This is a genomic window from Streptomyces sp. NPDC028419, assembly GCF_055565515.1.
On record NZ_JBVHUE010000031.1, the window covers coordinates 23,867 to 81,537 of the forward strand.

The following is a 57,671-nucleotide window of genomic DNA, read 5'->3' on the forward strand; positions in this document are numbered from 1 at the left end:
TCCCCCCAAAAAGACCCTCCCTTTCCCCCCCCCCTTTCCCTCCCCCCCCCCCCCTTCCCCCCCCCCCCCCCCCCCCCCCCCCCCCCACCGCAGCGATCAACGCCCGTTGAAGGCGTCCTTCAGCCTGCTGAAGAGGCCCTGCTGGCCGGGCTGGAACTGCCCGGTGGGCCGCTCCTCGCCGCGCAGCTTCGCCAGCTGGCGCAGCAGTTCCTCCTGCTGCGCGTCCAGCTTGTTCGGGGTCATGACCTCGACGTGGACGATCAGGTCGCCCCGGCCGCCGCCGCGCAGGTGCGTGACGCCGCGGCCGTGCAGCGGGATGGACTGGCCCGACTGGGTGCCGGGGCGGACGTCCACCTCTTCGAGGCCGTCCAGGGTCTCCAGCGGGCACTTCGTCCCCAGGGCGGCCGCCGTCATCGGGATCGTGACCGTGCAGTGCAGGTCGTCCCCGCGGCGCTGGAAGGTCGAGTGCGGCAGCTCGTGGATCTCGACGTAGAGGTCGCCGGCGGGGCCGCCGCCGGGGCCGACCTCGCCCTCGCCCGCGAGCTGGATGCGGGTGCCGTTCTCGACACCGGCCGGGATCTTGACCGTGAGGGTGCGGCGGGAACGGACCCGACCGTCGCCCGCGCACTCGGGGCACGGGGTCGGGACCACGGTGCCGAAGCCCTGGCACTGCGGGCAGGGCCGCGAGGTCATGACCTGGCCCAGGAAGGACCGGGTGACCTGCGAGACCTCGCCGCGGCCGCGGCACATGTCACACGTCTGCGCCGAGGTGCCGGGTGCGGCGCCCTCACCGGAGCAGGTGGTGCAGACGACGGCCGTGTCGACCTGGATGTCCTTGGTCGTCCCGAAGGCCGCCTCGTCCAGTTCCAGGTCGAGGCGGATCATGGCGTCCTGGCCCCGGCGGGTCCGCGAGCGCGGTCCGCGCTGCGAGGCCTGCCCGAAGAAGGCGTCCATGATGTCCGAGAAGTTGCCGAAGCCGCCGGCTCCGAACCCGCCCGCTCCGCCGCCGCCCGAGGAGGACAGCGGGTCGCCGCCGAGGTCGTAGACCTGCTTCTTCTGCGGGTCCGACAGCACCTCGTAGGCCGCGTTGATCTCCTTGAAGCGCTCCTGCGTCTTCGGGTCCGGATTCACGTCCGGGTGGAGTTCACGCGCGAGGCGCCGGAAGGCCTTCTTGATCTCGTCCTGGGAAGCGTCGCGGCGCACGCCGAGTACGGCGTAGTAGTCCGTGGCCACTTACGACTCCGCCAGGATCTGTCCGACGTAACGTGCCACTGCGCGTACCGCTCCCATCGTTCCGGGGTAGTCCATGCGGGTCGGTCCGACCACGCCGAGTTTGGCGACTGCTTCGCCGCCCGAACCGTAACCGACCGAGACGACCGACGTGGAGTTCAGCCCCTCGTAGGCGTTCTCGTGCCCGATCCGTACGGCCATTCCCGACTCACTGGCCTCGCCCAGCAGCTTGAGGAGCACGACCTGCTCCTCCAGCGCTTCGAGCACCGGCCTGATCGTCAGGGGAAAATCGTGTCCGAAGCGGGTGAGATTGGCGGTGCCGCCGATCATCAGCCGTTCTTCGGCGTCCTCCACGAGGCATTCGAGGAGCGTCGCGAGGACGGTGGACACCGTCGCCCGGTCGTCGCTCTCGAAGGACTCCGGGAGGTCCTGCACCAGCGGCGGCACGTCGGTGAACCGACGGCCGACGACCCGGCTGTTGAGCCGCGCCCGCAAGTCCGCCAGGGAGGTCTCCCCGAAGGGCGTCTGGCAGTCGATGAGCCGCTGCTCGACCCGACCGGTGTCCGTGATCAGTACGAGCATCAGGCGGGCCGGGGCCAGCAGGAGCAGCTCGACGTGGCGGACGGTGGAGCGGGTCAGGCTGGGGTACTGGACGACGGCGACCTGCCGGGTGAGCTGCGCCAGCAGCCGCACCGTGCGACCGACGACGTCGTCGAGGTCCACGGCGCCGTCGAGGAAGTTCTGGATGGCCCTGCGCTCGGGCGTCGACAGCGGCTTGACGCCCGCCAGCCTGTCGACGAAGAGGCGGTAGCCCTTGTCCGTGGGGATGCGCCCCGCGCTGGTGTGGGGTTGGGCGATGTAGCCCTCTTCCTCCAGCACGGCCATGTCGTTGCGCACGGTGGCGGGCGAGACGCCGAGCCGGTGCCGCTCGGTGAGCGCCTTGGAGCCGACCGGCTCCTCCGTCCCGACGTAGTCCTGGACGATGGCGCGGAGCACTTCGAGTCTGCGTTCGCTGAGCATCGCGCACACCTCCGTCTGTGATGCCTGTTCGTGTGGAGCCTGTCCACCGGCCGTCATGGCGGGTGCCGCTGGCACTCGCGGTCGGTGAGTGCCAGAGATCCCCCGGTCAGTGTACGGCGGGTACGTACGGCGTTAGCAAGGGCGGCCCGTCAAGGTACCGCGCGGGGGGCGACCGCTCGACTAGCGTCGCCGCATGGACGTGAGTTGGGAAGACGCGGGTTGGGAACGGCTGACCGAACGGTCCGGCCGGCTGCGACTGCCGGTGTGGGACTGCACCGCGGGGCTGGTGGTGGGCGATGACGCGGTCCTGCTGATCGACCCCGGATCCTCCCTTCCGGAGGGGGCGGGGCTGCGGGCGGCGGCGGAGCGGATGACGGGCCGCCGGGTGACGCATATCGCATTCACGCACGGCCATTTCGATCACGTTCTGGGTGCGGCGGCCTTTCCGGAGGCCGAGGTGTACGGCGCGGTGGGCCTCGACGCGCTGCTGGCCACCGGCCGTGACGGGCTGCGCGAGGACGCCGTGCGGCACGGGCTGGCGCGGGCGGAGGCGGTCCGGGCGACCGAGTCGCTGGTCGTCCCGGGGCACCTGGTGTCGGGCGAGTGGACCCTGGAGCTGGGCGGGGTGCAGGTGCTGCTGGCCAATGTGGGGCCCGGGCACACCGGGCACGACCTCGCGGTGTTCGTGCCGGGCGACCGGGAGGTGGTCTTCTGCGGGGACCTGGTCGAGGAGTCCGGGGAGCCGCAGGCGGGCCCGGACGCGGTGCCCGCGCGGTGGCCCGCCGCCGTGGACCGGCTGCTGTCGCTGGGCGGCGACGACGCGCTGTACGTGCCCGGTCACGGAGCGGTGGTCGACGCGGCCTTCGTGCGTGCGCAACGCGACACACTGGCCCTGCGGTACGGCGTGTCGCGTGCGTGAGGCCGACGGGCCTCCTAGCGTCGGCCGGATGCGTGAGTACTCGCCCGACCTGACCCCCGCGTGGAAGCGCCCCCGCCCCGTCCCCGAGGTCCCCGCGGACCTCGACGTGGTGGTCGAGGAGGCCGGTACGGGCTTCTGCGGGGCCGTCGTCGGCTGCGAGGCGGGCACGGTGACCCTGGAGGACCGCTTCGGCAAGCGGCGGGTGTTCCCGATGGAGGCGCGCGGCTTCCTGCTGGACGGGGCCGTGGTGACCCTGGTGCGCCCCTCCAGGGCCCCGGCGGCCCCCGCGCGCACGGCCTCGGGCTCGATCGCCGTCCCGGGCGCACGGGCGCGGGTGGCGCGGGCGGGCCGGATCTACGTGGAGGGCCGCCACGACGCCGAACTGGTCGAGCGGGTCTGGGGCGACGACCTGCGCATCGAGGGCGTGGTGGTGGAGTACCTGGAGGGCATCGACGACCTCGCGGCGATCGTGGCGGACTTCGCCCCGGGGCCGGACGCGCGCCTGGGCGTGCTGGTGGACCACCTGGTGGCCGGCTCGAAGGAGTCCCGCATCGCCGCCGCGGTGACCTCGCCGGACGTCCTGGTCGCGGGCCACCCGTACGTCGACGTCTGGCAGGCGGTGAAGCCGTCCGCCCTCGGCATCCCGGCCTGGCCGGTGGTCCCCCGGGGCCAGGACTGGAAGACGGGCGTCTGCCGCGCGCTGGGCTGGCCGCCGAACACGGGCGCCGCCTGGCAGCACATCCTGTCCCGCGTCCACTCCTACCAGGACCTGGAACCAGAACTCCTGGGCCGCGTAGAAGAACTAATCGACTTCGTCACAGCCCCCTAACCCCCCTGCCCCCGGCGGGCCCTCAATCGCCGGGCAGGCTGAATGGGCCCAGGCTGCACCACACCCAGCCCCGCCATCGCTACCGGCGGGCCCTCAATCGCCGGGCAGGCTGAATGGGCCCAGGCTGCACCACATCCAGCCCCGCCGGCGTTTGAGGCGCACCACATCCAGCCCCACCGGCGCTCCAGGCACCCACAACCCCCGCCGTCGCCTCCGGCGGGCCCTCAAACGCCGGGCGGGCTGAATGGGCCCAGGCGGCACCACATCCAGCCCCGCCGGCGTTTGAGGCGCCCCCGGAGGGTTTGCCAGGCGGCGGCAGCGCCCCGGCGCGGCGCCGGAGCCGGCCCGGGCCGGGGTCAGTCGACCAGGTCGCGGACCACCGCGTCCGCCAGCAGCCGCCCCCGCAGGGTCAGCACCGCACGCCCCACCCCGTAGGGCCCGGCCTCCAACAGCCCGTCGGACAGCGCCCGCCCGGCCGCCGCGAGCCCGGCCGGAGCCAGCAGGGACAGCGGGCACCCCTCCCGCAGCCGCAGCTCCAGCAGGATCCGCTCGACCCGCCGATCCTCCGCGGACAGCAGCTCGCGCCCGGCCCCGGGCGACCTCCCGCCCGCCAGCGCCGCGGCATACGCACCGGGGTGCTTCACGTTCCACCACCGCACCCCGCCGACGTGCGAGTGCGCACCCGGCCCCGCGCCCCACCAGTCCGCCCCGCGCCAGTACAGCTCGTTGTGCAGGCAGCGCCCGGCCTCGGTCGTGGCCCAGTTGGAGACCTCGTACCAGTGGTAGCCGGCCTCCGCCATGACGGAGTCCGCGATCAGGTAGCGGTCGGCGTGCACGTCGTCGTCGGTCATCGGGACCTCGCCCCGGCGGATCCGGCGGGCCAGCTGCGTGCCCTCCTCGACGATCAGCGCGTAGGCGCTGATGTGGTCCGGCCCGGCGCCCAGCGCGGCGTCCAGCGTGGCCCGCCAGTCGTCGTCCGATTCCCCGGGGGTGCCGTAGATCAGGTCGAGGTTGACGTGCTCGAAGCCGGCCGCCCGCGCCTCCGCGACGCACGCCTCGGGGCGGCCGGGGGTGTGCGTGCGGTCCAGGACCTTCAGGACGTGCTGCTTGGCGCTCTGCATGCCGAAGGAGACGCGGTTGAAGCCGCCGGCCCGCAGCTCGGCGAGGTACGCGGAGTCGACCGAATCCGGGTTCGCCTCGGTGGTGATCTCGGCGTCCTCGGCCAGGCCGAACTCGTCCCGGATCGCCGCGAGCATCCGGACCAGGTCCGCGGCGGGCAGGAGCGTGGGCGTACCGCCGCCGACGAAGACCGTGCGGACGGACCGCGGGTCGTCGCCGAGCACCTTGCGGGCGAGGCGCACCTCGTCGATGAGGGTGTCGGCGTAGTTCTCGCGGGAGGCCAGCACGCCGCCGGTGCCGCGCAGCTCGGTGGCGGTGTAGGTGTTGAAGTCGCAGTAGCCGCAGCGCGTGGCGCAGTACGGGACGTGCAGGTAGAACCCGAGCGGCCGGTCCGCCGCACCCGCCAGGGCGTGCGACGGCAGCGAGCCGTCTTCGGGCATGGGTTCCCCGTCGGGGAGGGCGGAAGGCATGCCCCCATTGTCCCGCACGCCGACCCCTGCCGGGCGCGGCGTGCGGGCGCCCGGCCCCGGGGGCCGGCGGCGGTGGGTTCCGGTCGGGGTCAGGCCTCGTTCGAGCCCGCGTACATCTCGTCGATGAGCGCCTTGAACTCGCGCTCGACGACCGGCCGCTTCAGCTTGAGGCTGGGCGTGAGGTCGCCGTGCTCGACGTCGAGGTCGCGCGGGAGCAGTCGGAAGGTCTTGACCGTCTGCCAGCGCTGGAGGCCCTCGTTCAGGGTCTGTACGTACGTCTCGACCAGGCGCTTGGTCTCGGCCGCGGCCACGACCTCGCCGTACGTCTTGCCCTCCAGCCCGTTCTCGGCGGCCCAGCCCAGGATGGCGGGGCCGTCGAGGGCGATGAGCGCGGAGCAGAAGTTCCGGTCGGCGCCGTGGACGACGATGTTGGAGACGTAGGGGCAGATCGCCTTGAAGCGGCCCTCCACCTCGGCGGGGGCGACGTACTTCCCGCCCGAGGTCTTGATCAGGTCCTTCTTGCGGTCGGTGATGCGCAGGTAGCCGTCGGGGGACAGCTCGCCGATGTCGCCGGTGTGCAGCCAGCCGTCCGCTTCGAGCACCTCGGCGGTCTTGTCGGGCTGGTTGTGGTAGCCCTCCATGATGCCGGGGCCGCGGAGCAGGATCTCGCCGTCGTCGGCGATGCGGACCTCGGTGCCGGGGAGCGGCTTGCCGACGGTGCCGGTGCGGTAGGCCTCGCCGGGGTTGACGAAGCTGGCCGCGCTGGACTCCGTCAGGCCGTAGCCCTCCAGGATGTTGATGCCGGCGCCGGAGAAGAAGTAGGCGATCTCGGGGGCGAGGGCGGCGGAGCCGGAGACGGCGGCGCGCAGGTGGCCGCCGAAGGCGTCACGGAGCTTGGAGTAGACGAGCGCGTCGGCCACGCGGTGCTTGGCGGTGAGGGCGAGGGGGGCCTTGGCCTGACCGGTGCGGCGGAAGTTGTCCTGGGTGACCTTGGCGTACTCGCGGGCGACGGAGGCCGACCACTTGAAGATCTTGTACTTGGCGCCGCCGGCGGCCCGCGCCTTGGCCGCGACCCCGTTGTAGACCTTCTCGAAGATGCGCGGGACGGCCGCCATGTAGGTCGGCTGGACGATCGGCAGGTTCTCGATGATCTTGTCGATCCGGCCGTCGACGGCCGTGACGTGCCCGACCTCGATCTGGCCGGAGGTGAGCACCTTGCCGAAGACGTGCGCCAGCGGCAGCCACAGGTACTGGACGTCGTCCGCGGAGATCATGCCGGTGGCCACGGTGGCCTTGGCCATGTACGACCAGTTGTCGTGCGGCAGCCGCACGCCCTTGGGGCGGCCCGTGGTGCCGGAGGTGTAGATGAGCGTGGCGAGTTGGTCGGCGGTGATCGCCTCGATCCGCTCCCGGACGGCTTCGGGGTGCTTGGCGAGGTGCTCGGCGCCGCGCGCTTCGAGGTCGGCGAGCGAGAGCACCCAGTCCTGCGGGTCCCCCTCGACCGCGACCGCGTCGGCCGCCTCCAGCACGATGACGTGGGCCAGGCCGGGAAGGTCGGCGCGGTGCGCGCGGGCCTTCGCGAGCTGGGCGGCGTCCTCGGCGATCAGCACCCGGCTGTCGGAGTCGGCGAGGATGAACGCCGATTCCTCGCCGTTGGTGCTCGGGTAGATGGTGGTGGTCGCGGCTCCCGCGCACATCACGCCGAGGTCGGCGAGGATCCACTCGACGCGGGTGCTGGAGGCGAGGGCGACGCGCTCCTCGGACCGTACGCCGAGGGTGACCAGGCCGGCGGCGATGGCGAAGACCCGTTCGGCCGCCTGCCCCCAGCTGAGCGACTTCCACTCGTCCGGTCCCTGGCCCGGGGCCGCGATGACCGGATAGCGGTAGGCCTCGCCGTTCGGAGTCGCGGCGACGCGCTCAAGGAAGAGGGCCGCCACGGTGGGCGGGCGGTTCTCGATCATGGTCTGTGTGTCGCTCACGACATCCTCCGTACCGGTCCACGCGGCAGGGCGTGAAGACGTGGGGACTGGCGGGTTTCTTGTGACTGGCGAGTAACCAACGAGCAGTGATCAGAGTAGATGGCCGCCCCACCGGTGCGTAAGGGCCGGCGGGCGGCCGGTTCATAACGAAACGGGCCCCCGCACGCCTGTGCGGGGACCCGTTCCGTCGACATGGGCGAGGCCGCTACCGCTCCTCGTACCCCTTCTCCGTACTACTTCTTCTTGCCGCCGGAGTCGTCGCTGGACAGCACCGCGATGAAGGCCTCCTGGGGGACCTCCACGGAGCCGACCATCTTCATCCGCTTCTTGCCTTCCTTCTGCTTCTCCAGCAGCTTCCGCTTACGGGAGATGTCACCGCCGTAGCACTTGGCGAGGACGTCCTTGCGGATGGCGCGGATGGTCTCGCGGGCGATGACGCGCGAGCCGATGGCGGCCTGGATCGGGATCTCGAAGGCCTGCCGCGGGATGAGCTCGCGCAGCTTGGCGACCAGGCGCACGCCGTAGGCGTAGGCCGCGTCCTTGTGCGTGACGGCGGAGAAGGCGTCGACCTTGTCGCCGTGCAGCAGGATGTCGACCTTGACCAGACCGGAGGCCTGCTCGCCGGTGGGCTCGTAGTCGAGGGAGGCGTAGCCGCGCGTCTTGGACTTCAGCTGGTCGAAGAAGTCGAAGACGATCTCGGCGAGGGGGAGCGTGTAGCGGATCTCGACGCGGTCCTCGGAGAGGTAGTCCATCCCGAGGAGGGTGCCGCGGCGCTGCTGGCAGAGCTCCATGATCGCGCCGATGAACTCGGAGGGCGCGAGCAGGGTGGCCCGCACGACCGGCTCGAACACGTCCGAGATCTTGCCCTCGGGGAACTCGCTCGGGTTGGTGACGGTGACTTCCTTGCCGTCCTCCAGGACGACCCGGTAGACCACGTTCGGCGCGGTGGCGATCAGGTCGAGGCCGAACTCGCGCTCCAGGCGCTCGCGGACCACGTCCAGGTGCAGCAGGCCGAGGAAGCCGACGCGGAAGCCGAAGCCCAGCGCGGCCGAGGTCTCCGGCTCGTAGACGAGCGCGGCGTCGTTGAGCTGGAGCTTGTCCAGGGCCTCGCGCAGGTCCGGGTACTCGGAGCCGTCGAGCGGGTACAGGCCCGAGAAGACCATCGGCTTCGGGTCCTTGTAGCCGCCGAGGGGCTCGGTCGCGCCGTTGTGCAGGCTGGTGATGGTGTCACCGACCTTGGACTGACGGACGTCCTTCACGCCGGTGATGATGTAGCCCACCTCGCCGACGCCGATGCCGTCGGACGGGGTCATCTCCGGGGACGAGACGCCGATCTCCAGCAGCTCGTGCGTGGCGCCCGTGGACATCATCCGGATGCGCTCGCGCTTGTTGAGCTGGCCGTCGACCACACGGACGTACGTCACGACGCCGCGGTACGAGTCGTAGACCGAGTCGAAGATCATCGCGCGGGCGGGGGCTTCCTTGACGCCCACCGGCGCCGGAACGGTCGCGACGATCTTGTCGAGCAGGGCGTCCACGCCGACACCGGTCTTCGCCGAGACGCGCAGCACGTCCTCGGGCTGGCAGCCGACCAGGTTCGCGAGCTCCTCGGCGAACTTCTCCGGCTGGGCGGCCGGCAGGTCGATCTTGTTCAGCACCGGGACGATCGCCAGGTCCTTCTCCATCGCCAGGTACAGGTTGGCGAGGGTCTGCGCCTCGATGCCCTGGGCGGCGTCCACGAGGAGGACCGTGCCCTCGCACGCGGCGAGGGAGCGGGAGACCTCGTAGGTGAAGTCGACGTGACCGGGGGTGTCGATCATGTTCAGCACGTGCGTGCTGCCCTGATCGGGACCGACGGTGGGGGCCCAGGGCAGACGGACCGCCTGCGACTTGATCGTGATGCCGCGCTCACGCTCGATGTCCATGCGGTCGAGGTACTGGGCGCGCATCTGCCGAGAGTCGACGACGCCGGTGAGCTGGAGCATCCGGTCGGCGAGGGTCGACTTGCCATGGTCGATGTGCGCGATGATGCAGAAGTTGCGGATCAGCGCCGGGTCGGTACGGCTCGGCTCGGGCACGTGGCTAGGGATCGCGGGCACGCAGTGTCCTGATTCTCGGGTCGCAGTCGGAAAGCGGTGTCAGCGCGGAAGTCTGATCTCGTCGCCCTCATCGGCGCGATGTCGGATCTATACGCAGACTCCCATGGTCCCATGGCCGACGCAGTGCGGCCGGTTTGGGCCGGTCGGAGCGCGGCTGGTAGCCTGGGCAGCTGTGTGTCGCATGCCCTCTCAGCAGACGGCACACAATCCGAAGATCAAACTCTGAACCTGAAAAGGCTCTTTCGTGGCGAACATCAAGTCCCAGATCAAGCGGAACAAGACCAACGAGAAGGCGCGCCTGCGTAACAAGGCCGTCAAGTCGTCGCTCAAGACCGCGATCCGCAAGGCCCGCGAGGCCGCCGCCGCCGGTGACGTCGAGAAGGCCACCGTGGCTTCTCGCGCCGCTTCGCGTGCGCTCGACAAGGCTGTCTCGAAGGGCGTCATCCACAAGAACGCCGCCGCCAACAAGAAGTCGGCGCTGGCTATCAAGGTTGCCGCCCTGCAGGGCTGAGCTTTCTGATGTGAACGCCGGAAAGGACCCAGCGGGCCCTCTCTCCCGCTCCTGACCGGCACCCCGCGCCGCACACGGCCTGCGTTCGCCACGCGGGTGCGGCGCACAACAGCAGCAACCGAAGGCCCCGGCGGCCCCCCTTCCCCAGGGGAGCCACCGGGGCCTTCGCGCGTCCCGGCCCGGAAGGGGCTGGGGTGGGGGCTCCCGGTGGGCGGTGCGCCGGGTGGGAGCTCGCGGTGGGCGGTGCGCCGGGTGGGGGCTCGCGGTGGGCGGTGCGCCGGGTGGGGGCTCGCGGTGGGCGGTGTGCCGGGTGGGAGCGGCCGGGGGTCGGGGGTGCTGGGGTCAGTGGTTGGGCTGGCGGGGGCGGGCGGCGCGGGCCACCGCCACGACCGCCTTCTCCAGCGCGTACGCCGCGTCGTCACCGCCGCCCTTGACGCCCGCGTCGGCCTGCGCGACGGCCCGCAGGGCCTCCGAGACGCCGTCCGCCGACCAGCCGCGCATCTGCTGCCGGACCCGGTCGATCTTCCAGGGCGGCATGCCGAGGTCGCGCGCGAGGTCGCCGGGGCGGGCCCCGCGGGGGGCCGAGGCGAGTTTGCCGATCGCCCGGACCGCCTGGGCCAGTGCGCTGGTGATCAGGACCGGCGCCACCCCCGTGGACAAGGACCAGCGCAGGGCCTCCAGGGCCTCGGCCGCACGGCCCTCGACCGCGCGGTCCGCGACGGTGAAGCTGGAGGCTTCCGCCCGGCCCGTGTAGTAGCGGCCGACCACGGCCTCGTCGATCACTCCGTCGACGTCCGCGCACAGCTGGGCCGCCGCGCTCGCCAGCTCCCGCAGATCGCTGCCGATGGCGTCGACCAGGGTCTGGCACGCCTCCGGGGTCGCCGACCGGCCCAGGGTCCGGAACTCGCCCCGGACGAACGAGAGCCGGTCCGCCGCCTTCGTCATCTTCGGGCAGGCGACCTCCCGGGCCCCCGCCTTGCGGGCCGCGTCCAACAGGCCCTTGCCCTTGACGCCTCCCGCGTGGAGGAGGACGAGGACGATCTCCTCGTAGGGCGCGCCGAGGTACGCCTTGACTTCCTTGACCGTGTCCGCGGACAGGTCCTGCGCATTGCGCACGATCAGGACCTTGCGCTCGGAGAAGAGCGAAGGGCTCGTCAGCTCGGCCAGCGTGCCGGGCTGGAGCTGCTCGGACGCGAGGTCGCGCACGTCGGTGTCGGCGTCGGCGGCCCGGGCGGCCGCCACCACCTCCCGCACCACGCGGTCGAGGAGCAGGTCCTCCTGGCCCACCGCGAGGGTGAGCGGGGCGAGCGGATCGTCGGTTGAGTTCTTCCTGGTGGCCATCGCCTCCAGCATCCCACGCCGCACTGACAGCGCCCCGCCCCGCATGCCGGAGAATGTTCCGGTGAACCTGCGACATGTACTGGTCCTGCCCGACCGCGACGCCGCCGACGAGGTGGCCCGGGAGCTGGTCGACCGCTTCGGCCTGCCCGAGGAGCCGCAGCTGGTCCGTGAGGCACTGGCCGGCGAGGACGACGCCGAGGACGCCCAGTGGCTCGTGGTCGTCGAGGACCCGAAGGAACTCCTCGACACCACGGCCCTGGACGACCTGGCCGCCGACCACGACGGCTGGCTCGAAGCCCCGTAACCCCGCACCGCGCCCCCGGAACCCCTTACAGGCGTCGGGGTCCGGCACCGTCCTCGGCGAGTGCGTCGCCAGGGTTCAGCAGGGCGCAGGCCTTCATCGAGAGGCAGCCGCAGCCGATGCACCCCGTGAGTTCGGCCTCGAGTCGTTCGATGGTCTGCCGGCGCTCCTCCAGACGGCGCTTCCAGCCGCGCGAGGCGCGCTGCCACTCCTGGTGGCTCGGCGGCCGGTCGAGCGGTACGTCGTCGAACGCCTCGCGGAGGTCCTGCAGCGGGATGCCGATCCGTTTCGCCACCGAGATCAGGGCGACCCGGCGCAGCATGTGCCGGGGGTAGCGGCGCTGGTTGCGCTCGTCGCGTTCGGACGCGATCAGGCCGAGTTCCTCGTAGAACCGCAGGGCGGACACCGCCGCCCCGGTCCGCGCGCTGACCTCGCCGATGCCCAGCCAGTCGTCGGGGGTGGCCCTGGCACCGCCGGGCTGATGAGTCCTCATGCAGACCTCCTCTTGACCTCAAGTCTCCTTGAGGCCCTACGTTCGGCTACGCCAGAGCGGCAAGCAGCACCGACCCGGAGAGGACGGCAGCCCGATGACGTTTGTGATCGCCCTGCCCTGTGTGGACGTCAGGGACAAGGCATGCCTGGACGAGTGCCCCGTCGACTGCATCTACGAGGGGGAGCGGATGCTCTACATCCACCCCGACGAGTGCACCGACTGCGGCGGCTGCGAGCCGGTCTGCCCGGTCGAGGCGATCTACTTCGAGGACGACACCCCAGAGCCGTGGCGGCCGTTCAACGCGGCGAACGCCGAGTTCTTCGCCGACCTCGGCTCCCCCGGCGGCGGCGCGAGGCTCGGCCTGATCGAGAAGGACCATCCGATGGTGGCGGCGCTGCCGGTCCAGGACACCGTCTGACCCACCGAAGGCGCCGGGCCCCCTCTTCCAGACCTTGCCGGACCAGCGCGCGTCGTGGGGCGCCCGGCAAGATCCGAAAGAGCAGGTCTATGCCTTGTGGATGATCTGGACGTCGAGTTTGACCTCGACGCTCATGCCGATCGCCGCGATGCCGTGTGCCAGCATCGACTGCCAGTTGAGGGTGAAGTCCTCGCGGTGCAGCTCGACCGTGGCCCGACACGCGGCCCGGGTCTCCCCCTCCAGGCCGGTGCCCACCCCCAGGTACTCGGCGTCCAGGGTGACGGAGCGGCTGACGCCGTGCAGGGTGAGGGCTCCGGCCACGGCCCAGCGGCTTCCGCTGCGGTGGATGAAGCGCTCGCTGTAGAACTCCACCGTCGGATGGCGCTGCGCGTCCAGGAAGTCCGCCGAGCGCAGGTGGTCGTCCCGCAGCCGGACCCCGGTGTCGATGCTCGCCGTGTCCATGATCACGTGCATGGAGGAGTCCTCCATGCGGTCGGCTATCCGCACCGCACCGGCGAAGGTGTTGAACCGGCCGTGGATACGGGCCAGGCCGATGTGGCGGGCCGTGAAGCCGATGGAGGAGTGCGCGGGGTCCAACTCCCAGTGCCCGGGCCGCGGCAGCAGCGGCGGCTCGACGGAGTCGAGCACGATCTCCGCCGGGCCCTGCCGCGGAGCGCCTTCCCCGACGATCGTCGCCCCGTGGTACGGCGCGTACCCCTCGGCCGTGACGGCCAGCCGGTACTCCCCCTCCGGAACCGCCGCGATGAACCCGCCGTAGGGGTCGGTCTCCCCCCTGACGATCCGTCGGCCGATCGGATCGGTGACCTCGAACCGGGCCTGGCGGACCGGCTGGTGAACGGTGTCGAGGACCCGGCAGCTGAGCAGACCCGCCATCGGCGGCAGCGTCAGCGTCGCGGATCCGGGTGGGCCGGAGCCCGCGCCCGTCTCCATACCCCGTCGGCGACTGAACATGGTCGATGCACCCCCGTGCGCTGTGTGGACTTGAGTGGTCTTGAATCGTTCTGGCGAAAACGCATTCGATCATGCAGTTGGGTTGGGGGCAAACAGAACGGTCACACCCGGTATGCCCGCGCCGCCCGCGCCGTCGACCGGCTGGAAATGCCCGTAGCCCCGGGCCCGCTCCGGCGATCGCCACCGAACCGTCGGTATCGGTGCGCAGCACGACCGCCCCCGCCGCCCGCAGGCGCGCGAGCGTGTCCGCCGCCGGGTGACCGTAGCGGTTCCGGGCTCCGACCGGAACGATCGCGATGCGTGCGGCGATACTCGCCTGTAGCGCGGGGTCCTGGTGCGCGGAGCCGTGGTGGGCGACCTTGAGCACGTCCACGGGCCCCAGCAGCGGACGCTCCCTCAGCAATTGCCGCTGGGCGGCCGGTTCGAGGTCGCCGAGCAGGAGCAGCCGCAGCCCGGCGCTGTCGACCAGGAGGGCCACGCTGGCGTCGTTGGGGCCGTCGGGCGGTGGCCCCGCCCCCGGCCCGGCGGGCGGGGGCCAGAGCACCTCCCAGGACAACGGACCGATCCGGCGCCGCTCCCCCGCCCGGGCCCCCTCCACCGCGATGCCGGCCGCCGCCGCGGTCCGCCGGACGAACTCGACCTGGCCCGGCGGTTCGGCCAGCGTGGTGGTCTGGATCACCCCGACCGCCCGTCCGCGCAGCACCCCGGCCAGCCCGCCCACGTGGTCCGCGTGGAAGTGCGTCAGGAGCAACAGCGGCACGCGCCGCACCCCCAGGGCCCGCAGGCACGCGTCCACCGGGCCAGGCTCCGGGCCGGTGTCCACGACCACGGCCGTCCCCGGTCCCGCGGACAGCACGCCCGCGTCCCCCTGGCCCACCGCGCACTGCACGTAGCGCCATCCGGGCGGGGGCCAGCCGGTCAGGGTCCGGGTCAGCTGCGGGGGCCTCAGCAGAGCGAGGAGCAGGAGCAGGGCCGTCACCGCGCAGGCCCAGCGGTAGCGACCCAGCCGTGTCACCAGCCACACGAGGCCCAGGGTGACCACCGCCAGCAGCACGCCCCCACCGATCCCACCGGGCCAGGACAACTCCGCACCCGGCAGCCCCGCCCCCGTCCTGGCCACGGAGGCGATCCACCCGGCGGGCACCCCGGCGCACCAGGCGATCACCCGCGCGCCGTCCATCCACACCGGGGCGGCGGCGAGCGCGGCGAAGCCCAGCACCGTGGCGGGGCCGGCCGCGAGCTCGGCGAGCAGATTGCACGGCACCGCCACCAGGCTGACCCGGGCCGCGAGCACCGCCACCACCGGCGAGCACACCGCCTGCGCGGCCGCGGCGGCGCCCAGCGCCTCGGCGAGCCGGAACGGCACCCCCCGGCGCCGCAGGGCTTCGCTCCAACGGGGCGCCAGGGTCAACAAAGCCCCGGTGGCCAGGACCGAGAGCAGGAAGCCGTAGCTCCGGGCGAGCCACGGGTCGTAGAGCACGAGCAGCACGACGGCCGCGGCCAGGGCGGGGATCAGGGACCGGCGCCGCCCGGTGGCGAGGGCCAGCAGGGTGACCGCCCCGCAGGCGGCCGCCCGCAGCACGCTCGGCTCCGGCCGGCAGACCACCACGAAGGCCAGGGTCAGGGCCGCCCCGCCGAGGGCCGCCCCCCGCAGCGAGAGTCCGAGCCGGGGCGCCAGACCGCGCCGCTCGGCGAACTGCGCGCTGCCCGCCGGGCCGATCAGCAGGAACAGGACCACGGTGAGGTTGGACCCGGACACCGCGAGCAGGTGCAGCAGGTCGGTGGCGCGGAAGGCGTCGTGCAGATCGGCCGGCACCCGGGCGGTGTCCCCGACCACCAGCCCCGGCAGCAGGGCCCGGGCGTCGGGCGCGAGGCCGTCGGTGGCCGTGCGCAGACCGGCCCGCAGCCGCCCCGCGACGCGCTGCGCGAGGTCCGGGCCGGCGGTGACGGCGGGCGGCGCGTTCCCCGCCGGCCGCAGCAGGGCCACCGCCCGCTCCCCGGCGCGGGCCGGAGCCAGCCGGGCCGTGGTCCGCACCCGGGTCGAGGGCAGCAGCCGGGCCCACTCGGGGTGCGCCGCCATCACGAGCACGGGTGTGCTCACCCGCGCCCGCCTCCCGTCCGGTCCCGTCACCCGGGTCGCCTCGGCGTCCATGAGCAGCACCGGCGGCCCCGCGCCGGTCCCGACCCGCCGCGGGTCCGATCCGATCGTCAGCTCCACGGTGACCACGGCCTGCTGCCGGGCGAGCCCGGCCACCGGACCGGAGCGGGCCCCGGCCCGCTCCAGGCCGGCCACCGCCGCTCCGGCCGCCGCGCAGAGCAGGACGGCCGCCGCCGTGGTCCCGAGCGCCCACCGGCGCCCGCGTGGGCGCCGCGCCACCCACACGAGCGAGCCCGCGCCCGCCGCCGCGAGTCCCACCCCGACGGCCGTCCGCACGGGCGGCGCGTCGAGGGCGAGCGCGGCCGCCGCCCAGGCGGCGAGGGCGGGCACCGCGAGCCGCAGGTCCACCGGGCCCGGGGGGCCGGTCGGCCGGTTCACGGCCGGACCAGGGCGCGCAGGTCGGCGAAGCGCCGGTCACCGATGCCGTTGACCTGGCGCAGTTCCTCCACGGAGCGGAAACCCCCGCGCGCGGTGCGGTAGTCGACGATGTGCCGGGCCAGCACGGGGCCGACGCCGGGCAGTCCGTCCAACTGCTCGACCGTGGCGGTGGCGAGGCTCACCGGGCCGGGACCCTGACCGGGACGGGGACCGCCCGGACCGGGACCGCCGGGCGCGGGCTGCGCGAGGACGCCGACGAGCACCTGCTCGCCGTCCACCAGGATCCGGGCCCGGTTCAATCCGGAGGTGTCCGTCCCCGGCTGCACGCCCCCCGCGGCGGCCAGTGCGTCCTCGACCCGCGACCCGGCGGGCAGCCGCCGGACCCCCGGCGCCCGGACCTTGCCGCTGACGTCGACGACGATCCGGGCATCGGCGGAGGGCGCCGCCGCGGACGTGGACGGCGCAGCCAGGAACGGGACCGCCGGAGCCCGGGCCGGGCCGGTGGTGGCGAAGGGGACGGAGACGGCCCCGGCCGGGGCCGGCGGTGGAGCCGAGACGGCGGGGGCGGTCACCGGCTGCGGCCGCGCCGACCAGTACTGCTGCCCGGCGAACCCCACCGCGACGACCAGCACCACCGCGACGGCGCCCAGCGTCTTCGGTTCCCACCCGCAGCGCGTCTGTACCCACACCGGCATCCGCTCCCGCACCGCGAGCGCCCACCCGCTCCCTACGGGAGCCGGAACGGCCCCGGACAGGGCGGAGGCGTCCGCCGGGCCGGCCCGCGGGACACCCGGCGGGACGTCCGGCGGGGCCTCGCGGACCGCGCCGGCGTCCAGCAGGGCCTCCGCACGGCGCCGCAGGGCGGGGGACGGCGGGACGGGTGCGCGGCGGCCGACACGGCGGCGGGTGCGGCCGTCGGAGCCGTAGGAGCGGCCGGGGCCGCTGGTGGCTCCGGAGGACGGTGAGGTACGGGTGCGAAGAGTCATGCCGACGACGGTAGGGACGAATCCACCGTCCCGTTCGGAGGCACCAATTCCGGTGGACAGAAACTCCGTTGTGGATAACTCCACCACTCTTGTGAGGGACGTCAGCGCGGCGAGACGACCGCCGCCAGCAGCCCCGGCCCGGTGTGCGCCCCGATCACCGCACCGACCTCGCTGACGTGCAGTTCCACCAGGCCCGGAATGCGCTCGCGGAGACGTTCCGCCAGTTTCTGGGCGCGCTCCGGGGCCGCGAGATGGTGCACGGCCACGTCCACGGCACCCGATCCGGCGCGTTCCACCGCCAGTTCTTCCAGACGGGCGATGGCCTTGGACGCCGTACGCACCTTCTCCAGCATCTCGATGCGGCCGCCCTCCAGCGTGAGCAGCGGTTTGACGGCGAGCGCCGAACCCAGCAGGGCCTGGGCCGCGCCGATGCGGCCGCCGCGGCGCAGGTAGTCGAGGGTGTCGACGTAGAAGTACGCGGACATGCCCGCCGCGCGCTTCTCGGCCGCGGCCACCGTCTCGTCGAGGGAGCCGGAGGCGTCGGCGACCTCGGCTGCGGCGAGGGCGCAGAAGCCGAGGGCCATGGCGACCATGCCGGTGTCGACCACGCGGACGGGCACGGGGGCGGTCCGTGCCGCGACCACGGCGGCGTCGTAGGTTCCGGAGAACTCGGCGGAGAGGTGCAGGCTGACGATGCCGCTCGCACCGGCGTCGGCCGCCGCCTGGTACGCCCTGACGAACTCCTCCGGGCTGGGCCGGGAGGTGGTGACCGGGCGGCGCTTCTGGAGGGCCGCGGCGAGGCTGCGGGCGGAGATTTCCGTGCCCTCTTCGAGGGCCTCGTCACCGAGGACCACGGTCAGGGGTACGGCGGTGATTCCGTGCCGCGCCATCGCCTGTGGGGGCAGGTAGGCCGTGGAATCGGTGATGATCGCGACATGGCGGGACATGAGCCGGAGGGTACCGGCAGCGGGCGGAGTCCGGCAGCCCGGTCCGGCGGGTGACCTGGCCGGTCGGGGTTGCGGGGCGGTGGGCGCCCAGCGGGATCTGCCCGCCCGGCGCCGCGCCGAAACCGGCCGCCGCCGAGCGGCCGGGCCCCGGGCGCGCACCCGAGGTGTCGAGCCGAGCCACTGCCCGGGGCGCCCCGGAGCCTCCGGCGGGCCCTCAATCGCCGGGCGGGCTCACTTTGGCCGGGGCGCCGCCCACCGTGACGCAGGCTCCTGCGGCACGCCCTCAAACGCCGGGCGGGCTGGCTCTCGCCCGAGGTAGCCCCGCGGCGCCGGAGTGCCGCCAGGAGGCCCCTGGGCGCCGGCCAGGCGGACCCTGACCGAGGCGCCGACCGCCGTTGGCTCGGTTGCCTCCGGCGGGCCCTCAAACGCCGGGCAGGCTGATGCGGCCGGACGCCGCCCACCGCCGGTCCCCGAACAACGACCAGGCCGACGCCGACCGAGAGACCCGCCCAGCGCCGTAGCACGATCGCTCCGGCAGGCCCTCAAACGCCAGGCAGGCAATGTGGCCGGACGCCGCCCACCGCCGGTCCCCGAACAACGACCAGGCCGACGCCGACCGAGAGACCCGCCCAGCGCCGTAGCACGTGCCTCCGGCGGGCCCTCAAACGCCGGGCGGGCTGATTGTGGCCGGGACGCCGGGAGGTCGCGCGCTGGCCGAGGTGGTTCCGGGGGGAATTCAGCCTCGCCGGCGTTTGAGGCGCCGCCGGAGGCGGGGTGGCACGGCCCCCGGCCGGCAGCATCCGCTCAGGTGGTCGTTCCGGGGGAATTCAGCCTCGCCGGCGTTTGAGGCGCCGCCGGAGGCGGGGTCGCACGGCCCCGGGCCGGCAGCGGCCGCTCAGGTGGTCGTTTCGGGGCGGGCCGTCTTTTCCCATGGGTAGGAGGTCCGCGGCGGGGGCTTCGGTAGGGCGGCCGGCGGGGTTTGTCCCCGGTCCGGCGTGGTCGGCTCGGGCGGCCATCCCGCCAGGTCGTCCACCGACTCGCGGGACCAGTCCCGCAGCGCCCCCGACTCGACCTCGATCTGCGCGGACAGCACGCTCAGGTCGTCCTCGGCGAACTTGCGGGCCCGGTCGCGCGCGGCCCAGCGCAGCGAGTCCGAGGCCTGGACGACGCGATCGGCACGCTCCCGCAGCTCCGGCAGGCGGTCGGCGATCCGCTTCTTGTCCGGCTCCTGCTCCAACCGCTTCAGCTCGTCGTCCAGCTCGTGCCCATGGGCGCTCAGCCGCTCGAAGAGGCCGATCGATTCCCGCAGCGAGGCGTCCGTCTGCACGCCTTGGTACAGCGCCTGCTGCGTGGAGCGCATCGACATCCGCAGGTCCAGCCGTATCTGGGCGAGCGCCCCGACCACCCCGACCTGTCCGAAGCTGCGGGCCTTCAGGCTGGTGTCCTCGACGGTCCGGCGCGCCTGCGTGATCGTGCGGTCGACGCCGCGCTTCGCCGCCCCGACGACCTTCACGGTGACCCACACACCCAGTCCCAAGAAGGTGAACAGCACCATCAGGGCCATGATGATCAACGCGGCCTCCATGAGGTTCCCTTTCCCTGGAACGAACGAACGGCTTTCCTCGCCCTCCCACCGTAAACGCCGCGGGCAGGCCAGGGGTTCCAATCGAACCCCCAACCTGCCCGTACGGGATGACCCCTACACCAGGGTCAAGTCGCCTCAGATGACGATGTTCACCAGCTTCGGCGCGCGCACGATGACCTTGCGGATCTCGGCCCCGCCCAGCGCCTCGACCACGCCCGGGTCGGTCACCGCCAGCTGCTCCAGGTCCGCGTCCGAGATCGTCGGCGGCACCTCCAGACGGGCCTTGACCTTGCCCTTGACCTGCACCACGCAGGTCACGCTCTCGTCGACGACGTACGCCGGGTCCGCGACGGGGAAGTCATGGTGGACCACCGAGTCGGCGTGGCCCAGCCGGTGCCACAGCTCCTCCGCGATGTGCGGGGCCAGCGGCGCGACCAGCAGCACCAGCCGCTCGGCCACCGAGCGCTCCAGCGGCCGGCCGGCCTTGGTCAGGGCGTTGTTCAGCTCGGTGATCTTCGCGATCGCCGTGTTGAACCGCAGCCCGGCCAGGTCGGCGCCCGCCCCGTCGATCGCCTTGTGCAGCACGCGCAGCGTGTCCTCGGCCGGCTCGGCGTCGACGACGGTCACCGCGCCCGAGTCCTCGTCCACGATGTTGCGCCACAGGCGCTGCAGCAGCCGGTACTGGCCGACGACGGCGCGCGTGTCCCACGGGCGCGAGACGTCCAGCGGGCCCATCGCCATCTCGTACAGGCGCAGCGTGTCCGCGCCGTACTCCTCGCAGATCTCGTCCGGGGTGACCGCGTTCTTCAGGGACTTGCCCATCTTGCCCAGCTCGCGCTTGACCGGCTCGCCCTCGAAGAAGAACTTGCCGTCGCGCTCCTCGACCTCCGTCGCGGAGACCGGGAAGCCGCGCGCGTCACGGTAGACGTACGCCTGGATCATGCCCTGGTTGTACAGCTTGTGGAACGGCTCGACCGAGGACACGTGGCCCAGGTCGAACAGCACCTTCGACCAGAAGCGCGCGTACAGCAGGTGCAGCACCGCGTGCTCGGCGCCGCCCACGTACAGGTCGACGCCGCCGTGCGGCTGGCCCTCGCGCGGACCCATCCAGTACTGCTCGACGGTCGGGTCGACCAGCTCCTCGGAGTTGTTCGGGTCCAGGTAGCGCAGCTCGTACCAGCAGGAACCGGCCCAGTTCGGCATGGTGTTGGTCTCGCGGCGGTAGCGCCGCACGCCGTCGCCCCGGCCCAGGTCCAGCTCGACGTCGACCCAGTCCGCCTTGCGCGACAGCGGGGTCTCCGGCTTGCTGGTGGCGTCGTCCGCCTCGAAGGTGCGCGGGGAGTAGTCCTCGACCTCGGGCAGTTCCAGCGGCAGCATCGACTCGGGCAGCGCGTGTGCGACGCCGTCCTCGTCGTAGACGATCGGGAAGGGCTCGCCCCAGTAGCGCTGGCGGCTGAACAGCCAGTCGCGCAGCCGGAAGTTGATCGTGCCCTCGCCGATGCCGCGCTCGGTCAGCCAGTCGGTGATCTTCGCCTTGGCGTCGACGACGCCCAGGCCGTCCAGGGACAGGCCCTCGCCGGTCGAGTTCACCAGGGCGGCGTCGTAGGAGGCGAACGCGTCGTCCCACTCCGCCGGGTCCGTGCCACGGCCGTCGGAGGGCTGCACCACGCAGCGCATCGGCAGCTCGAAGGCGCGCGCGAAGGCGAAGTCACGGGTGTCGTGCGCCGGGACGGCCATGATCGCGCCGGTGCCGTAGCCCATCAGGACGTAGTCGGCGATGAAGACGGGGACCTGCTCGCCGCTGACCGGGTTGACCGCGTACGCACCGGTGAAAACGCCGGTCTTCACCTTGGCGTCGGCCTGACGCTCGACGTCCGACTTGGAGGCGGCCTGCTTGCGGTAGGCGGCGACGGCGTCGGCCGGAGTGGCGTGCCCGCCGGTCCAGACGTCGTGCGTGCCCTCGGGCCAGGCGGCCGGGGTGATCTTCTCGACCAGCTCGTGCTCGGGCGCCAGGACCATGTACGTGGCGCCGAACAGGGTGTCGGGGCGGGTGGTGAAGACGGTGATCGCGTCGTCGCCGACGGCGAAGTCGACCCGCGCGCCCTCGCTGCGCCCGATCCAGTTGCGCTGCTGCAGCTTGATGGCCTCGGGCCAGTCCAGCGCGTCCAGGTCGTCCAGCAGGCGGTCCGCGTAGGCGGTGATCCGCATGTTCCACTGGCTCAGCCGGGCCTTGAAGACGGGGAAGTTGCCGCGCTCCGAGCGGCCGTCGGCGGTGACCTCCTCGTTGGCCAGCACGGTGCCCAGGCCCGGGCACCAGTTCACGGGCGCGTCCGAGGCGTACGCCAGCCGGTACTCGTTCAGTACGTCGGCGCGCTCGCCGGCGGTCAGCGCGGCCCAGGAGCGGCCTCCCGGGACCTCACGGGAGCCGTCCTCGAAGGCGGCGATCAGCTCGGCGACCGGGCGGGCCTTGTTCGCCTCGGTGTCGTACCAGGAGTTGTAGATCTGCAGGAAGATCCACTGGGTCCACTTGTAGTAGTCCGGGTCGATCGTCGCGAAGGACCGGCGCTTGTCGTGCCCCAGGCCCAGGCGGCGCAGCTGGACCTTCATGTTCTCGATGTTCGCCTCGGTGGACACGCGCGGGTGCGTGCCGGTCTGCACGGCGTACTGCTCGGCCGGCAGGCCGAAGGCGTCGAAGCCCAGGGTGTGCAGGACGTTGTGGCCGGTCATCCGCTGGTAGCGGGCGAAGACGTCGGTCGCGATGTACCCCAGCGGGTGGCCGACGTGCAGGCCCGCGCCGGAGGGGTACGGGAACATGTCCATGATGAACTTCTTGGGGCGCGCGACCACGGCCGCGTCCCCGGCCAGGTCACCCGTCGGGTTGGGGGCCTCGTAGGTCCCCTCCGCGTCCCATACGTCCTGCCAGCGTGCCTCGATGTCGGCGGCCATGGCAGCCGTGTAGCGGTGCGTCTCGACCGCCTCGGGGGCCGTGGTGTTCGTCTCGCTCATGATTCCTGAAGCTCCATCGATCGTCTCTGCCGTCTCTGCCTGACCAAACGAAAAAACCCCTCGCACAGGAGGGGGCGCCGCGCCGGTGCCGACCGTCTCGCGGTCGGCGCTGATCAGCGCGGCTCGGTAAGCAGGAGGCGTACGGCACGCATGGCGCCAGGGTACCGCAGGGGCCCCGACGCCCGCTCGGCCGTACCGCGGCGCGGACACGACGGGGAGCGGCGCGGACGCGGCGAAGGGCGGCGCGGGCACAACGAAGAGCGGGCCACCCGATCCGGGTGGCCCGCTCTTCTTCACTGTGGAGCTATGGAGAATTGAACTCCAGACCTCCTGCATGCCATGCAGGCGCTCTACCAACTGAGCTATAGCCCCTTGCGTACTGCCCGCCGCCTCGGTGTTCCTCGCGGTTTCCCTTGGCGACGTCCCAAACATTACACGGTGATGGCCCTGGTCCAAAAATCGGTTTCCACCAGGCTTCGGAGCCGTCCGGTCCGGCCGGCCGGGGCCGGGTCCGGGGCACCTTCCGGGGCCGTGTTCCGGGGACCGCGATCGGGGCCCCGGGTCACGCCCTGGCGAACTGGTAGAACCGCTTGAGCGTGCAGTGCTCGTCGAGCAGTCGGCCGTAGATCGGCTCCCCCTCGAGTTCCCGGTACGTCTCGATCGGGTCGCCTTTTATGATCAGCGCCCGCGCGCATTCCTCGCACCAGTACTGGTAGTCGGGATTGACCGGGTCCATGTCCCGCACGATCGGCGTGCCGTTGTTGCACCAGTCGCACCGGCGCCGGTGTGCACCCATCCGTCAGCGACTCCCTCCCGCCAGGGGCCGCCATCTCCCCTCCGGCCGTCCGATTCTGTCATGCCGGTGACGGGCGGGGCAGCCTGGACAAAAGCAAGGATCCCGCCCCCTGTTGGGGACGGGATCCTGATTGTGGAGCTATGGAGAATTGAACTCCAGACCTCCTGCATGCCATGCAGGCGCTCTACCAACTGAGCTATAGCCCCGCTCTCCGCCGCGCTCCCCCCGTCTCCGGTGTTCTGCGCTGCGAACAAGAAGAACTCTAGCCTGCGACCCGCCGGAAAGTGAAATCCGGGCCGGAGGGCCGTCGGGACGTCGTCAGACGTCGTCGCCGAGCACCGGTTCCGGCAGCGTGCCGGCGTTGTGCTCCAGCAGCCGCCAGCCCCGCGCGCCCTCACCGAGCACGGACCAGCAGCAGTTGGAGAGCCCGCCGAGGCCCTCCCAGTAGTGCGACTCCAGGCCGAGCAGCCGGCCGATGGTGGTGCGGATGGTTCCGCCGTGGCTGACCACGACCAGCGTGCCGCCCTCGGAGAGCCGGTCCACGTGCCCGAGCACCACGGGAGCCGAACGGTCGGCGACCTCGGTCTCCAGCTCGCCACCGCCCCGTCGGACGGGCTCGCCGCGCTTCCACGCCGCGTACTGCTCGCCGTACTTCCCGAGGATCTCCTCGTGGGTCAGGCCCTGCCATTCGCCCGCGTACGTCTCGCGCAGCGCTTCGTCGTGCTCGACGGACAGGCCCGTGACCGCGGCCAGCTCGGCGGCGGTCGCGGCGGCCCGCTTGAGGTCGGAGGCGACGATGGCCTCCGGCTTCAGCGAGGCGAGCAGCCGGGCGGCGCGGCGCGCCTGCGCCACCCCCGCCTCGGTCAGCTCGATGTCCGTGGAGCCCTGGAAGCGGCGCTCCAGGTTCCAGGCGGTCTGGCCGTGACGCCACAGGACGATCTTGCGGCCGGCGCTCTTCTCGCTGCCGCCGCCGTCACTGCCGGTGCTGGTGGTGGTGCTGGTGCTGCTGCTGCTGCTGGCGCCCGCGCCAGTGTCGATCGCGCTCAGAACAGATCACCGTCCAGTTCGTCGTCGCCCTGCTCGGCACGGAGGGCGGCGTGCTCCTCGGCCTTGCCCTTGGTGAGCTTGGCGTCCTCGGGCAGGTCGATCTCGGGGCAGTCCTTCCACAGGCGCTCCAGCGCGTAGAAGACGCGCTCCTCGCTGTGCTGCACGTGGACGACGATGTCGATGTAGTCGAGCAGGATCCAGCGGGCGTCGCGGTCGCCCTCGCGGCGCACCGGCTTGGCGCCCAGCTCCTTCTGGAGCTTCTCCTCGATCTCGTCGACGATCGACTTGACCTGGCGGTCGTTGGGCGCCGAAGCGAGGAGGAAGGCGTCGGTGATCGACAGCACATCGCTGACGTCGTACGCGATGATGTCGTGCGCGAGCCGGTCGGCCGCGGCCTGGGCGGCGGCGGTGATGAGCTCGATGGAGCGGTCCGTGGCGGTCACTGGCCATGCTTTCGGGTCGGCGGGCAGATCCTTACAAGGGTCTCATGTACCGCCGACACCGCCCGCGCCAAAGCCGTGGCGCGGGCGGAAATGCTGGTCAGAGGGGGTGTCCCCGAGGTGATCGAGGACGCTCAGGGCGCCTTGTAGTCCTTGCCCAGGGTGACGACGACGTCCGCGTTCACCGCGTTCTCGGCCTTCTTGACCACCGTTTCCGGCAGTCCCAGCGTCTTGGCCACGTCGACCGCCTTGGCCCGCTGCGCGTCGTCCTGGTAGGTGATCTGCGAGGTGCTCTGGGTCGCCGCGGCCTTCCCGCCGTCCACGAAGCCGTAGCCGCCGTTGAGCAGCGCCGCCTTGGCCGCGAGCTGCGTCTTCTCGGTGCCGGTGGCGTCCCGCAGGCCCACCCGCAGGGCCGCGCCGGGCTTCGGGGCCGTCAGGGTGCCGCCGAGGACCTCCTTGATGACCTTCTTGTTGGCGTCCTCGGTCAGGGCCCCGTCGGCCTTCACCGGGAGCACGTCGGTGCGGTAGTCGCCGACCTTGGCGTGCTCGGCGAGCTTGGCCAGCGAGCTGCCGAGGGCCTTCTCGTTCAGCGAGGGGTCCAGGATCTGGGCGAGCGTCTCCACCGTGACCGTGGCCGCCGCGGGGTCGCCGGGCATCTTGCGCAGCACGCCGTAGAGGACCTTGCCGAAGCGCTCCAGCTGCTTGGCCTCCGGTTCGCCCTGCGCCTGGTAGGTGGCGTAGGCGACGGCCATGGGGCCGCTCAGGCTCTGCTTCTGGCCCTGGGCGACGGCGGGGGTCTTGGCCTTGTCGTCGGCGGGGACGGCGACGTCCGTGTCCACCTCGATGCCGCTGACCAGCTCGACGAGTCGTTCCAGGAAGGGGGTGTCGAGGCGCCAGGTGCCGCCGATGCGGGTGCCGAGCATGGTGTCGAGGGCCTCGCGGGTACCGCCGAGACCGTCCTCCTCCACGGACTTGGACAGGGCCGTGGAGGTGCCGTCCTCCTTGGGCACGGTGAGGGTGTTGGGGAGCAGGACGGTGGCGCCCTGTTTGGTGGTGACGTTGTCGACGAGCAGGGCCGTGGAGGTGCCGCCCCGCTTGGTGTTGTGCAGGTGGACGACGATCATGTCGCGCTTCTGCGGCCCGGTGGCGGCGCCGGCGGCGCCCTTCGCCTTCTGCGGCCCGTCGAGGAAGGGCAGCTTGTCCGCGTACCAGAGGTAGCCGAGGCCGCCGACGACGAACAGGGCGAGTACGACGATCAGCGCGACCACCCGGTTCTTGCCCCGGCGGCGGGCCTCCTCGCGGCGCTCGGTCCGGCTCTCGGTGAACTTGAGCCAGTCGATGACGTCCTCGGACTCCTCGTCCGGCTGGTCGATGAAGGCGAACTGCGCCGTGTGGTAGCCGTCGGCCTCGGCCTCGGCCCGCCGCGGCTCGGGTACCTGCGCGGACGCGGGCGCGGCCGCCGGCTCGGGGGCCTGCGGCTGCTCCGGGGAGCCCTGCTGCGGGATCCACTGCTGGGTCTGCTGCGCCTGCTGCTGCGCCTGGGGCTGCTGTTGCTGCTGGTAGTAGTACTGCTGTTGTTGCTGTTGCTGTTGTTGCTGTTGCTGCTGGTCGTAGCCCTGGTAGTCGTACTGCTGGACCGGCTGCTGGTACTGCTGCTGGTCGTACGCGGGCTGCTGAGCGGGCACCGGGCCGTACACCGGCTGCCCGTACGCGTCATAGCCGAGGAGTTGCTGCTCCTGGGCGGCGTACGGGTCGTACGGCTCCTGTCGGTCGTTCACCGCGGGGCCCCTCTCTGCGGAAGCGGAAGCTCAGGCTCCCCGGTACAGCTCACGCTTGTCGATATAGCGCACGACACCGTCCGGCACCAAGTACCAGACGGGATCGCCCTGGACCACCCTCGCACGGCAGTCCGTGGACGAGATGGCCAGCGCGGGGACCTCGACCAGCGAGACCCCGCCCTTGGGCAGGCCGTCGTCGGTGAGCACGTGCCCCGGACGGGTCACGCCGATGAAGTGGGCGAGGGCGAACAGCTCCTCGGCGTCGCGCCAGGTCAGGATCTGCGCGAGGGCGTCGGCGCCCGTGATGAAGAACAGGTCCGCGTCGTCGTTGCGCGCGCGCAGGTCCCGCAGGGTGTCGATGGTGTAGGTCGGGCCGCCGCGGTCGATGTCGATGCGGCTCACCGAGAACTGCGGGTTCGACGCCGTGGCGATGACCGTCATCAGATAACGGTCCTCGGCCGCCGAGACCGCCCCGTGCGACTTCTGCCACGGTTCACCCGTCGGTACGAAGATCACCTCGTCGAGGTGGAAAAGGGCGGCCACCTCACTGGCGGCCACCAGGTGTCCGTGGTGGATCGGGTCGAATGTCCCGCCCATCACCCCGAGCCGGCGCTTGACCGGGCCGGTAGGCATTTCCTGCTCTCCCATGAGCGCAGAGCCTACTGGCCCGGTGCCGCGACCATGACCCGCATTCGAGCACCTGAGCGACGGGCCCGCGCGGGACCCCGCGTCCCGCGTTCCGGCCTAGCGGTCGCGGTTCAGGCGGGTGGTCACCCAGAGCATGAGCAGCAGCAGGACGAAGGCGCCGCCGCCGGTCAGGTAGGGGTTGAGGCTTTCGTGGTTGCCCGCGTGCTCACCGGCGCCCTCGGAGGCGAGGAGGACCAGGTCGTGGGCGGTGGACTGGAGGCTCATCAGGCTGGTTACCTATCGAGTCGGGGAGCGGGCGGAGACTTCCCTCACATCGTATGCGGGGGCCCGGGGCACGCTCACGCCGACTCAGGCGTTGAGAGGATGGACGCACGGTGCGGCAGGTGGATCGAGGGGGAGCGCGATGACGGACGGCACGACATTCGAGAAGGCACCGGCCCGGGACCGCAGGAGGTTCCCCGGCATCTCGTCACGGACGTACGAGCACCCGGCGGACCGCTCGGCCCTCGTGGCCCTGCGCAAGCTGAGCGGCTTCGACACCGTCTTCAAGGCCCTCAGCGGGCTGCTTCCGGAGCGGAGCCTGCGGCTGCTGTTCCTGTCCGACTCGGTGCGGGTGGGCGAGACCCAGTTCCCGCACCTGCACGCGATGTTGCTGGACGCCTGTTACGTCCTGGACCTGGAGAAGGTCCCGCAGATGTACGTCCAGCAGGACCCGAAGCCCAATGCCATGTGCATCGGGCTGGACGAGCCGATCATCGTCGTCACCACGGCCCTGGTGGAGCTGCTGGACGAGGAGGAGATGCGGGCGGTCGTGGGCCACGAGGTGGGCCACGCGCTGTCGGGGCACTCCGTCTACCGCACGATCCTGCTGTTCCTGACGAACCTGGCGCTGAAGGTCGCGTGGATCCCGCTGGGCAATGTCGCGATCATGGCGATCGTCACGGCGCTGCGGGAGTGGTTCCGCAAGTCCGAGCTGTCGGCGGACCGGGCCGGCCTGCTGGTCGGACAGGACGTCCAGGCCTCGATGCGTGGTCTCATGAAGATCGCGGGCGGCAACCACCTGCACGAGATGAACGTGGACGCCTTCCTCGCCCAGGCCGAGGAGTACGACGCCGGCGGCGACCTGCGCGACTCGGTCCTGAAGATCCTCAACGTGCTGCCGCGGACGCACCCCTTCACCACCGTGCGGGCCGCGGAGCTGAAGAAGTGGGCCGAGAGCCGCGACTTCCAGCGGATCATGGCCGGTCACTACCCGCGCCGCGAGGAGGACAAGGACACCTCGGTGACCGACTCCTTCCGCCAGTCCGCCGCGCACTACGCCGACGCGGTGCGCACCAGCAAGGACCCGCTGATGAAGCTCGTCGGCGACATCGCGGGCGGCGCGGGCGACCTCGGCGGCAAGCTGCGCGACAAGTTCACCGGCAGCCCGACCCCGAGCACTCCGGGCTCTTCGGGCTCTTCGGGCCCTTCGGACGAGCCGACCGCCGACGGCAAGGGCGGCGCTACGGAAGCGGGCTGACCGGCGCCACGGGGTCGACCGTGGCGGGCTCCGGCGCGGGTCCCGGGTCGGCCGGGGCCGGCGCGGGGGCGTCCGTCGGCGGCGGGGCCAGCACCCCGCACAGGCCGGAGGTCCGGCGCGGGCGGCCACTGGCGTAGGGGTCGGTCGCGGCCGGGCCCACCGTGGTCGCGGCCGCGCCGGCGAGCAGCGGCCGGAAGCCCGTGGCCGGGTCGGCCGCGCAGTCCTGCGGCCCGGCGCTCACGTAGGCCGACAGCAGCTCCACCCGGTGGGCCACCAGGTCCTCGCGGTCGAAGCGCATGCGCAGCTCGCGCCGGACGGTGAAGAGCGAGGCGTTGTCGAGCCCGGGTCCGGCGACGGCCCCGCGGACGGTGTAGACGAAGGTGTGGTCGGAGGTGACCTCCAGGACGTCCGGAGCGACCTCCTCGAAGCCCAGCGTGCCGCTCACGCGCACCCGGGAGTCGGCCAGTACGGCGGTGCCCGCGTCGAAGCGGACGAGCCAGCCGGTGGCCGCGTGCTGCCCGTCCCCGGTGGGGTTGGTCATGCTGCGGTCGAACTGGGCCAGCAGGTCCGGGTCCAACAACACCCGTACCGGCCGGGAGGCGGTGCCGCCGAGCACGTCGGGGTCGAGCGAGGACTGGACGAGGTAGTCCTTGGCGGTGGCCACCGCGGTCAGCACCTGGGCCTCGCTGAAGTGCTGGGTGCGGCGCACCGCGGGCAGGGTGATGCCGGCCGCTCCCACCCGGTATTCGGCGGCCGGGCTCTTGGCGTACAGGTCGGCCGGCTTGCCGCCGGGCACGGTGGTGGTGGGGGCCAGCGGGACGACCGTGGCGGTGAGCGGCTGGGCGCGTCCCGGGGGCGGGGGCACGTAGGGGTTGCTCAGGCCCAGGTAGACGGCGACGCCGAAGGCCATGGCGATCAGCAGCACCAGCAGCAGCCCCTGGCGGGCGGCGCGGCCCGGGGCACCGTTGACCGGCCGGGGCGCGCCGGAGGACCACATGGAGCGGCTGCGCACGGCCCTGGCGTGCTCGCCCATGCGCTCTTCCGCGGAGAACTCCTGGAGCCGGGCAGCCCGGACGAAGTCCTCGTCGAACACCACCGACCGGTACTCGTCCGGCCGGAATTCGTCCTCGCCCCCGCCGATGCCGTCGGGGGTGCCGTCGGGTGGATCTCCTGGCACGGCCATTGCTTCTCCCCGCTGTCCCCGCTTCAGAGAAGCCCCCTACCCGGAAGCGCGCCGGATTCCGGACGCGCGAGAGAGGGGTCGTACCTTCAGGGTTGGCGAACGACGGGGTGCGTAAACTCGCCGGACCCGGTGACTTCCGCCAATGGGGTGCTGGCGGGCGCCGGAGCGGGGCGCGGGGCCGGGTCGGGGTCGCTCGCCGCGCCGCGGTAGACGGCGCTGAAGGCGAGCGTGACCATGCCGACGCCCATCACGACGGCGAGCACCCAGGCGACGGGCCGCAGCCACCGGGAGCGGCCGCGGTAGGGGCGCAGGGAGCCTCCGTAGGCTCCGTACGGGCCGTAGCCGTATCCGTAGCCGTACTCGCGCCCGGAGTCGTCGAGGCCGTAGCCGTCGGGTCCGTAGCCGTACGGATGGCCCTCGTGGCCCTCGAAGGAGTCGTCGTCGGTGGCCCAGCCGCCCGCGACGGCGGCGGCGCGGGCCTCCGCGTCGGCGCGGGCGTGGTCGGCCGCCCGTTGGCGCTCCAGGGCGCTCGGTTCATGGATCTCGGCGTTCCGGACGAAGTCCTCGTCGAACACCACGGAGGCGAAGTCGTACTCCGCGCCTCCGCGGTCGTCGTCGGGCTCCCCGTCGTCCGGGAACGGTTTGCCCCCCACGTCGTCCGGCACATCGCCAGCCTAGACCTGGGGGGCGGCTTTGGGCAGGGCATCTACCGAATTCCGGCCACGCGGGGTACGGGGGTCGACTACCGTACGTGACCGTCGCCGGTGACGATGTACTTGGTCGACGTCAGCTCCGGGAGCCCCATCGGGCCCCGGGCGTGCAGCTTCTGGGTGGAGATGCCGATCTCCGCGCCGAAGCCGAACTGACCACCGTCGGTGAACCTGGTGGAGGCGTTCACGGCGACCGTGGTCGAGTCGACCAGCTGGGTGAAACGGCGTGCGGCGGCCTGCGAGGTGGTGACGATGGCCTCGGTGTGACCGGAGGTCCAGCGCCGGATGTGGGCGACGGCGTCGTCCAGGGAGTCCACGACGCCGGCGGCGATGTCGTAGGACAGGTACTCGGCGGCCCAGTCCTCGTCGGTGGCGGCCAGCGCGGTCACCTTGGACTCCTCGGCGTACGAGAGCACCTCGGCGTCGCCGTGCACGGTCACCCCGGCGTCCGCGAGGGCGTCCAGCGCCAGCGGGAGGAAGGCGTGGGCGATGTCGCGGTGGACCAGCAGGGTCTCGGCGGAGTTGCAGACGGAGGGCCGCTGCGCCTTGGAGTTGACGAGGATGTTCACCGCCATGGCCAGGTCGGCCTGTGCGTCGACGTAGACGTGGCAGTTGCCGGTGCCGGTCTCGATGACGGGGACGATGGACTCCTCGACGACCGTCTTGATCAGGGAGGCGCCGCCGCGCGGGATGAGGACGTCGACGAGGCCGCGGGCGCGCATCAGCTCGCGGACGGAGTCGCGGCTCTCGCCGGGCACCAGCTGGACCGCGTCCGCGGGCAGCCCCGCGCTCTCGACCGCGTCCCGGAGGATGCCGACGAGGGCGGTGTTGGAGGCGTAGGCGGAGGAGCTGCCGCGCAGGAGCACCGCGTTGCCGGACTTCAGGCAGAGGGCGGCGGCGTCGACGGTGACGTTGGGGCGGGCCTCGTAGATGATGCCGACGACGCCGAGCGGGACGCGGACCTGGCGCAGGTCGATGCCGTTGGGGAGGGTCGAGCCGCGGACGACCTCGCCGACCGGGTCGGGCAGTGCCGCGACGTCCCGGACGTCGGCGGCGATGGCGTGGATCCGCTCCGCCGTGAGGGTGAGGCGGTCGATGACGGTCTCGCTGGTGCCGGCGGCGGTGGCCTTCGCGGTGTCGACGGCGTTGGCCTCGATGATCTCGGCCGTACGGGCCTCCAGCGCGTCCGCGATCGCCAGCAGCGCGGTGTCCTTGGCGGACCGCGGGAGGGGGGCGAGGGTGGCGGCGGCCGTCTTCGCGCGGGTGGCTGTGGCCGTGACGGATTCGGCCGCGGTGGGGCGGGGGGCGTCGTTCTGCGAGGTCATGCGTGCAGGGTAGTACCCGGGGGGTGGCCGTCGGCCGGAGTTCCACCCCGCGAGACGGTGGCTCCGCGGGGGCCGTTCCCCTCCCCGAAACCGGGCTCCGCCCGGACCCGCGCCTCAAACGCCGGCGAGGCTGAATCCACCCAGCCCGGCCGTCGACCCGCCACATCCAGCCTGCCCGGCCCTTGAGGACCCGCCCGAGGCACCACCCAGCCCGCCCGGCCCTTGAGGACCCGCCGGAGGCCACATCCAGCCCGCCCGGCGATTGAGGGCCCGCCGGAGGCGACCCCAGCCCGCCCGGCGATTGAGGACCCGCCGGAGGCCACATCCAGCCCGCCCGGCACTTGAGGGCCCGCCGGAGGCCAGATCCAGCCCGCCCGGCGATTGAGGGCCCGCCGGAGGCGACCCCAGCCCGCCCGGCGGTTGAGGGCACGGGCGGAACGGTTAGTACGGGTGGACGCCTACCGGGTGGGCCGGTGGGGGGCCGTAGCCTTCGGCTACGCGTTGGTGGTAGGTCGCGCGGTCGATGACCTCCAGGCCGACGATCTCCCAGGCGGGGAGCCTCGCGGAGGAGCGGTGCTCGCCCCACAGCCGTAGGGCGACGGCGGCCGCGTCGTGCAGGTCGCGGGCCTCCTCCCAGTACCGGATCTCCGCGTGGTCGTCGGCGTACCGGCTGGTCAGCAGGAAGGGGTGGTCATGGGCCAGCTGTTCCAGCCCGCGCCGGACCTCGGACAGCGGGACCGGCTTGCCGGAGACGCTGAGGGTGATGTGCCACAGCCGGGAGTCGTCCTCGTCACCGCGATCGGAACCCGCTCCGTCGCAGTCTCCCGAGCCGACGCTGGTCAGCGCTCGTCTCACCAGCCGCCTCCTGTCTGCGCGCTCCTCGTGTCCGCCCCTCACAGTTGACCAGTCCCCGACCGACCGCGCGGCGGTTTTGCCCAACATCGGCCCTGCGGGCTCAGTCCTGGAGGAGTACCAGGTCGTCCCTGTGTACGACCTCGCGCTCGTACTCCGGGCCCAGCTCGCGCGCCAGTTCCTTCGTGGAGCGGCCCAGCAGCAGCGGGAGTTCCTTCGCGTCGAAGTTCACCAGCCCGCGGGCGAAGGCGCGCCCCCGCGCGTCCCGCAGCTCGACCGGGTCCCCCGCGATGAAGTCGCCGCCGACCGACGCGATGCCCGCGGGCAGCAGGGAGCTGCCGCGTTCGGTCACGGCGCGGACCGCTCCGTCGTCCAGGAGCAGGTGGCCCTGCGGGGCGGAGGCGTGCTGGAGCCACAGGAGCCGGCCGGTGGAGCGGCGGCCCGTGGCGTGGAAGTGGGTGCCGGTCGCGCCGCCCGCGAGGGCGTCGGCGGCCTGGCTGGCGGAGGTCAGGACCACCGGGATGCCGGCGGCGGCGGCGATCCGCGCGGCCTCGACCTTGGTGACCATGCCGCCCGTGCCCACGCCCGCCTTGCCCGCGCTGCCGATGGTGACGTGGGCGATGTCCTCGGCGCCGCGCACCTGGTCGATGCGGGTGGTGCCGGGGCGGGCCGGGTCGCCGTCGTAGAGCCCGTCGACGTCGGAGAGGAGGATCAGGAGGTCGGCGCGGACCAGGTGCGCGACGAGGGCGGCCAGCCGGTCGTTGTCGCCGAAGCGGATCTCGTCGGTGGCGACGGTGTCGTTCTCGTTGACGACGGGCAGGGCGCCCATCGCGAGCAGCTGGTCCAGGGTGCGGTAGGCGTTGCGGTAGTGCGCGCGGCGGCTGGTGTCGTCGGTGGTCAGCAGCACCTGGCCGACGCGCACGCCGTAGCGCGCGAAGGAGGCGGTGTAGCGGGCGACGAGCAGGCCCTGGCCGACGCTGGCGGCGGCCTGCTGGCGGGCCAGGTCCTTGGGGCGGCGGCGCAGTCCGAGCGGGGAGAGGCCGGCGGCGATGGCGCCGCTGGAGACCAGGACGATCTCCTTCTCGCCGCCGCTGCGGGCCTTGGCCAGTACGTCGACCAGGGCGTCCACCCGGTCGGCGTCCAGCCCGCCCGCCGCGGTGGTGAGCGAGGAGGAGCCGACCTTGACGACGATCCTGCGGGCGTCGGCCACGCCCTGCCTTGCCGATGACACGCTTGTCCCCTTGACCCTCGCCCGATGTACGGGCCTCAATCTACGGGGTGGCCTCCCGCCCGTGCCCGCCGGTTTCAGACCGTGGACGCGGAGGAGGTCGAGGACCGCTGCGGCTCGGACCCGGCGGGGTCGGCGGCCGATGCGGTGTCCGTTCCGGGGATCAGGATGCGCCGCGAGATCACGTAGGTGAAGGGGATGGCGATGACGGCGGCGACCAGCGGCGCGATCTTCTCGTTCATGCCCGCCCAGTCCACCAGGAGGAGCAGGCCGACCGACTGGATCACGTAGTTGGTGATGTTCGTCAGCGGGAAGAGCAGGAACTTCTTCCAGGTGGGCTTGGTCCGGTAGGTGAAGTAGGTGTTCATGAAGAACGAGCCGACCATCGCCAGCACGAAGGCCAGCGTGTAGGCGGCGAAGTACGGCATGTACGGGTGCAGCAGCAGGTACAGCACGAAGAAGGTGCCGGTGTTCACCCCGCCGACGAGGCCGAAGCGGAGTATCTGGCCGAGCTGGCTCTTCATCGGGCGTCCTGCTCCGTGGCGGTCGCGGCCCGGGTCGTGGCGGCGGTGGCCGTAGCGGTGGGGCCCGCCGCCTGCGGCGCGGGCGTGGGCGTGGGCGTGGGCGTGAGGGACGAGCGGGGCGGTTCGACGGTGACCCCGTGCGATTCCTTGACCAGGAAGTGCGGGCGGCGCTTGGTCTCGTAGTAGATGCGCCCGATGTACTCGCCGATCAGGCCCAGCATGATCATCTGGACGCCGCCGATGCCGACGATGAGGGCGACGATCGTGACGTAACCGGGCGAATCGATACCGTCCGTCAACGCCATGGCGATGATCCACAGGGCGTACACGACGGTGAGCGCGACAAGCGACACGCCCGCCCAGATGCCGATCCGCAGCGGCCGGTTGTTGAAGGAGATCAGGCCGTCCATGCCGTAGTTCAGCAGGGACCCGAGCTTCCACTTCGTCTCCCCCGCCTCGCGCTGCGCGTTGCGGTAGTCGAAGTGGACGGTGTCGAAGCCGATCCAGGAGAAGAGGCCCTTGGAGAAGCGGTTGTACTCGGGCAGCGAGAGCAGCGCGTCCACGGCCGGGCGGGACAGCAGGCGGAAGTCGCCCACCCCGTCGGCCAGCTCCACGTCGACCCAGCGGTTGATCCCGCGGTAGTAGAGCCGGCTCAGGGCGCTGCGCAGCTTCTTGTCGCCCTCGCGGGTGCGCCGGGCGATGATCTGGTCGTGGCCCTGCCGGTAGTAGTCGAGCATGGTCGCGATCAGGTCCGGCGGGTGCTGGAGGTCCGCGTCCATGATCACGACGGCGTCGCCGGTGGTCTCGCGCAGGCCGGCGAGCATGCCGGCCTCCTTGCCGAAGTTGCGGCTGAAGGAGACGTACCGGGTCTGGTCGCCGTACTCGGCGGCGATCTTGCGGAGCTTCTCCAGCGTGCCGTCGCGGCTGCCGTCGTCGACGTAGCAGACCTCGTAGTCGACGGGGAGCGCGTCGAGGACCCTGCGGATCTCGGTGTCGAAGCTGTCGATGACCGCTTCTTCGTTGTAGCAGGGGACTACTACGGACAGCTTCGTCATGAACACTTCCTGCTGGGTCCGAACGGGTGATTGTCAGCGGCCGGACCCGACGCTCACCTCTTCCTTAGAAGTATGCACGCCGTCGGGCGGCCTGCCTGAGGTGAGTGCGGTACACGGTAGCTTTGAACTGGTGGGGGTCCCTCCGGACGGAGTCCGGGGGCGGAAGGAACAACAAGATCGAGGTGCACGTGCCTGACGTCTCCGTGGTCGTCATCGTCTACAACGACGCAGAGCGTCTGCCGACAGCGGTGCGGTCGGTTCTGGACCAGACTCTGGCCGGAGTCGAAGTCGTGATCGTCGACGACTGCAGCAAGGACCGGTCCTTCGCGATCGCCCAGGAGCTGGAAGCGGCCCATCCGGGCCGGGTCCGCGCCTTCCGGCTGCCCGAGAACAGCGGCGGCTGCGGCGCACCGCGCAATCACGGCATCCAGCAGGCCACCGGCACCTACGTCATGTTCCTGGACAGCGACGACGTGCTGGAGCGCAATGCCTGCCGCAACATGCTCGACGCCGCCGAGCGGACCGGTTCCGACCTGGTCGCCGGCATGTGCGTCCGGGTCCACCTGGACAACCGGTTCGGCAAGACGACCGAGTGGTACCCCTGGATCTACTCCCGCACGCGGACGCTGGAGTCGATCACCGAGTACCCGGACCTGCTGGTCTACGACACCCTCTCGACGAACAAGTGCTACCGCCGCGCGTTCCTGCTGGAACAGGGGCTGGAGTTCCCGGTCGGGATCCACTACGAGGACCTGCTCTTCTCGGCCCAGGCCTACGTCGCGGCCAGCCGGATCACGCTGATCCCCAACCAGGTCTACTTCTGGAACGTGGTCGAGAAGGCCGCCGACAAGTCGATCAGCAACCGGCGCCACGAGATCGCGAACTTCGTCCACCGGATGGAGATCCACCGCCGCGTCGACGAGCTGCTCGCCAGCAAGGGCCACGACCAGATCAAGTCCGCCAAGGACGCCAAGTTCCTCAAGCACGACCTCGTGCTGCACCTGCGTGACCTGCGGCTGCTGGACGACGACTACCGCCAGGAGTTCGCCCGCCTGGCCAACGGCTACCTGGCGGGCATCGACCCGGTCGCCTACGAGCACGTCACCGCGCTCCAGGCGATCTGCGCGTACCTGCTCGGCCAGGAGGACTGGGAGAACCTGCTCTCGGCCGCCGACTCCATGACCAACAAGGGGCGGCTGTCCTCCCCGCTCGCCGAGCGCGACGGGCGCGTCTACTGGTGCGCCGAGCACCTCGACGACGCCGAGGCCCGCCGGATACTGGACGTCACCGACCAGGGCTTCCACACCACCGCGCTGACCGCGCTGGCCCTGGGCAACCGGCTCACCTCCTACGAGGACGACGGCCGCGGCACGGTCACCATGTCGGGCGCCGTCGTGAACCCGCTCGGCCGGATCGGGCCCGACGCGGAGCTGAGCGCCGAGCTGGAGTTCCGCGCCCGGCGGCAGATCGGGGTGCGGTCCTTCCGCTTCCCGGTGGCAACCGTGCGCCACGCCGGTGACACGATCGAGTGGACCGCGACGGCCGACATCGGCTCGACCGTGCGCCCGCTCGGCATCATCGACGCCGTCTGGGACGTCCGGCTCAAGCTGAAGGCCGGCGGCGACCGCCTCTCCACCCGGGTCTCGGTCGGCGACGTCGACCTGGAATCGGCGACCAAGCTGCGCGTGCGCCCCCGGCTGACCCGACTGGTCTCCGACCGCTTCGAGCCGGAGATCACCAAGAAGGGCAACCTCTCCTACGTCCTGACCGCGGAGGGCGCCGCCGCCGTCCGCACCCAGAACCTGATCAACAACGCCATGCACGGCAAGGCGGCCGGAGTGGTCAAGCGCGGACTGCGCAAGGCCCTGCGGGCCCGCCGGAACATCGGTTCCGGCGAGCAGAAGGTGAAGCTCTACCACGAGGTCTTCTCGAAGCTGCCGATCAAGAAGGGCACGGTCGTCTTCGAGAGCCACATGGGCAAGCAGTACAGCGACAGCCCCAAGGCGATCTACGAGGAGATGGTCCGCCAGGGCGTCGCCTTCGACGCGGTGTGGTCCTACGCGGGCGCCCGCCCCACGGGCTTCCCCAAGGAGGCCACCCTGGTCAAGCGCTGGAGCTGGCCCTACCTGCGGGCGCTGGCCCAGGCCGAGTACTGGATCGACAACCAGGGCTTCCCGCTCGCGCTCGCCAAGCGCCCCGGGACGACGTACATCCAGACCTGGCACGGCTCCGCCCTCAAGCGCATGGGCTTCCACGAGCCGCGCACCAAGGCGCAGGGACGCGCGGGGCAGGCCAAGTTCCAGAAGGCCGTGGACCGTTTCGACCACTTCCTGATCCGCTCCGAGCACGACGCCCGCACCCTCGCCAAGGGCTTCCGGCTGCGCGACGAGGTGCTGCTGCGCACCGGCTACCCGCGCAACGACGCCCTGGTCACGGCGCACCGCGCCGAGGCGGACAGCGGGGAGCGGGTGCGCGGTCCGCTCGCCGCGGAGCTGGGCATCGACCCGGCGAAGAAGGTGCTGCTGTACGCGCCGACCTTCCGGGCGAACGCGGACGGCGCGGTGGAGGGCTTCGCCTTCCCCTTCGACGTCGAGGAGTTCGCGGAGCGGCTCGGTGACCGCTTCACGCTGCTGGTGCGCACGCACTACCTCAACAGCGTCTCCCTGCCGCCGTCGGTGGCGGGCCGGGTGATCGACGTGTCCCGCAGGCACGACATCACCCCGCTGCTGGAGCTCGCCGACGGGCTGATCACGGACTACTCGTCCGTGATGTTCGACTACGCCGTCCTCGACCGGCCGATGGTGTTCTTCGCCTACGACTACGAGAAGTACACGACGGACATCCGCGGCACGTACTTCGACCTGAAGGAGAAGGCCCCGGGCCCGGTCGTGGCCACGGCGGACGAACTCCTGCAGGCGCTGGGCGCCTTCGAGGAGGCGGACGCCAAGTACGCGGAGTCCCGCGCCCGTTTCCTCGCCGAGTTCGGCGAGTACGACCGCGGGGACGCGGCCCGCCAGATCGTCGAGAAGTTCTTCACCAGGGGTGGCAAGTGAGCGAGCAGAGCGTCGAGTCGCCGCCGACCGACGGACGGGACGTCTTCATCGTCTCCAACAGCGTGGACGAGCTGGGCGGGGTGACCACCTGGTCGCACCAGATGGCCCGGCTCCTCACCGACCGCGGCCACCGGGTGCACGTCATCGGCATCGCCCCCGTGGCCGAGGAGATCCGCCAGGAGTTCCCGGCGGACCTGCCGTACGCCACGACCACCCTGTACGACGCCCACCCGCCCGCGGCCCGTCGGCTGCACGGCATCAAGGGGCGCCTCAACGCCCCCGAGCGGCGCCGCCAGGCGGTCCGCCGGGCCGGGATGCGGGCCAAGGCCGAGCAGCTGAGCGCGCTGTTCCGGGCGGCCCGCCCGGGCGCGGTCGTGATCGTCACCCAGGTCTGGGCGATGGAGTGGGTGGGGCTCAGCGACACCAAGGGGCTCAGCCTCATCGGGATGAGCCACGAGTCCTACGAGGCCAGCCACAAGTCCACCCGCGCGGCCCGGGTCCGGCGCCACTACCGGGATGTGGACCGGCTGTTGGTGCTGACCCCCGAGGACGCCGACCTCTGGATCCGCTCCGGCATGCAGAACGTCTCCAGCATGCCGAACCCGCTGCCCTTCATGCCGGACTCCCCCGCTCCGCGCACCGAGAAGGTCGTCGCCTGCGTGGGTCGCCTCGCCGACGAGAAGGGCGTCGACCTGCTCCTCGACGCCTGGGCGGACGCCGTCCCGCAGCATCCCGACTGGACCCTGCGGATCTACGGCGCGGGCGTCGACGCGGACATGCTGCGCGAGCGCTGCACTTCGCTCGGCCTGGACGATTCGGTCGAGTGGATGGGCAGCACGAACGACGTGCTGGGCGCCCTGCGCGGGGCATCGGTGTTCGCCCAGGCCTCCCGGGCCGAGGGGTTCCCGATCACCCTGCTGGAGGCGATGGCGGCGGGCGTGCCCTGCGCGGCCTTCGACTGCGCGCCGGGCGTGCGGGCGATCGTCACCCACGGGGAGGACGGGCTGCTCGCGCGGCTCGGCAACACCATGGAACTGGCCGGCCACCTGCGGTCGTTGATGGCGGACAAGGAGCTGCGCGACCGGATGGGCGACGCCGCCTTCCACAGCGTGCGCCGCTACTCCAGTGCCGAGATCACCGACCGGTGGGAGAAGCTGTTCGCGTTCCTGGAGCGCTGACCGGTCCGCCGTACGAAGGAGCCGCCCGCCCCGGTGCACCGGGGCGGGCGGCTCCTTTCGCGTGCCGGGCCCGCTCAGCCCTTGCGGTTGGCCTCCCAGCCCGCCCACGCCGAGGTGATCATCTCGCGCACGTCGCGGCGGGCCTTCCAGCCCAGCTCCGCCCCGATCCGCTCGGCCGAGGCCACGACCTTCGCCGGGTCGCCGGGGCGGCGCGGGGTGACGACGGGCGCGATGTCGTGCCCGGTGTTCTCGTTCAGCAGCTCGACCATCTCCCGTACGGAGACGCCCTCGCCGCGCCCGATGTTGACGGTGAGGTCCTGGTACTCGCCCCGCGCGGCCCACTCGGCGAGCTTGCGCGCGGCCGCGAGGTGGGCCTCGGCCAGGTCCTCGACGTGGATGTAGTCGCGGATGCAGGTGCCGTCCGGGGTCGCGTAGTCGTCGCCGAAGATCCGGGCGCCCTCACCGGCGTCGTAGCGCTCGAAGACCATCGGGACCAGGTTGTACACGCCGGTGTCGGCGAGTTCGGGGGTGGCCGCGCCCGCCACGTTGAAGTAGCGCAGGCAGGCGGTGGAGATGCCGTGGGCCTTGCCGGCCGCGCGGACCAGCCACTCTCCGGCCAGCTTGGTCTCGCCGTACGGGCTCAGCGGCGCGCACGGGGTCTCCTCGGTGACCAGGTCCACGTCCGGCATGCCGTACACGGAGGCCGAGGAGGAGAAGAGGACGTTGCGGATCCCGGCGGCGGCGACGGCCTCCAGCAGGACCGTGAGGCCCTGGACGTTCTCGTGGTAGTAGTACAGCGGCTTCTCGACGGACTCGCCGACCTGCTTCTTGCCCGCCAGGTGCACCACGCCGGTGATGTCGTACTGCTGGAAGGTCTCGTCGAGGACGAGCCGGTCCAGGACGGAGCCGATCACCAGGGGAACGCCCTCCGGGACGCGGTCGGCGTTGCCCGTGGACAGGTCGTCCAGGACGACGACCCGCTCACCGGCGAGCAGCATCGCGCGGACGACGTGTGCGCCGATGTAACCGGCGCCTCCGGTGATCAGAAACGTCATGCGTATCTCCCGAGCTCTAGCGTGACCGGCGGCCCGGACGGGCGCGGTCGAGGCGGTTGCGTACGAAGGTGGCGGCGCCCTCCGCGCCGGGTGCGAGCCGCAGCGCGAGCGATCCGGCGGCCGTGCGGTAGGGCTGCGTCAGCAGAACACCGTACCGGCCGCTGAGCAGCGCGCGGCGCCGCAGCAGGTCGCCCACGGGGCGCAGGGAGGTGAGCAGGGAGCTGCCGTCGGCGCACTCCACGCTCACCCGGACGTCCCACGCCTGGATCCCGCGCAGGCCGCGGCGGCGGCCGCTCGCGGCCAGGGCCGCGAGCCGGAAGGGCAGCTCCGCGCGCCAGCCGTCCGCGCCGTCGGGGCGCAGTTCGGCGGCCGGGACCACGACCGGTTCGCCGCCCGCGCGCGGGACGAACCACAGCTGCGCGGTGCGGGGCGACGCCTCGGCGAGGCGCCCGTACAGGTCGTGGACACGGAGGGAAAGACGCGACCCGCCGGCGGCCGGTTCCGCGTCGACGGTCACGGGGAGTTCGGCGACGGGCAGCTCGGCCAGCCCGTCGAGGACCGCGGGGGTCTCCTCGCTCCACACCGGGGCGCCGTCGCCGTCGCGGGCGTACGGCGGCAGCAGCCGGGGCGGCTCGGCGGCGAAGCGGGTCAGGCGCCGCACGTCGGCGGGCGGCTCCGGGGCGGCCCGCAGGACGCGCACGATCCAGCGGGCCCGGGCCGCGGCCGCCTCGATCGCGGCTCCGTCGAATCCGGCGACGTAGTCCCGGGTCAGGGTCCACCAGGCGGCCCGGTAGTCGGGGTCGGTGCCCAGCTCCCGCAGGTACATCCGCAGGTCGTACTCCAGGAACTTGACCTGGCAGGCGAGGCCGAGGGCCGGGTCCGCCGCGGTCAGGACCGCGGCGGCGGCGCGGTGGGCCTCGACGCGCGACGCCCAGTTCCCCACGTCCTTGCGGTCCAGCGAGATGGACACCCGCGCGGCGGCCCGGCGCACGTGCCAGACGTAGACCAGCTCGGGGACGACCGCGATGCGGGGGGCGGCGGCCAGCACGCGGGCGGTGAAGACGAAGTCCTCGTAGACGAAGCGGCCGTCGGGGAAGCGGATCCCGTGCTCGTCGAGGAAGGACCGCTCGTAGAGCTTGTTGACGCACAGGGTGTCGCGGACCAGGTCGGGCCGGTCCGCGGGGCGCTCGATGACCTCGCCGGGGGTGTGCAGCCCGGGCATCCAGGGCACGTCGTGGCCCTGCGGCAGCTCGCGCCGCACGCACCCGCCGACGGTGACGGGCGCGCGGTGCTCCTCGGCGCCCCGCACCAGGGCCTCGGCGGCCCCCGGGGGCAGTACGTCGTCGCTGTCGAGGAAGAGGACGTACGGCTGGGACGCGAGCGCGATCCCGTCGTTGCGGGGCGTGCCGCAGCCGCCGCTGTTCCGCGTGCGGTGCACGACCTTCAGTCGTGGATGGACGGCGGCCAGCTCGTCCAGCACCTTACCGGTGCCGTCGCCGGACGCGTCGTCGACCGCGATGACCTCGCCCACGACGGGCCCTTGGGCCAGGGCCGAGGCCACGGCCTCGCCCACGAGCGCGGCGTCGTTGTAGGCGATCACCACGACGCTGACGCGGGGAGTGTTGCTGCTGCTCACCCCAGGATCCTATGGGACGTGCGGGGAGGGGTGACCGGTACCGGTCCACTCCGTACGAAAGCCCCCGCAAAGGTCCCGGAGGGGATCTTCGCGGGGGCTGCCGTCAGAGGCGGGCCGCCGGGTGTCAGCCGCCGGTCTGGTTCTGGCGGAACTCGTCGTACTCCTGCTGCGCCACGTCGCCTCGCTCGGCCTCGCGGTCGCGGCGGCGGGTCGCCGCCGGGCGCGGGGCCTCCAGGCGGTGGTCCTCGCCACGACGGCCCAGCATCTCGGCGCCGGCCATCATGGTCGGCTCCCAGTCGAAGACGACCGAGTTCGCGTCGGAACCGATCGCGACGCCGTCACCGGCGCGGGCGCCGGCCTTGCGCAGCGCGTCCTCGACGCCGAGGCGGTTGAGGCGGTCGGCGAGGTAGCCGACGGCCTCGTCGTTGTTGAAGTCGGTCTGGCGGACCCAGCGCTCGGGCTTCTCGCCGCGGACGTTGTAGACGTCCTCGACCTCGTCGTAGGTGATCGTGAAGCCGGAGTCGTCCACGGCCTTCGGGCGGATGACGACGCGGGTCGCCTCTTCCTTGGGCTTGCGGGCGCGGGCCTTGGCGATGACCTCGGCCAGGAAGTACGACAGCTCCTTGAGGCCCGTGCGGGCGACCGCGGAGACCTCGAAGACCTTGTAGCCGCGGGCCTCCAGGTCCGGGCGGACCATGTCGGCGAGTTCCTGGCCATCCGGGATGTCGATCTTGTTCAGGACGACGAGGCGCGGGCGCTTCTCCAGGCCGCCGCCGTAGAGCTTGAGCTCGTTCTCGATGGCGTCGAGGTCGGCGAGCGGGTCGCGGTCGACCTCCAGCGTGGCGGTGTCCAGCACGTGCACGAGGATCGAGCAGCGCTCGACGTGGCGCAGGAACTCCAGGCCGAGGCCGCGGCCCTGGCTGGCGCCCGGGATCAGGCCCGGGACGTCGGCGATCGTGTAGACCGTCGAGCCCGCGGTGACCACGCCGAGGTTGGGGACCAGGGTGGTGAAGGGGTAGTCGGCGATCTTCGGCTTGGCCGCGGAGAGCACCGAGATGAGCGAGGACTTGCCCGCGCTCGGGAAGCCGACGAGCGCCACGTCGGCGACGGTCTTCAGCTCCAGGATGACGTCGCCACCGGTGCCGGGGACGCCGAGCAGGGCGAAGCCGGGGGCCTTGCGCCGGGCGGAGGACAGCGCGGCGTTGCCGAGGCCGCCGCGACCGCCTTCGGCCGCGACGTAGGTGGTGCCCTGGCCGACGAGGTCGGCGAGGACGTTGCCCTCCTTGTCGAGGACGACGGTGCCGTCCGGGACCGGCAGGATCAGGTCCTGGCCGTCCTTGCCGGAGCGGTTGTCGCCGGCGCCGGGCTGCCCGTTGGTGGCCTTGCGGTGGGGGCTGTGGTGGTAGTCCAGCAGGGTGGTGACCGCCTGCTCCACCACCAGGATCACGTCGCCGCCACGGCCGCCGTTGCCGCCGTCGGGGCCGCCGAGCGGCTTGAACTTCTCCCGGTGAACGGAGGCGCAGCCGTGGCCCCCGTTACCCGCGGCGACGTGCAGCTCGACGCGGTCCACGAAGGTGGTCATGGGTGTTCCTCCAGATACATACGGGAATGTCCCGGGCAGGCCTTGCTGCCCATTAAACGTGTCTATGTGACAACGCGCCGAGGGCGGACCTCTCTTCCCGGCTTCCGCCGGGAAGAGTTGAGATCCGCCCTCGGGGTGTTACGAACGCTTCAGATCAGCAGGAGCTGGATCAGGCGGCCGGAACGATGTTGACGACCTTGCGGCCGCGGTGGGTGCCGAACTCGACGGCACCGGCCTGCAGCGCGAACAGCGTGTCGTCGCCGCCACGGCCGACGCCCGCGCCGGGGTGGAAGTGCGTGCCGCGCTGGCGGACGAGGATCTCACCAGCGGAAACGACCTGACCGCCGAAGCGCTTCACGCCGAGCCGCTGGGCATTGGAGTCGCGCCCGTTCCGGGTGGAAGATGCGCCCTTCTTGTGTGCCATGTCTCAGTCCCTCTTACTTCGCAGCCGCGGGGATACCGGTGACCTTGATCGCCGTGTACTGCTGACGGTGACCCTGGCGACGGCGGTAGCCGGTCTTGTTCTTGTACCGCAGGATGTCGATCTTGGCGCCCTTGTGGTGATCCACAATCTCGGCCGTGACCTTGATGCCGGCCAGGACCCACGGGTCGCTGGTAACGGCTTCGCCGTCGACGACGAGCAGGGTCGAGAGCTCGACCGTGTCGCCAACCTTGGCAGTGGAAATCTTGTCAACCTCAACGATGTCGCCGACAGCAACCTTGTGCTGGCGACCACCGCTGCGCACGATGGCGTACACGCGGATCTCTCTCTCACTCGGGGCGGATGCTCCTGAAGCCAGCCGCTCAGACGGGCCGGGGCCCGTACAGATCCGGATTGGACGAGCGGCCTCTCCCGGTGCGGCGCATGCGCGCACGCGACGGGAGGGAGGTGCTCAGGAGCGCGGCGCGTCCTGAGACACGCCGACGGTCTAGGTTACGGGGCCCCCGTTCGGGGGTCAAACCGGGCCCCGCACGGCCGTGGGCCCCGCCGGACGGCGGGGCCCACGGACCGGTGTGGATCAGGCTTCGGTGGCCGGAGCCGAGACGGACGGGAGCGTCTGCTGCTCCGCCGCCGCGGTCTTCTTCGTCGCCGCCTTCTTCACGGTCTTCTTCGCGGTCGCCTTCTTCGCGACCGTCTTCTTGGCAGCCGTCGCCGTGGTCTTCTTGGCGGCGGTCGCCTTCTTGGCCGGGGCCTTCTTGGCGGCCGTCTTGCGGACCGCCTTCTTGGCCGGAGCGGGCGCCTCGACCTCGGCCTCGGCCGGAGCCTTGGCCTCGGTCTCCACGACGGGCTCGGCGACCGGGGCTTCGGCGGCCGGGGCCTCCTCCGCCGCGGTGGCGACCACGACGATCGCGGCGTCCGCCGAACCGGCCGGAGAACCGGCGGGCGCGGTGGCCTTGCGGGTCGCCCGACGGCGCGGGCGCGCCGGGGCGGCGTCCGCCACGGCTTCGGCGACCGGCTCGGCGACCGGCTCCGGCGCGGGGGCCTCCTGGACGGCCTCGGCCGTCTTGGGGGCGCCCACCGGGGCGGTGGCCTTGCGGGTGGCGCGGCGGCGCGTACGGCCCTGCGGAGCGGCCTCCTCGACCGGCTCGGCGACGACCTCGGCGACCGCGGCGGCCGGGGCCACCGGCTCCGCCTCGACGACGACCGGCGGGGCGACCGGCTCGGCGACCGGCTCGGCGACCGGCTCGGCGACGACCTCGGCCACGGGGGCCGGTGCCGGGGCCGGAGCGGCCTGGACCGGAGCCCGGTCGGACCGGTCCGCGCCGCGCGGGGCGCCCGCCGGAGCGGTCGCCTTGCGGGTGGCGCGGCGACGGTTGCGGCGGCCGCTGATGCCCGCCGCGGCCTCGGCCTCGCCCGGGCTGCTGTACAGCTCCTCGTCGGGGACGAAGGCGGGCTCCGGCAGGGCGCGCGGCGCGGCGACCTCGGCCGCCAGCTCCGCCTCGGTCTCCACCTGCTCCGCGTCGGCGTCGGCGTCGGTGTCGACGTCGGCGTGCGCGTCGCCGTACTGCTCGTGGTCGTGCTCGTGCTCGCCGGCGCGGCCCGCACGCTTCTTGGCGCGCTTGCCGTTGCCACCGCCGCCGATGGCCGTCGGCTGCTCCATGTGCACGATCACGCCGCGCCCGTTGCAGTGGACGCAGGTCTCGGAGAAGGACTCCAGCAGGCCCTGGCCCACCCGCTTGCGGGTCATCTGCACGAGGCCGAGCGAGGTGACCTCGGCGACCTGGTGCTTCGTGCGGTCACGGCCCAGGCACTCCAGCATGCGCCGCAGGACCAGGTCCCGGTTGGACTCCAGGACCATGTCGATGAAGTCGATGACGACGATGCCGCCGAGGTCGCGCAGCCGCAGCTGGCGCACGATCTCCTCGGCCGCCTCCAGGTTGTTCCTGGTGACGGTCTCTTCGAGGTTGCCGCCCTGACCGGTGAACTTGCCGGTGTTGACGTCGATGACGATCATCGCTTCGGTCTTGTCGATCACCAGGGAGCCGCCGGAGGGCAGCCACACCTTGCGGTCGAGCGCCTTGGCGAGCTGCTCGTCGATCCGGTACGTCGCGAAGACGTCGACCTCGGAGGTCCAGCGCGAGAGCCGGTCGGAGAGGTCCGGGGCCACGTGGTTCACGTAGCCGTGGATGGTCTCCCAGGCGCTGTCACCGCTGACGATGACCTTCGAGAAGTCCTCGTTGAAGATGTCGCGGACGACGCGGACGGTCATGTCCGGCTCGCCGTACAGGAGGCTCGGCGAAGAGGTCGAGATCATCTTCGACTTCTTCTGGATGTCCTCCCACTGGGCCTGCAGGCGCTCGACGTCGCGACGCAGCTCGTCCTCGCTCGCACCCTCGGCCGCCGTGCGCACGATGACGCCCGCGTCCTCGGGGACGATCTTCTTGAGGATGGTCTTCAGGCGCGCGCGCTCGGTGTCGGGCAGCTTGCGGCTGATCCCGGTCATCGAGCCCTCGGGCACGTAGACGAGGTAGCGGCCGGGCAGCGAGACCTGGCTGGTCAGGCGGGCGCCCTTGTGGCCGATCGGGTCCTTGGTGACCTGCACCAGGACCGACTGGCCGGACTTGAGGGCGGCCTCGATGCGGCGCGGGCCGTTGGCCATGCCCAGCGCTTCGAAGTTGACCTCGCCGGCGTACAGGACCGCGTTGCGGCCCTTGCCGATGTCGATGAACGCGGCCTCCATCGACGGCAGCACGTTCTGGACCTTGCCCAGGTAGACGTTGCCGACGTACGAGGTGGCTTCTTCCTTGTTGACGTAGTGCTCGACGAGCACGTTGTCCTCGAGGACGCCGATCTGGGTGCGCTCGCCGCTCTGGCGGACGACCATCACGCGCTCGACGGCCTCGCGGCGGGCCAGGAACTCGGCCTCGGTGATGATCGGGACGCGGCGGCGGCCCTGCTCGCGGCCTTCGCGGCGGCGCTGCTTCTTGGCCTCCAGGCGGGTCGAGCCCTTGATGGACTGGACCTCGTCGGAGGAGGTGGACTCGCTGCGCTCGCGGGCCGGGCGGGGCTCGCGGACCTTGACGACCGTACGGACGCCCTCGTCGTCGGCGGCTTCGCCCTCGGCACCGGAGTCACCGCTGCGACGGCGGCGGCGACGGCGGCGACGGCTGGAGCTGGAGCCGGCCGGCCCGTTCTCGTCGTCGTCCTCGGAGCCGGCGTCCTCGGACCCGGCGTCCTCGTCGGCCTCCTGCTCGGCAGCGGCCTCCTCGCCCTCCTCGGACTCCTCCTCGGCGGACTCGTCGAGGTCGGCGGACTCGCCGCGGCGGCGGCGACGGCCACCCCGGCGGCGGCGGCGCGACGGGCGGTCGCCCGACTCGTCGTCCTCGTCGACCTCCAGCTCCGCGGCCTCGGCCTCCTCGTCCAGCACGGACTCGACGGAGAGCGGGGCGTCGGCCTGCGGCGCGGGCACGTGGGCGGGCTCGGCGGCCTGCTCGGGGGCCACGGCGCCACCGCGGCGGCGACGGCGACGGCCGGCGGCGGGCGCGGCGGGGGCCGGCGCGGGGGCGACGACCTCGGCCTCGAACTCGAACTCTTCCTCTTCTTCGTCGACCTCGTCGGCGACGCGCGCGGCGGCGGCGGCGGCGGCCATCGCGGCGGTCTCGGGGGTCTGGAACATCGGCTCGGCGAAGACCGGCGCCTGGAAGACGGCGACGGCCGGACGCGCGGCGCGGCGGCCGCGCGGCTCGGCGGCCGGTGCGGCCGCGGGCTGCGGGGCGGCGGCCGGTGCGGCGGCGCGGGTGGCGCGGCGGCGCGGCGCGCGGCCCTTCGGGGAGTCCACGGCGTCGGCGACCGTCACGGCGGCCTTGGCCGCGGGCTCCTTGGGCTCCTCGACCGGCTCGGCGGCCTGCGGGGCCTCGACCGGGGCGGCCGGGGCCGCGACGGCGCGGGTGGCGCGACGACGGGCACGCGGCGCGGGAGCGGCGTCCTCGACCGGCTCGGCGACGGGGGCGGCGACCGGCTCGGCGGCCGGGGCCTCCACGACCACCGCGGCGGCGGGCTCGGCGACCGGAGCGGCGACGGCGCGGGTGGCGCGACGACGGGCACGGGGTGCGGGAGCGGCGTCCTCGACGGGCGCGGCGACCGGCTCGGCGGCCGGGGTCTCCACGACCACCGCGGCGGCGGGCTCGGCGACCGGGGCCGTGGCCGCGCGGGTGGCGCGACGACGGGCACGGGGTGCGGGGGCGGCGTCCTCGACGGGCGCGGCGACCGGCTCGGCGGCGGGCGCGGCGGCCTCGACCGGAGCGGCCTCGGCGGCCTCGGCGACCGGAGCGGCCACGGCGCGGGTGGCACGACGACGGGCACGCGGCGCGGGGGCGGCGTCCTCGACCGGTGCGGCGACCGGCTCGGCGGCGGGCGCGGCGGCCTCGACCGGAGCGGCCTCGACGGCCTCGGCGACCGGAGCGGCCACGGCGCGGGTGGCACGACGACGGGCACGCGGCGCGGGAGCGGCGTCCTCGACGGGCGCGGCGACCGGCTCGGCGGCCGGGGCCGGGGCGGCCTCCGGGGTCTCGGCGGTCACGACGGCGCCGGGCGGACCGGCCGGCCGCGATGCGGCGCGGCGCCGCCTGCGCGGCGGCAGGTTGTCGCTGGGGCTGTTGCCCTCGGCGGTGTTGTCGTTGGCGGTGTTCTCGTTGTTGAGCATGTGCGGGGTTCTCCCGTCGCGCTCCCGGGCGCCGCGGCTGACATCCGGTCCGGCACGGCTCCGCGCGATGAACGCGGAACCGGCCTCCGGGGCGCGTGCGCCACACGGGAGCTCTAGTCCAAGGCCGCCGGTTCCGTACGTGTTTGTCCGTACGGCCTGGCGGAAGTCTTCAGGTCTTTGCGCTGCCCGACCCAGGTGGATCCCGGATGCCAGGGTGGCGCGGCAACGACGGTCCTTACGCGGCGGGACCTTCCGGCGCCTTCGCGTCGGCTGCTACGGCAGCCGTGGGTGTGGCTGCCGTGACGGCCTCGCGGTCGGGCGCGAGCGGGTCGGTCACCGTGCCGGACTCCTCGTCGAAGAGCCCCTGCGCCAGCCTGGTCACCGCTGCGGGGACCGGCGGCGCCAGGTCGGCCACAGCTCGGAGACCGGACAGGACGTCGTCGGGTCGAACGGCAGGTGTCAGATGCCGAACAACCAGCCGCAGTATCGCACAAGCACTGTCCAGCGGCCTATCAGCCGGAACGGCCGAGGTCGCGACCAGGTCGAGGCTGACGACGGCGCCGCGCGTGTCGAAGGTGCGCATGCCGTTCTTCGTACGGCGCTGGACCTCGACGGTCTCGGCGGCGAGGAAGAGGGCCACGGCCCGCTCGGCCTCGGCGGGGTCCGTGCCGTCCAGGCGCAGTTCCCAGATCGAGGCGGTGAGCCGGTCCGCGAGGCCCGAGGTGCGGGCTTCGACGGCGTCGACGATGTCGAGGCCGGCCGGCATCGACTCGTCGAGCAGGGCGCGCAGCGTCTGCGGGTCGCGGGGTGCGGCGAGGGCGATCTCCAGGTACTCGGCCTCACTGCCGGTCCCGGTGGGGGCCGCGTTCGCGTACGAGACCCTGGGGTGCGGGGTGAAGCCGGCCGAGTAGGCCATCGGAACCTCGGCGCGGCGCAGGGCCCGCTCGAAGGCTCGCTGGAAGTCGCGGTGGCTGGTGAACCGGAGGCGGCCGCGCTTGGTGTAGCGCAGTCGGATGCGCTGTACCACCGGTGCGGGAGGGGGGCCTTCGGGCTGTCGCTTGCCCAGTGGTTCTTCTCCTTGTGCGGGGCGGGCGCTCTCGCGCACCGCCCGAGGTCTGTGGGGCCGTCCGGCCGTGCCCGCTACTCCGGCTCACCCCCGCTGGTGCGGGGAGATCTCGGGTGCGGGCGCGTCGCCGTCAGCTGTCGTACTACCCACAGTACGCGCCCGTGACCTCGCCGGTTGCACAGGAGGAGGAGCCCCGGTCGATCGAACCCCGGTGGCTCCCCCGCTGGACGAGCACTTCCTGGAGTGCGAGTGCCCCCCGCCGAATCCCGGCGGGGGGCACATCGCGCGGCGGTGGTCGCGGCTACTTCACGACCGACAGCGGCAGCAGCTTCTGGCCCGTGGGGCCGATCTGGATCTGGGTGTCCATCTGCGGGCAGACGCCGCAGTCGAAGCACGGGGTCCAGCGGCAGTCCTCGACCTCGGTCTCGTCGAGGGCGTCCTGCCAGTCCTCCCAGAGCCAGTCCTTGTCGAGACCGGAGTCGAGGTGGTCCCAGGGCAGGACCTCCTCGTAGGTGCGCTCGCGGGTCGTGTACCAGGCCACGTCCACGCCGTACGCGGGCAGCGTCTTCTCGGCCGCCTGCATCCAGCGGTCGTAGGAGAAGTGCTCGCGCCAGCCGTCGAAGCGGCCGCCCGATTCGTAGACGGCGCGGATGACGTCGCCGATGCGGCGGTCACCGCGGGACAGCAGGCCCTCGACCACGCCCGGCTTGCCGTCGTGGTAGCGGAAGCCGATGGAGCGGCCGTACTTCTTGTCCCCGCGGAGCTTGTCGCGCAGCTTGGTCAGGCGCGCGTCCGTCTCCTCGGCCGACAGCTGCGGGGCCCACTGGAAGGGGGTGTGCGGCTTCGGCACGAACCCGCCGATGGACACCGTGCAGCGGATGTCGTTCTGCCCGGAGACCTCGCGGCCCTTGGCGATGACGTTGACCGCCATGTCGCCGATCTGCAGGACGTCCTCGTCGGTCTCGGTCGGCAGGCCGACCATGAAGTACAGCTTCACCTGGCGCCAGCCGTTGCCGTAGGCGGTGGCGACCGTGCGGATCAGGTCCTCTTCCGAGACCATCTTGTTGATGACCTTGCGCATGCGCTCGGAGCCGCCCTCGGGGGCGAAGGTGAGGCCCGAGCGGCGACCGTTGCGGGTCAGCTCGTTGGCCAGGTCCACGTTGAACGCGTCCACGCGGGTGGACGGGAGGGACAGGCCCACCTTGTCCTCCGTGTAGCGGTCCGCCAGGCCCTTGGCGATGTCCGCGATCTCGGTGTGGTCCGCGGACGACAGCGAGAGCAGGCCGACCTCTTCGAAGCCGGTCGCCTTCAGGCCCCGCTCCACCATTTCGCCGATGCCGGTGATGCTTCGCTCCCGTACGGGACGCGTGATCATGCCGGCCTGGCAGAAACGGCAGCCGCGGGTGCAGCCGCGGAAGATCTCCACGGACATGCGCTCGTGGACGGTCTCGGCGAGCGGGACCAGGGGCTGCTTCGGGTAGGGCCACTCGTCGAGGTCCATGACCGTGTGCTTGGACACCCGGTACGGAACGCCGGAGCGGTTCGGAAGGACACGCGCGATGCGGCCGTCCGGGAGGTACTCGACGTCGTAGAAGCCCGGCACGTACACCCCGCCGGTCTTCGCCAGGCGCAGCAGGACCTCTTCGCGCCCGCCCGGACGGCCCTCGGCCTTCCAGGCGCGGATGATGTCGGTCATGTCGAGGACGGCCTGCTCGCCGTCGCCGATGACCGCGCAGTCGATGAAGTCCGCGATCGGCTCGGGGTTGAAGGCCGCGTGGCCGCCCGCGAGGACGATCGGGTCGTCGATCGTACGGTCCTTGGACTCCAGCGGGATGCCCGCCAGCTCCAGTGCCGTGAGCATGTTGGTGTAGCCCAGCTCCGTGGAGAAGGACAGGCCGAACACGTCGAAGGCGCCCACGGGACGGTGGGAGTCGACGGTGAACTGCGGCACCTTGTGCTCGCGCATCAGCGCTTCGAGGTCGGGCCACACGCTGTAGGTGCGCTCGGCGAGGACGCCCTCGCGCTCGTTGAGCACCTCGTAGAGGATCATGACGCCCTGGTTGGGCAGTCCGACCTCGTAGGCGTCCGGGTACATGAGCGCCCAGCGGACGTCACATTCGTCCCAGTTCTTGACGGTGGAGTTCAGCTCCCCGCCGACGTACTGGATCGGCTTCTGGACGTGCGGAAGCAGGGCCTCGAGCTGAGGGAAGACCGACTCGGTCATCACGCGACTTTCGTGAAGCGGGCAGGGGGCGACTCTCAAGCGTACCCCGGGGCACGGGCGGCCCCTGCCGCCTCGATCACCGGCCGGCTCGTCCCTCACCGCCCAGCGGGGACCGGAGGTCCGGGTCCGAGGCTTCGTCCCAGACGCCGGGGAGTTCGCGTTCGCGGCGCTCGGCCAGGGCCTCCTCGCGGCCGTACAGCAGCCCCCAGGTGAAGGAGGACTCCCCCGCGCCGTTCGCCTGGACGGCCAGGGCGCGCAGGGCGTCGCGGGCGACCACGCTGTCCTGGTGGTCGCCGAGCAGGCTCTGGACCGACTTCATGGCCTTGGCCAGCCGTTTCGCCGGGCCGCCGAGGGCCGGTACGAGGGCTTCCGCCGCGTAGCGGGCGCGCTTGGCGGCCTTGCGCGCGTCGTGCAGGGCCAGGTCGCGGTCCTCGCCCGGGGTGAGGGCGAGCGCCGTGCCGATCCGGCCGGAGAGGCGTTCGTAGTCGGCGAGCACCGCCTTGGGCAGGACCCGTGGGGCCGGCTTCGCGGCGGCCGGGAGCAGCGGCGGGTCCTGGAGCAGCGCGTCCAGGGCGTCGAGCAGGGCGAGGTAGCGCTTGCCGTCGAGGGTGGCGAGGGCGCGGCGCCGGGAGCCGGAGCTGCGGGAGGTGTTCCAGATCCGCAGGCGGGCGCGGACGGGGCCGAGCACCAGGGTCTGCGGGAGTTCGCCGAGACGAGTGCGCAGGCGTTCCAGGAGGACCTCCTGGTCGCGGTCGACGCCGAGCTCGCCGGCGAGCCAGCGCAGCTCCTGGCCGAGCGGGTCGGTGCGCTCGCGGTCGAGGACGCGGCGGTAGCTGCGCAGCGCGCTGCGCAGGCGGCGGGTGGCGACGCGCATCTGGTGCACGGAGTCGGGCAGTGCGCGCCGGACGGCCGGGTCCTGGGCGACGAGGGCGTCGCGCTGGGCACGCAGGTACGCGAGGACGTGGGCGCCCGCGGTGTCGTCGGCCGGGGCGGCGCCGGGGCGGGGGCCGGGCGCGGATCCGGTCTCGGCGAGGGCGCGGGCGAGTTTGGAGGGGGCGGCGGAGACGGCGAGCCCGGCCTTGCGGAAGCGTTTCTCGACGGCGTCGAGCAGGGCGGGGTCGACGTCGTCGGCGAGTTCGACCTCGACCTCGGTCCAGGTGGCGGTGGTGTCGTGGCCCTCGGCGCGCACGGCATCGGTGCTCAGCTCCGCGAGCAGCGCTCCCCCGCCGTCCAGGAGGTGGAGCACCTTGCGCGAGGACAGCAGCCGCATCTGCGGGACGAGCTCCGCGTCGCGGACCCGGGAGCGCAGCAGGGCGGTGAGGGCGCGCGGCACGCCGTCGGCGAGTCCCGCGCGCACTTCGTCGCGCACCCCGGGCGAGACGGGGAGCTTGAGGTGCCAGCCGGCGTCCTCGCCGCCGGTCCTGCGCCGCAGGGTCAGGCCGTCGGCGGCGAGCCGCTGGTCGGGGGTGTCGTAGTAGACCGCGTCGAGGTCGACGGTGCCCCGGTCCAGGACCGCGGCGATGCCGGCCGTGCCGGTCAGGTCGGGCACGCCGCGCCGTCCCGCCTTGACGCTCGTGAACTCGAATTTCCGCTCGACCTCGCGCTTGGTCTCCGCCATGCAACGAACGTAGTCCTGAACGGAAGGCGAAGTGAAGGCGAACGCCGGGGACGGCCGGGCATCGGCCACACATCCGGCCGAGACCGGCCCCTTGGCTCCCTAGGCCGACATCGGCCGTTGCACCCTGATCGACTGCAACAGTCCGATGGCCACCCACACGGCGAACATCGACGATCCTCCGTAGGAGACGAACGGCAGCGGCAGCCCGGCCACCGGCATGATGCCGAGCGTCATGCCGATGTTCTCGAAGGCCTGGAAGGCGAACCAGGCGATGATCCCGGCGGCCACGATCGTCCCGTACAGCTCGGTGGTCTCACGGGCGATCATGCAGGCCCGCCAGAGCACCACCCCGAGCAGGACCAGGATCAGCCCGGCCCCGACGAAGCCCAGCTCCTCCCCCGCCACGGTGAAGACGAAGTCGGTCTGCTGTTCCGGCACGAACTGGCCGGTGGTCTGGGAGCCGTGGAAGAGCCCCTCGCCGAACAGCCCGCCGGAGCCGATCGCGATCCGGGCCTGGTTGGTGTTGTAGCCGACGCCCGCCGGGTCCAGGGCCGGGTTCGCGAAGGCCGCGAAGCGGTTGATCTGGTACTCGTCGAGAATGCCGAGCTGCCAGATGAGTACGGCGCCCAGCGCGCCGGATCCGAGCAGCCCGAGCACCCACCGGTTGGAGGCCCCGGAGGCCAGCAGCACCCCGAGCACGATGACCAGCATGACCATGACCGAGCCGAGGTCGGGCATCAGCATGACGATGCCCATGGGCGCGGCGGCCAGGCAGAGCGCCTTGGCCACGGTGCGGTGGTCGGGGTGGTCGAGGTCCCCCGCGTCCACCCGGTGCGAGAGCAGCATCGCCATGATCAGGATGATGGTGATCTTGCAGAACTCGGAGGGCTGGAGCGAGAAGCCGCCGCCGATGACGATCCAGGCGTGCGCGCCGTTGATGGTCGCGCCGAGCGGCGTGAGCACGGCCAGGACCAGGACCAGCGAGAGCCCGTAGAGGATCGGCACCGCGCCGCGCAGGGTGCGGTGGCCGAGCCAGACCGTGCCGATCATCAGCAGCAGGCCGATGCCGGTGTTCATGGCGTGCCGGAAGAGGAAGTAGTACGGGTCCCCGTTGTTCAGCGTGGTGCGGTTGCGGGTGGCCGACCACACCAGCAGCGAGCCGATGAAGGACAGCGCCAGCGCACTGAGCAGTATCGGCCAGTCCAGCCGCCAGAGCATCGAGTCCCGGGCGGTGAGCTTGCCGATCGCGCCCCGGTCGGGGGCGTAGCGGGAGACGGAGAAGCTGTTCGGTCCGGGCATCAGTCCTGCCTCCCGGTTCCCGGGCTGCGCGGCGGGCCGGCGGCGGGCGGCGGCGCCTCCGTCGGGCTCGGGGGCACGTAGGGCTTGACCTCGGGCGCGTCGATCGAGCCGTCGGGCTGGATCGTGGGGAGGGCCTTCTCGGGGTGCGGCAGCAGGGCCTTGGAGGGGTCCTGCTTGCCGGCCATGTCGAGGCCGTAGATCGCGTTGTAGATGTTGCGCACGGCGGGACCGGAGGCACCGGAACCGGTACCGCCCTGGGAGATCGTCATCACGATCGTGTAGTCCTCGGTGTACGTGGCGAACCAGGACGTCGTCTGCTTGCCGTAGACCTCGGCGGTGCCGGTCTTGGCGTGCATCGGGATCTGCTTCTGCGGCCAGCCGCCGAAGCGCCAGGCGGCGGTGCCGCGCGTGGCGACGCCCTCCAGCGCATCGTTTATCTGCGACCGGGTCTTCTCGTCCATCGGCAGCTTGCCGTGGGCCTGCGGCTTGATCTCCTGGACGTTCTTGCCGTCGGCGCTGACGATCGCCTTGCCGATGGTGGGGTTCCACATGGTGCCGCCGTTGGAGATGGCCGCGTAGATGGTGGCCATCTGGATCGGGGTGACGAGGGTGTCGCCCTGGCCGATCGAGTAGTTGACGGAGTCACCGGCGCGCATCAGGTTGCCTTCGAGGCAGTTCTCGTAGGAGAGCAGCTCGATGTAGGTGCCGCCCTTCTTGCCGACCTTGCACCACTGGTCCTTGTTGGCCTCCCAGAACCGCTGCTTCCACTGGCGGTCGGGGACCCGGCCCTTCTCCTCGCCCGGCAGGTCGACGTGGGTCTCCGCGCCGAGGCCGAACTCGTGGGCCGTCTTGTAGAAGATGTCCGCCGGGTTCTTCACCGGCTTGAGCGCGCCGTCCTTCTGCCACTGCTGGTGGGCGAGAGCGTAGAAGACGGTGTCGCAGGAGACCTCCAGGGCCTGGCCGAGGGTGATCGAACCGTGGCCCTGGGACTCGAAGTTCTTGAAGACCTGGCCGCCGATGGAGTACGAGGCGGGGCAGGGGTAGTTGCCGTCGAAGGCGTACCCGGCGTTCACGGCGGCGGCGGTCGGGATGACCTTGAAGATGGAGCCGGGGGCGGCCTGGCCCTGGATCGCCCGGTTCATCAGCGGGACGTTGGACTCCTTGGCGGTGAGCTTGGCGTAGTCCTTGCCGGAGATCCCGCCGACCCAGACGTTGGGGTCGTAGGTCGGATTGGAGGCCATGGCCACGACGCGGCCGGTCTTGGACTCCAGGACGACGACGGCGCCCGCGTCGGCCTTGTAGTTGACGCCGGTGTTGCGGTCGTTCTGCTTGCGGGCCTCGACCATGGCCGCGTTCAGCTCGTACTCGGCGACCGCCTGGACCCGGGCGTCGATGCTGGTGACCAGATTGGCGCCGGGGACCGCGGGGTCGTTCTTGGCCTCGCCGATGACGCGGCCGAGGTTGTCGACCTCGTAGCGGGTGACGCCCGACTTGCCGCGCAGCGCCTTGTCGTAGGTGCGTTCCAGGCCGAAGCGGCCGACCTGGTCGGAGCGCAGGAAGGGCGAGTTGGTGGTCTTGGCGGACTGGATCTCGCTGTCGGTGACGGGCGAGAGGTAGCCGAGGACCTGGCCGGTGTTGGCGCCGCCGGGGGCCGGGTAGCGGCGTACGGCGGTGGGCTCGGCGGTGATGCCGGGGAAGTCCTCGGGGCGCTCGCGGATCTGCAGGGCCTGCTGGGTGGTGGCTTCGAGGGTGACCGGGATCGGCTGGTACGGGGAACCGTTCCAGCACGGCTGGGGGGTCTTGGAGTCGCAGAGGCGGACCTTGTCCATGACCTCCTGCGGCTTCATGTCCAGGACCCCGGCGAGCCGGGTCAGGACGTCCTTGCCCTTGTCCTTTATCTTCATCAGCTCGGTGCGGCTGGCGGAGACGACCAGGCGGGTCTCGTTGTCG

44 protein-coding genes, 2 tRNA genes and 1 pseudogene (1 of these 47 cut by a window edge) are annotated in these 57,671 nt (G+C 72.2%); 8 read left to right on the top strand and 39 right to left on the bottom strand.

Features of this window, described 5'->3' with window-relative positions; all coding sequences use genetic code 11:
• Positions 1 to 96 precede the first annotated feature (96 nt).
• Both dnaJ and hrcA read right to left on the bottom strand, forming a co-directional pair.
• A complete protein-coding gene (gene dnaJ / locus ACZ4UB_RS30040; RefSeq protein ID WP_354380203.1) occupies positions 97 to 1,233 on the bottom strand; it encodes a molecular chaperone DnaJ in 1,137 nt (378 codons plus the stop codon).
• Positions 1,234 to 2,250 (bottom strand): heat-inducible transcriptional repressor HrcA, encoded by a 1,017-nt coding sequence (hrcA, locus tag ACZ4UB_RS30045; protein ID WP_354380204.1) that lies wholly within the window; start codon positions 2,248 to 2,250, stop codon positions 1,234 to 1,236.
• A 193-nt stretch (positions 2,251 to 2,443) separates the two neighbouring features.
• On the opposite strand from hrcA, the gene ACZ4UB_RS30050 reads away from it, so the two are divergent.
• Together ACZ4UB_RS30050 and ACZ4UB_RS30055 are read left to right on the top strand one after the other, a co-directional pair.
• Positions 2,444 to 3,169, top strand: a complete 726-nt coding sequence (locus tag ACZ4UB_RS30050) for an MBL fold metallo-hydrolase (RefSeq protein ID WP_468074954.1) — start codon at positions 2,444 to 2,446, stop codon at positions 3,167 to 3,169.
• 28 nt (positions 3,170 to 3,197) lie between these two features.
• On the top strand, positions 3,198 to 3,998 hold the full coding sequence (locus tag ACZ4UB_RS30055; protein ID WP_354380206.1) for a DUF3097 domain-containing protein: 801 nt from the start codon (positions 3,198 to 3,200) through the stop codon (positions 3,996 to 3,998).
• Positions 3,999 to 4,354: 356 nt separating this feature from the next.
• Here ACZ4UB_RS30055 and hemW read toward each other — a convergent pair whose 3' ends face one another.
• The 3 genes from hemW to lepA all read right to left on the bottom strand — a co-directional run bounded on the left by hemW (position 4,355) and on the right by lepA (position 9,665).
• Positions 4,355 to 5,587, bottom strand: a complete 1,233-nt coding sequence (gene hemW, locus ACZ4UB_RS30060; RefSeq protein WP_468074956.1) for a radical SAM family heme chaperone HemW — start codon at positions 5,585 to 5,587, stop codon at positions 4,355 to 4,357.
• A gap of 89 nt (positions 5,588 to 5,676) precedes the next feature.
• The gene (locus ACZ4UB_RS30065) at positions 5,677 to 7,566 is read right to left on the bottom strand and encodes an AMP-dependent synthetase/ligase (protein ID WP_468074958.1); all 1,890 of its coding nucleotides are present in this window, start codon (positions 7,564 to 7,566) and stop codon (positions 5,677 to 5,679) included.
• Between the two features lie 233 nt (positions 7,567 to 7,799).
• Positions 7,800 to 9,665, bottom strand: a complete 1,866-nt coding sequence (lepA, locus tag ACZ4UB_RS30070) for a translation elongation factor 4 (RefSeq protein WP_468074960.1) — start codon at positions 9,663 to 9,665, stop codon at positions 7,800 to 7,802.
• A 244-nt stretch (positions 9,666 to 9,909) separates the two neighbouring features.
• Between lepA and rpsT the strand changes: the two genes are divergently transcribed.
• Complete coding sequence (rpsT, locus tag ACZ4UB_RS30075) at positions 9,910 to 10,176, top strand: 30S ribosomal protein S20 (protein ID WP_468074963.1); 267 nt, start codon at positions 9,910 to 9,912, stop codon at positions 10,174 to 10,176.
• A 342-nt stretch (positions 10,177 to 10,518) separates the two neighbouring features.
• Here the strand turns inward: rpsT and holA are convergent, their stop codons facing one another.
• A complete protein-coding gene (gene holA, locus ACZ4UB_RS30080) occupies positions 10,519 to 11,517 on the bottom strand; it encodes a DNA polymerase III subunit delta (protein WP_354380211.1) in 999 nt (332 codons plus the stop codon).
• A 43-nt stretch (positions 11,518 to 11,560) separates the two neighbouring features.
• Between holA and ACZ4UB_RS30085 the strand changes: the two genes are divergently transcribed.
• On the top strand, positions 11,561 to 11,821 hold the full coding sequence (locus tag ACZ4UB_RS30085; RefSeq protein WP_354380212.1) for a hypothetical protein: 261 nt from the start codon (positions 11,561 to 11,563) through the stop codon (positions 11,819 to 11,821).
• A 25-nt stretch (positions 11,822 to 11,846) separates the two neighbouring features.
• On the opposite strand, the gene soxR is transcribed toward ACZ4UB_RS30085, so the two are convergent.
• Positions 11,847 to 12,311, bottom strand: a complete 465-nt coding sequence (gene soxR / locus ACZ4UB_RS30090) for a redox-sensitive transcriptional activator SoxR (protein WP_354380213.1) — start codon at positions 12,309 to 12,311, stop codon at positions 11,847 to 11,849.
• Positions 12,312 to 12,405: 94 nt separating this feature from the next.
• On the opposite strand from soxR, the gene fdxA reads away from it, so the two are divergent.
• Complete coding sequence (fdxA, locus tag ACZ4UB_RS30095; RefSeq protein WP_468074966.1) at positions 12,406 to 12,729, top strand: ferredoxin; 324 nt, start codon at positions 12,406 to 12,408, stop codon at positions 12,727 to 12,729.
• A gap of 87 nt (positions 12,730 to 12,816) precedes the next feature.
• Here the strand turns inward: fdxA and ACZ4UB_RS30100 are convergent, their stop codons facing one another.
• The 14 genes and pseudogenes from ACZ4UB_RS30100 to ACZ4UB_RS30165 form a co-directional block, all read right to left on the bottom strand.
• Entirely contained in the window at positions 12,817 to 13,701 is an 885-nt protein-coding gene (locus tag ACZ4UB_RS30100) for a YceI family protein (RefSeq protein WP_468074968.1), read from the bottom strand.
• 148 nt (positions 13,702 to 13,849) lie between these two features.
• Positions 13,850 to 16,237, bottom strand: a pseudogene (locus ACZ4UB_RS30105) (ComEC/Rec2 family competence protein); the annotation flags it as partial.
• Complete coding sequence (locus ACZ4UB_RS30110) at positions 16,234 to 17,223, bottom strand: ComEA family DNA-binding protein (RefSeq protein WP_468074970.1); 990 nt, start codon at positions 17,221 to 17,223, stop codon at positions 16,234 to 16,236. The pseudogene ACZ4UB_RS30105 and the gene ACZ4UB_RS30110, both read right to left, overlap by 4 nt.
• A gap of 101 nt (positions 17,224 to 17,324) precedes the next feature.
• Entirely contained in the window at positions 17,325 to 18,170 is an 846-nt protein-coding gene (locus tag ACZ4UB_RS30115; RefSeq protein ID WP_468074972.1) for a DegV family protein, read from the bottom strand.
• 895 nt (positions 18,171 to 19,065) lie between these two features.
• Complete coding sequence (locus tag ACZ4UB_RS30120; protein WP_468074974.1) at positions 19,066 to 19,755, bottom strand: hypothetical protein; 690 nt, start codon at positions 19,753 to 19,755, stop codon at positions 19,066 to 19,068.
• A 135-nt stretch (positions 19,756 to 19,890) separates the two neighbouring features.
• A complete protein-coding gene (gene leuS, locus ACZ4UB_RS30125) occupies positions 19,891 to 22,761 on the bottom strand; it encodes a leucine--tRNA ligase (RefSeq protein ID WP_468074976.1) in 2,871 nt (956 codons plus the stop codon).
• Positions 22,762 to 23,060: 299 nt separating this feature from the next.
• Positions 23,061 to 23,133 (bottom strand) — tRNA-Ala (locus ACZ4UB_RS30130).
• A 190-nt stretch (positions 23,134 to 23,323) separates the two neighbouring features.
• Positions 23,324 to 23,557 (bottom strand): hypothetical protein, encoded by a 234-nt coding sequence (locus tag ACZ4UB_RS30135; protein ID WP_008738908.1) that lies wholly within the window; start codon positions 23,555 to 23,557, stop codon positions 23,324 to 23,326.
• 133 nt (positions 23,558 to 23,690) lie between these two features.
• Positions 23,691 to 23,763, bottom strand: a tRNA-Ala gene (locus ACZ4UB_RS30140).
• 112 nt (positions 23,764 to 23,875) lie between these two features.
• Positions 23,876 to 24,496 (bottom strand): histidine phosphatase family protein, encoded by a 621-nt coding sequence (locus tag ACZ4UB_RS30145; RefSeq protein WP_468075055.1) that lies wholly within the window; start codon positions 24,494 to 24,496, stop codon positions 23,876 to 23,878.
• A gap of 104 nt (positions 24,497 to 24,600) precedes the next feature.
• Positions 24,601 to 25,047, bottom strand: a complete 447-nt coding sequence (gene rsfS, locus ACZ4UB_RS30150; protein ID WP_354380219.1) for a ribosome silencing factor — start codon at positions 25,045 to 25,047, stop codon at positions 24,601 to 24,603.
• Between the two features lie 131 nt (positions 25,048 to 25,178).
• Positions 25,179 to 26,822: an LCP family protein gene (locus ACZ4UB_RS30155; protein ID WP_468074978.1), complete on the bottom strand. Its 1,644-nt coding sequence runs from the start codon at positions 26,820 to 26,822 to the stop codon at positions 25,179 to 25,181.
• A 30-nt stretch (positions 26,823 to 26,852) separates the two neighbouring features.
• Positions 26,853 to 27,470, bottom strand: coding sequence for a nicotinate-nucleotide adenylyltransferase (gene nadD, locus ACZ4UB_RS30160; protein ID WP_468074980.1), 618 nt, complete (start codon positions 27,468 to 27,470; stop codon positions 26,853 to 26,855).
• A 96-nt stretch (positions 27,471 to 27,566) separates the two neighbouring features.
• Positions 27,567 to 27,734: a hypothetical protein gene (locus ACZ4UB_RS30165; RefSeq protein ID WP_354380222.1), complete on the bottom strand. Its 168-nt coding sequence runs from the start codon at positions 27,732 to 27,734 to the stop codon at positions 27,567 to 27,569.
• Between the two features lie 139 nt (positions 27,735 to 27,873).
• Here ACZ4UB_RS30165 and ACZ4UB_RS30170 point away from each other — a divergent pair, with 139 nt between their 5' ends.
• Positions 27,874 to 28,989, top strand: a complete 1,116-nt coding sequence (locus tag ACZ4UB_RS30170; protein WP_468074982.1) for a M48 family metallopeptidase — start codon at positions 27,874 to 27,876, stop codon at positions 28,987 to 28,989.
• Here ACZ4UB_RS30170 and ACZ4UB_RS30175 read toward each other — a convergent pair.
• From ACZ4UB_RS30175 to ACZ4UB_RS30205, 7 genes are all read right to left on the bottom strand, one after another.
• Positions 28,973 to 30,172 carry an SCO2583 family membrane protein gene (locus ACZ4UB_RS30175; protein WP_354380224.1) on the bottom strand — a complete coding sequence of 400 codons (1,200 nt, stop codon included), beginning with the start codon at positions 30,170 to 30,172 and terminating at the stop codon, positions 28,973 to 28,975. The genes ACZ4UB_RS30170 and ACZ4UB_RS30175 overlap by 17 nt on opposite strands.
• Before the next feature lie 86 nt (positions 30,173 to 30,258).
• The gene (locus ACZ4UB_RS30180; protein WP_468074984.1) at positions 30,259 to 30,837 is read right to left on the bottom strand and encodes an SCO2584 family spore wall biosynthesis protein; all 579 of its coding nucleotides are present in this window, start codon (positions 30,835 to 30,837) and stop codon (positions 30,259 to 30,261) included.
• Between the two features lie 77 nt (positions 30,838 to 30,914).
• On the bottom strand, positions 30,915 to 32,207 hold the full coding sequence (locus tag ACZ4UB_RS30185; RefSeq protein WP_354380226.1) for a glutamate-5-semialdehyde dehydrogenase: 1,293 nt from the start codon (positions 32,205 to 32,207) through the stop codon (positions 30,915 to 30,917).
• Positions 32,208 to 32,648: 441 nt separating this feature from the next.
• Positions 32,649 to 33,062 (bottom strand): hypothetical protein, encoded by a 414-nt coding sequence (locus ACZ4UB_RS30190; protein WP_468074987.1) that lies wholly within the window; start codon positions 33,060 to 33,062, stop codon positions 32,649 to 32,651.
• Positions 33,063 to 33,162: 100 nt separating this feature from the next.
• A complete protein-coding gene (gene proB / locus ACZ4UB_RS30195; RefSeq protein ID WP_468074989.1) occupies positions 33,163 to 34,290 on the bottom strand; it encodes a glutamate 5-kinase in 1,128 nt (375 codons plus the stop codon).
• Between the two features lie 74 nt (positions 34,291 to 34,364).
• Positions 34,365 to 34,811: a GtrA family protein gene (locus tag ACZ4UB_RS30200; protein WP_468074991.1), complete on the bottom strand. Its 447-nt coding sequence runs from the start codon at positions 34,809 to 34,811 to the stop codon at positions 34,365 to 34,367.
• Entirely contained in the window at positions 34,808 to 35,866 is a 1,059-nt protein-coding gene (locus ACZ4UB_RS30205) for a glycosyltransferase family 2 protein (RefSeq protein WP_468074993.1), read from the bottom strand. Before ACZ4UB_RS30205 ends, ACZ4UB_RS30200 begins: the two co-directional genes overlap by 4 nt.
• Positions 35,867 to 36,048: 182 nt before the next feature.
• Between ACZ4UB_RS30205 and ACZ4UB_RS30210 the strand changes: the two genes are divergently transcribed.
• Both ACZ4UB_RS30210 and ACZ4UB_RS30215 read left to right on the top strand, forming a co-directional pair.
• Positions 36,049 to 38,919 (top strand): bifunctional glycosyltransferase/CDP-glycerol:glycerophosphate glycerophosphotransferase, encoded by a 2,871-nt coding sequence (locus ACZ4UB_RS30210; protein ID WP_468074995.1) that lies wholly within the window; start codon positions 36,049 to 36,051, stop codon positions 38,917 to 38,919.
• The gene (locus tag ACZ4UB_RS30215; protein ID WP_468074997.1) at positions 38,916 to 40,097 is read left to right on the top strand and encodes a glycosyltransferase; all 1,182 of its coding nucleotides are present in this window, start codon (positions 38,916 to 38,918) and stop codon (positions 40,095 to 40,097) included. Before ACZ4UB_RS30210 ends, ACZ4UB_RS30215 begins: the two co-directional genes overlap by 4 nt.
• Positions 40,098 to 40,171: 74 nt before the next feature.
• Here the strand turns inward: ACZ4UB_RS30215 and galE are convergent, their stop codons facing one another.
• The 11 genes from galE to mrdA form a co-directional block, all read right to left on the bottom strand.
• Positions 40,172 to 41,152 (bottom strand): UDP-glucose 4-epimerase GalE, encoded by a 981-nt coding sequence (galE, locus tag ACZ4UB_RS30220; protein ID WP_468074999.1) that lies wholly within the window; start codon positions 41,150 to 41,152, stop codon positions 40,172 to 40,174.
• Between the two features lie 16 nt (positions 41,153 to 41,168).
• Positions 41,169 to 42,788 (bottom strand): glycosyltransferase family 2 protein, encoded by a 1,620-nt coding sequence (locus tag ACZ4UB_RS30225; protein ID WP_468075001.1) that lies wholly within the window; start codon positions 42,786 to 42,788, stop codon positions 41,169 to 41,171.
• 124 nt (positions 42,789 to 42,912) lie between these two features.
• A complete protein-coding gene (gene obgE / locus ACZ4UB_RS30230; RefSeq protein ID WP_467956836.1) occupies positions 42,913 to 44,370 on the bottom strand; it encodes a GTPase ObgE in 1,458 nt (485 codons plus the stop codon).
• A 169-nt stretch (positions 44,371 to 44,539) separates the two neighbouring features.
• Positions 44,540 to 44,794 (bottom strand): 50S ribosomal protein L27, encoded by a 255-nt coding sequence (gene rpmA / locus ACZ4UB_RS30235; RefSeq protein ID WP_069920265.1) that lies wholly within the window; start codon positions 44,792 to 44,794, stop codon positions 44,540 to 44,542.
• Positions 44,795 to 44,807: 13 nt separating this feature from the next.
• Positions 44,808 to 45,128, bottom strand: coding sequence for a 50S ribosomal protein L21 (gene rplU / locus ACZ4UB_RS30240; RefSeq protein WP_030384677.1), 321 nt, complete (start codon positions 45,126 to 45,128; stop codon positions 44,808 to 44,810).
• A 261-nt stretch (positions 45,129 to 45,389) separates the two neighbouring features.
• Positions 45,390 to 49,514, bottom strand: coding sequence for an Rne/Rng family ribonuclease (locus ACZ4UB_RS30245; protein WP_468075004.1), 4,125 nt, complete (start codon positions 49,512 to 49,514; stop codon positions 45,390 to 45,392).
• Positions 49,515 to 49,749: 235 nt separating this feature from the next.
• Positions 49,750 to 50,541 (bottom strand): TIGR03936 family radical SAM-associated protein, encoded by a 792-nt coding sequence (locus ACZ4UB_RS30250; RefSeq protein ID WP_468075006.1) that lies wholly within the window; start codon positions 50,539 to 50,541, stop codon positions 49,750 to 49,752.
• 340 nt (positions 50,542 to 50,881) lie between these two features.
• Positions 50,882 to 52,807 (bottom strand): TIGR03960 family B12-binding radical SAM protein, encoded by a 1,926-nt coding sequence (locus ACZ4UB_RS30255; RefSeq protein ID WP_468075008.1) that lies wholly within the window; start codon positions 52,805 to 52,807, stop codon positions 50,882 to 50,884.
• Between the two features lie 73 nt (positions 52,808 to 52,880).
• Positions 52,881 to 54,422 (bottom strand): CYTH and CHAD domain-containing protein, encoded by a 1,542-nt coding sequence (locus ACZ4UB_RS30260; RefSeq protein ID WP_468075010.1) that lies wholly within the window; start codon positions 54,420 to 54,422, stop codon positions 52,881 to 52,883.
• Positions 54,423 to 54,521: 99 nt separating this feature from the next.
• Positions 54,522 to 55,721 (bottom strand): rod shape-determining protein RodA, encoded by a 1,200-nt coding sequence (gene rodA / locus ACZ4UB_RS30265; protein WP_468075012.1) that lies wholly within the window; start codon positions 55,719 to 55,721, stop codon positions 54,522 to 54,524.
• Positions 55,721 to 57,671 carry the 3' portion of a penicillin-binding protein 2 gene (mrdA, locus tag ACZ4UB_RS30270; RefSeq protein WP_468075014.1) on the bottom strand. 227 nt of this gene lie beyond the right edge of the window, so only the last 1,951 of its 2,178 coding nucleotides appear in the window; its start codon lies beyond the right edge, outside the window; it ends in the stop codon at positions 55,721 to 55,723. The genes rodA and mrdA overlap by 1 nt, the downstream gene beginning before the upstream one ends.

What these genes read in the sequence shown, in the direction of transcription:
- hrcA (WP_354380204.1), bottom strand. Translation starts at nt 2,250, where the DNA reads ATGCTCAGCGAACGCAGACTCGAAGTGCTCCGCGCCATCGTCCAGGAC.
- ACZ4UB_RS30050 (WP_468074954.1), top strand. Translation starts at nt 2,444, where the DNA reads ATGGACGTGAGTTGGGAAGACGCGGGTTGGGAACGGCTGACCGAACGG.
- ACZ4UB_RS30055 (WP_354380206.1), top strand. Translation starts at nt 3,198, where the DNA reads ATGCGTGAGTACTCGCCCGACCTGACCCCCGCGTGGAAGCGCCCCCGC.
- hemW (WP_468074956.1), bottom strand. Translation starts at nt 5,587, where the DNA reads ATGCCTTCCGCCCTCCCCGACGGGGAACCCATGCCCGAAGACGGCTCG.
- holA (WP_354380211.1), bottom strand. Translation starts at nt 11,517, where the DNA reads ATGGCCACCAGGAAGAACTCAACCGACGATCCGCTCGCCCCGCTCACC.
- ACZ4UB_RS30085 (WP_354380212.1), top strand. Translation starts at nt 11,561, where the DNA reads ATGCCGGAGAATGTTCCGGTGAACCTGCGACATGTACTGGTCCTGCCC.
- soxR (WP_354380213.1), bottom strand. Translation starts at nt 12,311, where the DNA reads ATGAGGACTCATCAGCCCGGCGGTGCCAGGGCCACCCCCGACGACTGG.
- fdxA (WP_468074966.1), top strand. Translation starts at nt 12,406, where the DNA reads ATGACGTTTGTGATCGCCCTGCCCTGTGTGGACGTCAGGGACAAGGCA.
- ACZ4UB_RS30100 (WP_468074968.1), bottom strand. Translation starts at nt 13,701, where the DNA reads ATGTTCAGTCGCCGACGGGGTATGGAGACGGGCGCGGGCTCCGGCCCA.
- ACZ4UB_RS30110 (WP_468074970.1), bottom strand. Translation starts at nt 17,223, where the DNA reads ATGACTCTTCGCACCCGTACCTCACCGTCCTCCGGAGCCACCAGCGGC.
- ACZ4UB_RS30115 (WP_468074972.1), bottom strand. Translation starts at nt 18,170, where the DNA reads ATGTCCCGCCATGTCGCGATCATCACCGATTCCACGGCCTACCTGCCC.
- ACZ4UB_RS30120 (WP_468074974.1), bottom strand. Translation starts at nt 19,755, where the DNA reads ATGGAGGCCGCGTTGATCATCATGGCCCTGATGGTGCTGTTCACCTTC.
- leuS (WP_468074976.1), bottom strand. Translation starts at nt 22,761, where the DNA reads ATGAGCGAGACGAACACCACGGCCCCCGAGGCGGTCGAGACGCACCGC.
- ACZ4UB_RS30135 (WP_008738908.1), bottom strand. Translation starts at nt 23,557, where the DNA reads ATGGGTGCACACCGGCGCCGGTGCGACTGGTGCAACAACGGCACGCCG.
- nadD (WP_468074980.1), bottom strand. Translation starts at nt 27,470, where the DNA reads ATGGGAGAGCAGGAAATGCCTACCGGCCCGGTCAAGCGCCGGCTCGGG.
- ACZ4UB_RS30165 (WP_354380222.1), bottom strand. Translation starts at nt 27,734, where the DNA reads ATGAGCCTCCAGTCCACCGCCCACGACCTGGTCCTCCTCGCCTCCGAG.
- ACZ4UB_RS30170 (WP_468074982.1), top strand. Translation starts at nt 27,874, where the DNA reads ATGACGGACGGCACGACATTCGAGAAGGCACCGGCCCGGGACCGCAGG.
- ACZ4UB_RS30175 (WP_354380224.1), bottom strand. Translation starts at nt 30,172, where the DNA reads ATGGCCGTGCCAGGAGATCCACCCGACGGCACCCCCGACGGCATCGGC.
- ACZ4UB_RS30185 (WP_354380226.1), bottom strand. Translation starts at nt 32,207, where the DNA reads ATGACCTCGCAGAACGACGCCCCCCGCCCCACCGCGGCCGAATCCGTC.
- ACZ4UB_RS30200 (WP_468074991.1), bottom strand. Translation starts at nt 34,811, where the DNA reads ATGAAGAGCCAGCTCGGCCAGATACTCCGCTTCGGCCTCGTCGGCGGG.
- ACZ4UB_RS30205 (WP_468074993.1), bottom strand. Translation starts at nt 35,866, where the DNA reads ATGACGAAGCTGTCCGTAGTAGTCCCCTGCTACAACGAAGAAGCGGTC.
- galE (WP_468074999.1), bottom strand. Translation starts at nt 41,152, where the DNA reads ATGACGTTTCTGATCACCGGAGGCGCCGGTTACATCGGCGCACACGTC.
- obgE (WP_467956836.1), bottom strand. Translation starts at nt 44,370, where the DNA reads ATGACCACCTTCGTGGACCGCGTCGAGCTGCACGTCGCCGCGGGTAAC.
- rpmA (WP_069920265.1), bottom strand. Translation starts at nt 44,794, where the DNA reads ATGGCACACAAGAAGGGCGCATCTTCCACCCGGAACGGGCGCGACTCC.
- ACZ4UB_RS30245 (WP_468075004.1), bottom strand. Translation starts at nt 49,514, where the DNA reads ATGCTCAACAACGAGAACACCGCCAACGACAACACCGCCGAGGGCAAC.
- ACZ4UB_RS30260 (WP_468075010.1), bottom strand. Translation starts at nt 54,422, where the DNA reads ATGGCGGAGACCAAGCGCGAGGTCGAGCGGAAATTCGAGTTCACGAGC.
- rodA (WP_468075012.1), bottom strand. Translation starts at nt 55,721, where the DNA reads ATGCCCGGACCGAACAGCTTCTCCGTCTCCCGCTACGCCCCCGACCGG.